Origin of the sequence: Microbacterium zouquanmingi (assembly GCF_052266675.1) — a bacterium.
Taxonomy (GTDB): domain Bacteria; phylum Actinomycetota; class Actinomycetes; order Actinomycetales; family Microbacteriaceae; genus Microbacterium.
The window spans coordinates 54811-111256 of sequence record NZ_JBQPRA010000005.1 but is presented as its reverse complement, the minus strand read 5'-3'; the positions used below and the strand labels follow the sequence as shown (position 1 = coordinate 111256).

53 protein-coding genes (2 of these 53 running past the window's edge) are annotated in these 56446 nt (G+C 65.5%); 25 read left to right on the top strand and 28 right to left on the bottom strand.

Translation table 11 applies throughout. From position 1 onward, the window contains the following. The 7 genes in view from trpS to sdhC are tightly spaced (at most 50 nt apart) and all read right to left on the bottom strand, a layout consistent with a single transcriptional unit that may run on beyond the window. Positions 1–955 carry the 5' portion of a tryptophan--tRNA ligase gene (gene trpS, locus ACTU6V_RS13055; RefSeq protein ID WP_443475790.1) on the bottom strand. The gene continues 50 nt to the left of window position 1, outside the view, so the window shows 955 of its 1005 coding nt (coding positions 1–955); it begins with the start codon at positions 953–955; its stop codon lies beyond the left edge, outside the window. Between the two features lie 45 nt (positions 956–1000). Continuing rightward, a complete protein-coding gene (locus tag ACTU6V_RS13050) occupies positions 1001–1840 on the bottom strand; it encodes an exodeoxyribonuclease III (protein ID WP_443468960.1) in 840 nt (279 codons plus the stop codon). Between the two features lie 9 nt (positions 1841–1849). After that, a complete protein-coding gene (locus tag ACTU6V_RS13045; protein ID WP_443468959.1) occupies positions 1850–3001 on the bottom strand; it encodes a YihY/virulence factor BrkB family protein in 1152 nt (383 codons plus the stop codon). A 50-nt stretch (positions 3002–3051) separates the two neighbouring features. Beyond that, positions 3052–3813 (bottom strand): succinate dehydrogenase iron-sulfur subunit, encoded by a 762-nt coding sequence (locus tag ACTU6V_RS13040; RefSeq protein ID WP_443468958.1) that lies wholly within the window; start codon positions 3811–3813, stop codon positions 3052–3054. Positions 3814–3815: 2 nt separating this feature from the next. Then, positions 3816–5621, bottom strand: a complete 1806-nt coding sequence (gene sdhA, locus ACTU6V_RS13035; protein WP_443468957.1) for a succinate dehydrogenase flavoprotein subunit — start codon at positions 5619–5621, stop codon at positions 3816–3818. 17 nt (positions 5622–5638) lie between these two features. Beyond that, positions 5639–6091, bottom strand: a complete 453-nt coding sequence (locus tag ACTU6V_RS13030) for a succinate dehydrogenase hydrophobic membrane anchor subunit (RefSeq protein WP_443468956.1) — start codon at positions 6089–6091, stop codon at positions 5639–5641. Then, a complete protein-coding gene (sdhC, locus tag ACTU6V_RS13025) occupies positions 6091–6525 on the bottom strand; it encodes a succinate dehydrogenase, cytochrome b556 subunit (protein WP_443468955.1) in 435 nt (144 codons plus the stop codon). Before sdhC ends, ACTU6V_RS13030 begins: the two co-directional genes overlap by 1 nt. A gap of 167 nt (positions 6526–6692) precedes the next feature. On the opposite strand from sdhC, the gene ACTU6V_RS13020 reads away from it, so the two are divergent. The 9 genes from ACTU6V_RS13020 to ACTU6V_RS12980 all read left to right on the top strand — a co-directional run bounded on the left by ACTU6V_RS13020 (position 6693) and on the right by ACTU6V_RS12980 (position 17290). After that, a complete protein-coding gene (locus ACTU6V_RS13020) occupies positions 6693–7808 on the top strand; it encodes a mannose-1-phosphate guanylyltransferase (RefSeq protein WP_443475789.1) in 1116 nt (371 codons plus the stop codon). 129 nt (positions 7809–7937) lie between these two features. Further along, positions 7938–9020: a BMP family lipoprotein gene (locus ACTU6V_RS13015; protein ID WP_443475788.1), complete on the top strand. Its 1083-nt coding sequence runs from the start codon at positions 7938–7940 to the stop codon at positions 9018–9020. 111 nt (positions 9021–9131) lie between these two features. After that, on the top strand, positions 9132–10652 hold the full coding sequence (locus ACTU6V_RS13010; RefSeq protein WP_443475787.1) for an ABC transporter ATP-binding protein: 1521 nt from the start codon (positions 9132–9134) through the stop codon (positions 10650–10652). After that, positions 10649–11953 (top strand): ABC transporter permease, encoded by a 1305-nt coding sequence (locus ACTU6V_RS13005; RefSeq protein ID WP_443475786.1) that lies wholly within the window; start codon positions 10649–10651, stop codon positions 11951–11953. Before ACTU6V_RS13010 ends, ACTU6V_RS13005 begins: the two co-directional genes overlap by 4 nt. Further along, positions 11950–13230 (top strand): ABC transporter permease, encoded by a 1281-nt coding sequence (locus tag ACTU6V_RS13000; RefSeq protein ID WP_443468950.1) that lies wholly within the window; start codon positions 11950–11952, stop codon positions 13228–13230. The genes ACTU6V_RS13005 and ACTU6V_RS13000 overlap by 4 nt, the downstream gene beginning before the upstream one ends. Positions 13231–13238: 8 nt before the next feature. Then, on the top strand, positions 13239–13637 hold the full coding sequence (locus tag ACTU6V_RS12995; RefSeq protein ID WP_443468949.1) for a cytidine deaminase: 399 nt from the start codon (positions 13239–13241) through the stop codon (positions 13635–13637). Beyond that, the gene (locus ACTU6V_RS12990; RefSeq protein WP_443468948.1) at positions 13634–14923 is read left to right on the top strand and encodes a thymidine phosphorylase; all 1290 of its coding nucleotides are present in this window, start codon (positions 13634–13636) and stop codon (positions 14921–14923) included. Before ACTU6V_RS12995 ends, ACTU6V_RS12990 begins: the two co-directional genes overlap by 4 nt. A gap of 48 nt (positions 14924–14971) precedes the next feature. Further along, positions 14972–16090, top strand: a complete 1119-nt coding sequence (locus ACTU6V_RS12985) for an adenosine deaminase (RefSeq protein ID WP_443468947.1) — start codon at positions 14972–14974, stop codon at positions 16088–16090. A 39-nt stretch (positions 16091–16129) separates the two neighbouring features. Further along, positions 16130–17290, top strand: coding sequence for a polysaccharide deacetylase family protein (locus ACTU6V_RS12980; RefSeq protein WP_443475785.1), 1161 nt, complete (start codon positions 16130–16132; stop codon positions 17288–17290). A 31-nt stretch (positions 17291–17321) separates the two neighbouring features. On the opposite strand, the gene ACTU6V_RS12975 is transcribed toward ACTU6V_RS12980, so the two are convergent. From ACTU6V_RS12975 to ACTU6V_RS12930, 10 genes are all read right to left on the bottom strand, one after another. Next, entirely contained in the window at positions 17322–18053 is a 732-nt protein-coding gene (locus tag ACTU6V_RS12975; RefSeq protein WP_443475784.1) for an alpha/beta hydrolase, read from the bottom strand. Continuing rightward, positions 18050–19009, bottom strand: a complete 960-nt coding sequence (locus ACTU6V_RS12970; RefSeq protein WP_443475783.1) for an SDR family oxidoreductase — start codon at positions 19007–19009, stop codon at positions 18050–18052. The genes ACTU6V_RS12975 and ACTU6V_RS12970 overlap by 4 nt, the downstream gene beginning before the upstream one ends. Then, positions 19006–19959: a bile acid:sodium symporter family protein gene (locus tag ACTU6V_RS12965; RefSeq protein ID WP_443475782.1), complete on the bottom strand. Its 954-nt coding sequence runs from the start codon at positions 19957–19959 to the stop codon at positions 19006–19008. The genes ACTU6V_RS12970 and ACTU6V_RS12965 overlap by 4 nt, the downstream gene beginning before the upstream one ends. Continuing rightward, positions 19956–21245: a flavin-containing monooxygenase gene (locus ACTU6V_RS12960; RefSeq protein ID WP_443475781.1), complete on the bottom strand. Its 1290-nt coding sequence runs from the start codon at positions 21243–21245 to the stop codon at positions 19956–19958. The genes ACTU6V_RS12965 and ACTU6V_RS12960 overlap by 4 nt, the downstream gene beginning before the upstream one ends. A gap of 82 nt (positions 21246–21327) precedes the next feature. Continuing rightward, positions 21328–22473 carry a mannitol-1-phosphate 5-dehydrogenase gene (locus tag ACTU6V_RS12955; protein WP_443475780.1) on the bottom strand — a complete coding sequence of 382 codons (1146 nt, stop codon included), beginning with the start codon at positions 22471–22473 and terminating at the stop codon, positions 21328–21330. Next, entirely contained in the window at positions 22470–22904 is a 435-nt protein-coding gene (locus ACTU6V_RS12950) for a PTS mannitol transporter subunit IIA (protein WP_443475779.1), read from the bottom strand. The genes ACTU6V_RS12955 and ACTU6V_RS12950 overlap by 4 nt, the downstream gene beginning before the upstream one ends. Further along, positions 22901–24514 (bottom strand): PTS mannitol transporter subunit IIBC, encoded by a 1614-nt coding sequence (locus ACTU6V_RS12945; RefSeq protein WP_443475778.1) that lies wholly within the window; start codon positions 24512–24514, stop codon positions 22901–22903. The genes ACTU6V_RS12950 and ACTU6V_RS12945 overlap by 4 nt, the downstream gene beginning before the upstream one ends. Next, positions 24511–26196 carry a phosphoenolpyruvate--protein phosphotransferase gene (gene ptsP, locus ACTU6V_RS12940; protein WP_443468938.1) on the bottom strand — a complete coding sequence of 562 codons (1686 nt, stop codon included), beginning with the start codon at positions 26194–26196 and terminating at the stop codon, positions 24511–24513. Before ptsP ends, ACTU6V_RS12945 begins: the two co-directional genes overlap by 4 nt. Further along, positions 26193–26474, bottom strand: coding sequence for an HPr family phosphocarrier protein (locus ACTU6V_RS12935; protein WP_417510719.1), 282 nt, complete (start codon positions 26472–26474; stop codon positions 26193–26195). The genes ptsP and ACTU6V_RS12935 overlap by 4 nt, the downstream gene beginning before the upstream one ends. After that, positions 26471–26812 carry a PTS sugar transporter subunit IIB gene (locus ACTU6V_RS12930; protein WP_443468937.1) on the bottom strand — a complete coding sequence of 114 codons (342 nt, stop codon included), beginning with the start codon at positions 26810–26812 and terminating at the stop codon, positions 26471–26473. The genes ACTU6V_RS12935 and ACTU6V_RS12930 overlap by 4 nt, the downstream gene beginning before the upstream one ends. A 142-nt stretch (positions 26813–26954) precedes the next feature. Here ACTU6V_RS12930 and ACTU6V_RS12925 point away from each other — a divergent pair, with 142 nt between their 5' ends. Then, on the top strand, positions 26955–28877 hold the full coding sequence (locus tag ACTU6V_RS12925; protein ID WP_443468936.1) for a BglG family transcription antiterminator: 1923 nt from the start codon (positions 26955–26957) through the stop codon (positions 28875–28877). A 1-nt stretch (position 28878) separates the two neighbouring features. Here the strand turns inward: ACTU6V_RS12925 and ACTU6V_RS12920 are convergent, their stop codons facing one another. The 3 genes from ACTU6V_RS12920 to ACTU6V_RS12910 are packed head-to-tail and all read right to left on the bottom strand — an operon-like array spanning position 28879 to position 31723. Beyond that, positions 28879–29157, bottom strand: a complete 279-nt coding sequence (locus tag ACTU6V_RS12920) for an HPr family phosphocarrier protein (RefSeq protein WP_443475777.1) — start codon at positions 29155–29157, stop codon at positions 28879–28881. 50 nt (positions 29158–29207) lie between these two features. Then, positions 29208–30893, bottom strand: coding sequence for a phospho-sugar mutase (locus ACTU6V_RS12915; RefSeq protein WP_443475776.1), 1686 nt, complete (start codon positions 30891–30893; stop codon positions 29208–29210). Next, entirely contained in the window at positions 30890–31723 is an 834-nt protein-coding gene (locus tag ACTU6V_RS12910) for a purine-nucleoside phosphorylase (RefSeq protein ID WP_443475775.1), read from the bottom strand. Before ACTU6V_RS12910 ends, ACTU6V_RS12915 begins: the two co-directional genes overlap by 4 nt. A 59-nt stretch (positions 31724–31782) precedes the next feature. On the opposite strand from ACTU6V_RS12910, the gene ACTU6V_RS12905 reads away from it, so the two are divergent. Then, positions 31783–33216, top strand: a complete 1434-nt coding sequence (locus ACTU6V_RS12905) for an NAD(P)H-quinone dehydrogenase (RefSeq protein WP_443475774.1) — start codon at positions 31783–31785, stop codon at positions 33214–33216. 128 nt (positions 33217–33344) lie between these two features. Here the strand turns inward: ACTU6V_RS12905 and ACTU6V_RS12900 are convergent, their stop codons facing one another. Beyond that, positions 33345–35108 carry an acetyl/propionyl/methylcrotonyl-CoA carboxylase subunit alpha gene (locus ACTU6V_RS12900; protein WP_443475773.1) on the bottom strand — a complete coding sequence of 588 codons (1764 nt, stop codon included), beginning with the start codon at positions 35106–35108 and terminating at the stop codon, positions 33345–33347. Between the two features lie 78 nt (positions 35109–35186). After that, positions 35187–35840: a Maf family protein gene (locus ACTU6V_RS12895; protein ID WP_443475772.1), complete on the bottom strand. Its 654-nt coding sequence runs from the start codon at positions 35838–35840 to the stop codon at positions 35187–35189. Positions 35841–35880: 40 nt separating this feature from the next. On the opposite strand from ACTU6V_RS12895, the gene ACTU6V_RS12890 reads away from it, so the two are divergent. The 6 genes from ACTU6V_RS12890 to ACTU6V_RS12865 all read left to right on the top strand — a co-directional run bounded on the left by ACTU6V_RS12890 (position 35881) and on the right by ACTU6V_RS12865 (position 44583). Continuing rightward, positions 35881–37080 carry a class I SAM-dependent RNA methyltransferase gene (locus tag ACTU6V_RS12890; protein WP_443468929.1) on the top strand — a complete coding sequence of 400 codons (1200 nt, stop codon included), beginning with the start codon at positions 35881–35883 and terminating at the stop codon, positions 37078–37080. Between the two features lie 28 nt (positions 37081–37108). Next, positions 37109–37771: a response regulator gene (locus ACTU6V_RS12885; RefSeq protein WP_443468928.1), complete on the top strand. Its 663-nt coding sequence runs from the start codon at positions 37109–37111 to the stop codon at positions 37769–37771. Beyond that, positions 37737–38993 (top strand): sensor histidine kinase, encoded by a 1257-nt coding sequence (locus tag ACTU6V_RS12880; RefSeq protein WP_443475771.1) that lies wholly within the window; start codon positions 37737–37739, stop codon positions 38991–38993. Before ACTU6V_RS12885 ends, ACTU6V_RS12880 begins: the two co-directional genes overlap by 35 nt. Next, positions 38990–39991, top strand: a complete 1002-nt coding sequence (locus ACTU6V_RS12875; protein WP_443468926.1) for a hypothetical protein — start codon at positions 38990–38992, stop codon at positions 39989–39991. Before ACTU6V_RS12880 ends, ACTU6V_RS12875 begins: the two co-directional genes overlap by 4 nt. A gap of 264 nt (positions 39992–40255) precedes the next feature. Continuing rightward, positions 40256–41488: an ROK family transcriptional regulator gene (locus ACTU6V_RS12870; RefSeq protein WP_443475770.1), complete on the top strand. Its 1233-nt coding sequence runs from the start codon at positions 40256–40258 to the stop codon at positions 41486–41488. 56 nt (positions 41489–41544) lie between these two features. Further along, positions 41545–44583, top strand: coding sequence for an alpha-mannosidase (locus ACTU6V_RS12865; RefSeq protein WP_443475769.1), 3039 nt, complete (start codon positions 41545–41547; stop codon positions 44581–44583). Here ACTU6V_RS12865 and ACTU6V_RS12860 read toward each other — a convergent pair. Both ACTU6V_RS12860 and ACTU6V_RS12855 read right to left on the bottom strand, forming a co-directional pair. Next, positions 44580–44798 carry an acyl-CoA carboxylase subunit epsilon gene (locus ACTU6V_RS12860; protein ID WP_443468923.1) on the bottom strand — a complete coding sequence of 73 codons (219 nt, stop codon included), beginning with the start codon at positions 44796–44798 and terminating at the stop codon, positions 44580–44582. The genes ACTU6V_RS12865 and ACTU6V_RS12860 overlap by 4 nt on opposite strands. Further along, positions 44795–46393, bottom strand: coding sequence for an acyl-CoA carboxylase subunit beta (locus ACTU6V_RS12855; protein WP_443475768.1), 1599 nt, complete (start codon positions 46391–46393; stop codon positions 44795–44797). Before ACTU6V_RS12855 ends, ACTU6V_RS12860 begins: the two co-directional genes overlap by 4 nt. A 151-nt stretch (positions 46394–46544) precedes the next feature. On the opposite strand from ACTU6V_RS12855, the gene ACTU6V_RS12850 reads away from it, so the two are divergent. After that, a complete protein-coding gene (locus ACTU6V_RS12850; protein WP_443468921.1) occupies positions 46545–46745 on the top strand; it encodes a DUF4177 domain-containing protein in 201 nt (66 codons plus the stop codon). A 46-nt stretch (positions 46746–46791) separates the two neighbouring features. Here the strand turns inward: ACTU6V_RS12850 and ACTU6V_RS12845 are convergent, their stop codons facing one another. The 3 genes from ACTU6V_RS12845 to ACTU6V_RS12835 form a co-directional block, all read right to left on the bottom strand. Then, on the bottom strand, positions 46792–47094 hold the full coding sequence (locus ACTU6V_RS12845; protein WP_443475767.1) for a hypothetical protein: 303 nt from the start codon (positions 47092–47094) through the stop codon (positions 46792–46794). Between the two features lie 75 nt (positions 47095–47169). After that, positions 47170–48114: a hypothetical protein gene (locus tag ACTU6V_RS12840; RefSeq protein WP_443468919.1), complete on the bottom strand. Its 945-nt coding sequence runs from the start codon at positions 48112–48114 to the stop codon at positions 47170–47172. Between the two features lie 78 nt (positions 48115–48192). Then, positions 48193–48885: a phosphocholine cytidylyltransferase family protein gene (locus ACTU6V_RS12835; RefSeq protein WP_443468918.1), complete on the bottom strand. Its 693-nt coding sequence runs from the start codon at positions 48883–48885 to the stop codon at positions 48193–48195. Between the two features lie 230 nt (positions 48886–49115). Between ACTU6V_RS12835 and ACTU6V_RS12830 the strand changes: the two genes are divergently transcribed. From ACTU6V_RS12830 to ACTU6V_RS12820, 3 genes are read left to right on the top strand one after another with little or no spacing between them, the layout of a single operon-like run. Continuing rightward, positions 49116–50792 carry an ABC transporter ATP-binding protein gene (locus tag ACTU6V_RS12830; protein WP_443475766.1) on the top strand — a complete coding sequence of 559 codons (1677 nt, stop codon included), beginning with the start codon at positions 49116–49118 and terminating at the stop codon, positions 50790–50792. 11 nt (positions 50793–50803) lie between these two features. Next, positions 50804–52333 carry a phosphatidylglycerol lysyltransferase domain-containing protein gene (locus ACTU6V_RS12825; protein ID WP_443468915.1) on the top strand — a complete coding sequence of 510 codons (1530 nt, stop codon included), beginning with the start codon at positions 50804–50806 and terminating at the stop codon, positions 52331–52333. A gap of 39 nt (positions 52334–52372) precedes the next feature. Then, positions 52373–52639 (top strand): DUF3039 domain-containing protein, encoded by a 267-nt coding sequence (locus ACTU6V_RS12820; RefSeq protein ID WP_417510677.1) that lies wholly within the window; start codon positions 52373–52375, stop codon positions 52637–52639. Between the two features lie 23 nt (positions 52640–52662). Here ACTU6V_RS12820 and ACTU6V_RS12815 read toward each other — a convergent pair whose 3' ends face one another. Further along, positions 52663–53988, bottom strand: coding sequence for a nicotinate phosphoribosyltransferase (locus ACTU6V_RS12815; protein WP_443475765.1), 1326 nt, complete (start codon positions 53986–53988; stop codon positions 52663–52665). Between the two features lie 37 nt (positions 53989–54025). Here ACTU6V_RS12815 and murI point away from each other — a divergent pair, with 37 nt between their 5' ends. From murI to ACTU6V_RS12795, 4 genes are all read left to right on the top strand, one after another. Beyond that, positions 54026–54913: a glutamate racemase gene (gene murI, locus ACTU6V_RS12810; protein WP_443468913.1), complete on the top strand. Its 888-nt coding sequence runs from the start codon at positions 54026–54028 to the stop codon at positions 54911–54913. After that, on the top strand, positions 54906–55643 hold the full coding sequence (gene rph, locus ACTU6V_RS12805; protein ID WP_443468912.1) for a ribonuclease PH: 738 nt from the start codon (positions 54906–54908) through the stop codon (positions 55641–55643). Before murI ends, rph begins: the two co-directional genes overlap by 8 nt. Position 55644: 1 nt before the next feature. Further along, positions 55645–56238, top strand: a complete 594-nt coding sequence (gene rdgB, locus ACTU6V_RS12800) for an RdgB/HAM1 family non-canonical purine NTP pyrophosphatase (protein WP_443468911.1) — start codon at positions 55645–55647, stop codon at positions 56236–56238. Between the two features lie 88 nt (positions 56239–56326). Beyond that, a protein-coding gene (locus ACTU6V_RS12795; RefSeq protein ID WP_443475764.1) for a cation diffusion facilitator family transporter crosses the window boundary here: on the top strand, positions 56327–56446 show its 5' portion. It continues 792 nt past the right edge of the window; 120 of the gene's 912 nt are visible here — the first part of the coding sequence; it begins with the start codon at positions 56327–56329; the stop codon falls past the right edge of the window.

Sequence of the window (56446 nt, the reverse complement as noted above, 5' to 3'; positions counted from 1 at the left end):
CATCGGCGACAGCTTCTGCTCGCGCCGCGTTCGCCGCAAGGATGCGGTCGAGCTCGGCGGGGTCATCGAGAAGCTCGAGAACACGCTCGCGCACCGGCCCGAACTCGGAAGTGACGAACTCGGCGAGGTCCTTCTTAAAATCGCCGTAACCGCGACCCGCGTACTCGTCTTCGATAGCGCCCACCTGGCGCCCGCTCAGGGCAGCGTAGATCGTGAGCAGGTTCGAGACGCCGGGCTTGTTCTCGCGGTCGTAGCGCACCGTGCCATCGGCATCCGTGACCGCGCGCATGATCTTCTTCGCCGACTTGGACGGCTCGTCCAGAAGCCACAGCACGCCCGCATCGGACTCGGCTGACTTCGACATCTTCGACGTCGGGTTCTGCAGGTCGTAGATACGCGCGGTGTCCTTCTGGATCACCGGCTTCGGGATGGTGAAGGTGCTCCCGAAGCGCTTGTTGAAGCGCTCAGCGAGGTCGCGCGTGAGCTCCACGTGCTGCTTCTGGTCGTCACCCACGGGCACCAGCTCGCTCTGATAAAGCAGGATGTCGGCCGCCATGAGCACGGGGTAGGTGAACAGACCCACCGAGGTGGAGTCCTGTCCGAAGCGCGCGGACTTGTCTTTGAACTGCGTCATGCGGCCGGCCTCGCCGAACCCGGTGATGGTGCCGAGCACCCAGGCCAGCTCGGCGTGTGCACGCACATGCGACTGCACATAGAGCGTGGACTTCGACGGCTCGATGCCTGCGGCGATGTACTGCGCAGCCGTGCGACGGGTCTTCTCGCGCAGTTCCTTGGGGTCCTGCGCAACGGTGATCGCGTGCAGGTCGACGACGGAGAAGAACGCGTCGTAGGAACTCTGCATGTCTCGCCACTGCAGCAGAGCCCCGATGTAGTTGCCGGCCTGGAGGGAGTCGGCGGAGGGCTGCATTCCTGAGTAGAGACGAGGCTTGTTCACACATCGATTCTATGGCGATGTGACGAGAGACTCCGTCGTCGGCGCTCAGTACGTGTAATCGACGACGACCGGTGCGTGGTCGCTCCAGCGCTCGGCATACGATGCCGCACGGGCCACGTGGTAGCGCTGTGCGCGTTCCATCAGCGAAGGAGTCGCCAGGTGGTAGTCGATGCGCCACCCGGTGTCATTGTCGAAGGCCTGCCCGCGCGCAGACCACCAGGTGTACGGGCCCTCGACCTCGCCGTGGACTCGTCGACCGACGTCGATCCAGCCGAGGCCGGTGCCGACGGTGCCATCGACACCGGTAATCTCTGCGCCGGCCTCACCGAGGTAACGGTCGAAGTACGCGCGTTCGCGGGGGAGGAACCCCGACTTCTTGCGGTTGCCACGCCAGTTCTTGATGTCGAGTTCGCGATGGCCGACGTTGAGGTCGCCTGTGACGAGTGCGAGTGCGTCGTCCTGCCCGAGCTCAGCCAGCCGAACACCGAACGCATCGAGGAACTTCCACTTCTCTTCCTGCTTCGGGGTGTCTGCTTCTCCGGAGTGCACGTACGCGCTCACGACCGTCAGCGGCAGGTCTCCGAGGAGGAAGTCTCCCTCGAGCCACCGGCCCTTCGAATCGAAGTCTTCGGCGCCGAGTGCCGTGCGGTGCGCGAGTGCGGGGATGCGGCTGGCGATGGCCACACCCGCTCGTCCCTTGGCGGTCGCTTCGTCGTGAACGATCGACCAGCCGGGCAGCGCCACCTCGAGATGCTCGTCTTGGCCACGGACCTCTTGCAGGGTCAGAACGTCGACTTCTGCGTCATCGAGCCACCGCTTCATTCCGTTGCGGACAGCCGCCCGGATTCCATTGACATTGACCGAGGCGATACGCAGATGAGGCATGCATCCAGCCTAACGAGGGCCGGGGACATCCCTGCTCTCGCTCTCCTCGATGGCGGCGTTGAGGGTGTCCTGTGCGCGCCGCACCGCACGCGCGAGAGCGTATCGGCGATACCACGATGCGCGTTCATAGGCATCGCGAGCGCGACGCAGTCGTACGCGCGCTGCCAGCACGAGCGCTTCCTGCTCGGCGAGGCGCGCCGCTGCCTCGTCTTCGATCTCGAGCGGGTGATCGTGATCGGCCGCGGTCACCGCGATCCAGGACGCCGCGACGAGAACGATGCTCGCCAGCAGACGGCACCACAGCAGCAGCGCGATGATGACGGCGAACGATGCCAGCAGCGGGTTGCTGGGCACCCGGGTGAGGAGCGCGCCGGCCCCGAGTTGGAGGACCACCATGGCAGCGGCGCCGAGGAGCGACGCGGGCCAGATGAACCGCCAGCGCAGGTCGGCCCCGACGAGAAAACGCATGAGACCTGCGAGCGCGCCCGCATCGATGACGAACGCGCTGAACGCCCAAAGAACCCGGCCGCTGCCGGAGAGCAGCCAGGAGTTCTTATCCCAGTCCAGCAGATCCACCAGCGAATCCAACGCCCACGAGCTGAGAATGCTGAGCGCCGCGCCGCTGAGCAGAGCCAATCCGAACAGCACTCCGGCGAGAAGATCGCGCGCCTTGAGGAGCCAGTAGGACCGCGTGTCGAAAGGCAGCCCGAAGATGTCGCGGATGGCCCGGCGGGTGAAGGTGATCGCGGAGATCGCGGTCCATGCTGCAAAGCCCACCGCGACGGCACCCGTGATGGTCAGCAGGCTCGCGCTGCTCTGCGCGATCGTCTCGACGTCTTTTCTGCTGAGCAGACCCGGATCGCCGATGAGGCCGGGCAGATAGCTGTTTACGAGCTGGATCAGGATGTCGATAGCGCGGGAGCTTGCCCCGAGCCAGAGGCCGACGCCGGCGAAGCTCACGTAGAGGACAGCGAAGAGCGAGAAGAGAACGTAGTAGCTCATCCCCGCCGAGAGCAGGAAGCCGTTCCCGCGCAGGAAGGCTCGCCAGACGCGCACCGGAAAGGTCGCGAGAGTGCGATCCTTCAGGTTGTTCGCGCGCTCGAGAGGTTGCTCGAATCGCTGCTCGAAACGCTCACGCAGCGGGGCGTGATCCTCTGACATGGCCTCAGCCCTCTCCGCGAGCAGCATCCCCTTGCGGGGCGGAAGCAGTCTCAGGCGCGGCCGCGCAGGATGGCCTGCTTGACCTCAGCGATCGCCTTGGTGACCTCGATGCCACGGGGGCACGCCTCTGTGCAGTTGAAGGTGGTGCGGCAGCGCCACACGCCCTCTTTGTCGTTGAGGATGTCGAGACGGACCTCGGCATTGTCATCGCGCGAGTCGAAGATGAAGCGGTGCGCGTTGACGATCGCTGCCGGACCGAAGTACTGGCCGTCGGTCCAGAAGACGGGGCAGGACGAGGTGCACGCGGCGCACAGGATGCACTTGGTGGTGTCGTCGAAGATCGCACGGTCGGCGATCGACTGCACGCGCTCCTTGCCCTTCTCAGGGGTGGAGTTCGCGACCAGGAAGGGCTGCACCTCGCGGTAGGAGGCGAAGAACGGCTCCATGTCGACGATGAGGTCCTTCTCGAGCGGCAGACCCTTGATCGCCTCGACGTAGATCGGCTTCGAGATGTCGAGGTCCTTGATCAGCGTCTTGCAGGCGAGACGGTTGCGCCCGTTGATGCGCATGGCGTCCGAGCCGCAGATGCCGTGTGCACAGGAACGGCGGAACGACAGCGAACCGTCGACCTCCCACTTGATCTTGTGCAGCGCGTCGAGCACGCGGTCGGTCGCGTACAGCTCGACGTCGTAGTCGACCCAGTGCGGCTCGGCATCCTTCTCAGGATCGAACCGGCGCACGATGAACGTGACCAGGAAGGACTGGATGGCCGGTTCGGCGGCAGCAGGAACCTCTGCGACAGCGGTCGACATGATCAGTACTTCCTCTCCATCGGCTGGTAGTTGGTGATGACAACCGGCTTCCAGTCGAGTTTGATGTGGTCGGAGGGCGTCGACGAGTGCGGGTCACCCGTCAGGTACGCCATCGTGTGCTTCATGTAGTTCTCGTCATCGCGCTTGGGGAAGTCATCGCGCATGTGGCCGCCGCGGCTCTCTTCGCGGTTCTGAGCGGCGTAGACGACGACCTCGGCGATGTCGAGCAGGAAGCCGAGCTCGACGGCCTCGAGCAGATCGGTGTTGAACCGGTGACCCTTGTCGTCGACGTAGACGTTCTTGTACCGCTCACGCAGCTCGGCGATCACGCCGAGCACGTGCTCGAGCGACTCGTGCGTGCGGAAGACCTGGGCGCCGCGGTCCATCTCGTCCTGCAGCTTCTTACGGAGGACAGCGACGCGCTCGGTGCCGTTGCTGCTGCGAAGATGCTCGATCATGCCCGAGACGAAAGCTGCGGGGTTCTCCGGCAGCGGAACGAACTCCGCGGTCTTCGAGTACGCCACGGCGTTGCGGCCTGCGCGCTTGCCGAACACGTTGATGTCGAGCAGAGAGTTGGTGCCAAGACGGTTCGAGCCGTGCACCGACACGCAGGCGCACTCACCAGCGGCGTAGAGACCGGGGACGACCGTGTCGTTATCGGAGAGGACCTCTGCGTCGTTGTTGGTGGGGATGCCGCCCATGGCGTAGTGCGCGGTCGGCATGACAGGCACAGGCTCTGTGACCGGGTCCACGCCGAGGTAGGTGCGCGCGAACTCGGTGATGTCGGGGAGCTTCGTCTCGAGGACCTCGGCACCCAGGTGGGTGCAGTCGAGGTAGACGTAGTCCTTGTGGGGGCCGGCGCCGCGTCCGTCGAGGACCTCTTGCACCATGGACCGCGCGACGATGTCGCGCGGTGCGAGGTCCTTGATGGTGGGGGCGTAGCGCTCCATGAAGCGCTCACCCGACTCGTTGCGCAGGATCGCGCCCTCTCCTCGGGCGCCCTCAGTGAGGAGGATGCCGAGGCCGGCGAGTCCGGTCGGATGGAACTGGAAGAACTCCATGTCCTCCAGCGGAAGGTTCTTGCGCCACACGATGCCGACGCCGTCACCGGTGAGGGTGTGCGCGTTGGAGGTGGTCTTGAAGATCTTGCCGAAACCACCCGTGGCGAAGATCACGGCCTTGGCCTGGAACACGTGCAGCTCGCCGGTGGCGAGGTCGTAGGACACGACGCCCGCGACCTGCGTGTTGCCAGCGTCGTCCTTGACCGTGATCAGGTCGAGGACGTAGAACTCGTTGAAGAAGTTGATGCCGAGCTTGACGCAGTTCTGGAACAGCGTCTGCAGGATCATGTGGCCGGTACGGTCGGCCGCGTAGCACGCGCGGCGCACTGGAGTCTTGCCGTGGTTGGCGGTGTGACCGCCGAAGCGGCGCTGGTCGATCTTGCCCTCAGGAGTGCGGTTGAACGGCAGACCCATGTTCTCGAGGTCGATGACCGCGTCGATCGCCTCTTTGGCGAGGATCTCAGCAGCATCCTGGTCGACGAGGTAGTCGCCGCCCTTGACGGTGTCGAAGGTGTGCCACTCCCAGCTGTCTTCCTCGACGTTCGCGAGTGCGGCAGCCATGCCGCCCTGCGCAGCACCGGTGTGCGAGCGTGTCGGGTAGAGCTTGGAGATCACGGCTGTCTTCGCGCCGGGCCCCGCCTCGATGGCGGCGCGCATGCCCGCTCCGCCCGCGCCGACGATGACGACGTCGAACTGGTGGTAGTGCACGCCGTCACGAACGACGGAATCCTGATTCTCAGTAGTCACTTCTCGTTGCTCTCTTCTCAGTTTCCGACGACGCCCATGGCCACGCACTGATCCCACAGGACGCTGTCCTGGTTGACGCCGAGGCAGGGGTCGAATGTGAACACGACGAGGGTGCCGAGCACAATGAGCAGACCCGCTGCGAGTGCGACAGCCCACACGAGCGCCTTGCGGACCTTCTCGTGAGTGACGTAGTCATTGATGATCGTGCGCATGCCGTTGCCGCCGTGGATGAATGCCAGCCACAGCATCAGTACGTCCCACCACTGCCAGAACGGCGTGGCGAACTTGCCGGCGATGAACGCGAAGTCGAGCGCGTGGATTCCCTCGCCAACCATGAGGTTGACGAACAGGTGTCCGAAGATGAGGACGATCAGCACGACACCGGATGCTCGCATGAACACCCAGCCCCACTTCTCGAGGTTGATCCCGCGGCGACGACGTGCGGGTGCGGCAACAGTCTGAGCGGACATCAGTGCCCCCCTCCGAATCCGGCGAACGCGAGTGCGAGGTGGCGGGGGATGAACCCGGCCATCAGGATCGCCCACACGGCGATCACACCCCAGAACAGCTGCCGCTGGAAGCGCGCGCCCTTGGACCAGAAGTCAACCAGGATGATCCGGAGACCGTTGATCGCGTGGAAGATGATGGCCGCGACCAGCACGACCTCGCCAAGCGCCATGATCGGGTTCTTGTAGGTGCCGATCACGGCGTTGTACGCCTCGGGGGAGACCCGGATCAGCGCTGTATCCAGTACATGGACCAGCAGGAAGAAGAAAATGGCGACTCCGGTGATGCGATGAAGCACCCACGACCACATGCCCTCACGTCCGCGGTACAGCGTGCCGCGGGGGGCTTTGGACGTGGTTTCCGAAATCGACGGCGTCAAGCGAGTGCCTGCGGACACGGTCGTCCTCCCTATCGATGCGAGGTCGGCAGCATGAGCTGGGTCAGAACCGACCTCAGGACATGCCCGATCGGGTTCCATCCTATTCCTGTTCAAACGCTGGGAGCGACGAAGGGTGGCCTAAGTGTCTCGATGTCGAGATTTCTCATGCCGACTACGCTGAGGACATGACCTCGCCGTTCGACGACTTCTATGCAGTGATCCCCGCCGGCGGCATCGGCAGCCGACTCTGGCCGCTCTCGCGCGCGGATGCGCCGAAGTTCCTGCACGATCTCACCGGTTCCGGCAACTCTCTGCTGCGCGACACCTGGGACCGGTTGGAGCCGATGACCGGCCCTGATCGCATCTCGGTGGTCACCGGCCGCGCGCACCGCGCGGCTGTCGAGGCGGAGCTTCCCGGCATCGCAGATATGAACGTCTTCCTCGAGTCCGAACCCCGCGACTCCGCGGCGGCGATCGGCCTCGCAGCGGCGATCCTGCACCGTCGCGATCCCGATGTCATCATCGGATCCTTCGCTGCGGACCATGTCATTCGCGGCACGCGCACTTTCGAGTTCGCCGTGGAGCAGGCTGTTGCGGTCGCGCGCGACGGATACATCTGCACCATCGGCATCCAGCCTTCTGAGCCCTCTGTCGGCTTCGGGTATATCCAGAAGGGCGATGAGCTCATCGTCGACAAGGCGCCCGAGGCTGCCACCGTCGTGCGCTTCGTGGAGAAGCCCGACCTCGAGACAGCGAAGGTCTACTACGCGGATCGCTCCTTCCTCTGGAACGCTGGCATGTTCATCGCCAAGGCCAGTGTGCTGCTGGATGAACTCGCCGAGAACGAGCCGGAGCTGCACGCCGGACTCCTGGAGCTCGCCGAAGCGTGGGACGACCGCGAACGCCGTGGCCCTGTCGTCGATCGGGTCTGGCCGACGCTCAAGAAGATCGCCATCGACTACGCGGTGGCAGAGCCCGCCGCGGAGAAGGGCCGTCTTGCCGTCATCCCCGGACACTTCGACTGGGACGATGTGGGGGACTTCGCCTCGCTCACCAAGCTCATCTCCGCCGGTCGCAAGAACGACCTCGCGGTGCTCGGGCCCAAGGCGCGCGTGCTGTCGGATGCCGCCACTGGAATCATCGTCAGTCAGACGTCCAGAGTGATCAGTCTGATCGGCGTGAAGGACATCGTGGTCGTCGACACTCCGGATGCTCTTCTGGTCACCACAGCGGAACATGCGCAGCGCGTGAAGGGTGTGGTGGAGTCGCTCAAACTCACCGGTCGCGGAGATGTCTTGTAACATCTGCGCTTGGTCTATTGCGAGTTCATAACCATTAACCGTGCCGACACTCGCGAATGCGGTAACACTGGGTAACTTAGCCGGACGGGGCCTTGCGATTCGCGCAGGCCAGTAGTCGTGGAGGCTTACGTGACCATTTCCACCAAGAAGCGCGCTCTGGCCGCGCTCGTGGCAACCGGCGTTGCTGTCGCACTCGCGGGCTGCGGAGCCGCACCCGAGGAGAACGGCGGCGGAGACGCTGGCGGCGAGACGATCGACTTCCTGCCTTGCATCGTGTCGGATGCTGGCGGATTCGATGACAAGTCGTTCAACCAGCTGTCCTTCGAGGGCATGGTTCAGGCAGCGGACGAGCTCGGTGTCGAGTACAAGAACGTCGAGTCCAACAGTGAGACCGACTTCGCGCCGAACCTGGAGAGCCTCGTCTCGCAGGGCTGCAACGCAGTCGTGTCCGTCGGCTTCGCGCTTTCGGCTGCGACCGTCGAAGTCGCCACCGCCAACCCCGACATCGACTTCATTCTCGTCGACGACGCAGCGGACAACGACTTCGACGGCGAGAAGGATGCCGAGAATGTCAAGCCGCTGCTCTACGACACGGCCCAGGCCGCGTTCCTGGCGGGTTACCTCTCTGCTGGATACTCCGAGACTGGCAAGGTCGGCACGTTCGGCGGCATGGAGTTCCCGACTGTCACGATCTTCATGGACGGCTTCAAGCAGGGCGTCGACTACTACAACGAGCAGAACAGCACCGCCGTAGAGGTCGTGGGAATGACCTCGTTCACTGGTGGCTTCGAAGCCGGTCCCGAGGCCAAGTCGGTCGCGCAGAACATCGTCGACCAGGGCGTCGACGTGCTCCTGCCGGTCGGTGGCCCCATCTACCAGTCGGCGCTGCAGGTCATCAAGGAGTCCGGTCGTGACATCGCGCTGATCGGTGCGGACGCCGACCTGTTCGTGACCGACCCGAGCACGGCTGACTACGTGCTCACTTCGATCCTCAAGGACATGAAGCTGTCCGTGTACGAGGCGACCATGAGCAGCGCGAACGGCGAGTTCGACGCAGAGGCCTACGTCGGCACCCTCGAGAACAAGGGCGTCGGCATCGCCGACCTCCACAACTTCGAGGACAAGGTCGACCCGGCTCTGTGGACCGCTGTGCAGGACCTGCAGAAGCAGATCATCGCGGGCGACGTCACCGTCACGTCCTACCTCGAGTGATCGAGGTATGAACCCCGAGGGGAGGCCGGCCACCCGCCGACCTCCCCTCGCCTATGCCGGGCTCCCACAGGAACCTGGGCTGAAGCACCTTCCCTGATTAGGATCTGACATATGAAGCTTGAACTGCGCGGCATTACGAAGAGGTTCGGCGCGCTGACGGCCAACGACCACATCGACCTCACGATCGAGCCAGGAGAGATCCACTGTCTCCTCGGTGAGAACGGCGCCGGAAAATCGACACTGATGAACGTGCTCTACGGCCTGTACCAGGCCGATGAGGGCTCGATTCTCCTCGATGACGTCGAACAGCACTTCGCCGGGCCAGGCGATGCGATGGCCGCGGGCATCGGCATGGTGCATCAGCACTTCATGCTGATTCCGGTGTTCACCGTCGCCGAGAACGTCATGCTCGGACACGAGAAGACGAACTTCGGAGGCCGTCTGGACCTCGCCGCCGCTCGCGCGATGGTGCGTGAGATCTCGGACCGGTTCGGCTTCCAGGTCGACCCGGATGCCATCGTCGAGGATCTTCCGGTCGGTGTTCAGCAGCGAGTGGAAATCATCAAGGCGCTCTCTCGCGATGCCAAGGTTCTCGTCTTCGACGAGCCGACCGCCGTGCTCACGCCTCAGGAGACCGACGAGCTGATGGCGACCATGCGTCAGCTGCAGCAGTCCGGCACCTCCATCGTCTTCATCACCCACAAACTTCGCGAGGTGCGCGAGGTGGCCGACCGGATCACCGTCATCCGCCTCGGCCAGGTCGTCGGTGAAGCGTCACCGACCGCGAGCAACGAAGAACTCGCCTCTCTGATGGTCGGTCGCGCGGTGGAGCTCACTGTGCACAAGGAGGCTCCCAAGCTCGGCGACGAGTCTCTCGTCGTGTCTGAGCTCACCGTCACCGACGAACTCGGAACGGTTCTGGTCGATGACGTGTCCTTCTCCGTTCGTGGTGGCGAGGTGCTCGTCATCGCCGGTGTCCAGGGCAACGGTCAGACCGAGCTCACCGAGGCCATCGTCGGCCTTCAGCCCCGCGTCAAAGGCAGCGTGCGTCTCAACGGCGAAGAGCTGATCGGCCGCTCGGTGCGCGACATCCTCGACGACGGCGTCGGCTTCGTGCCAGAGGACCGCAGCACCGATGGCATCGTCAAGGAGTTCTCGATCGCAGAGAACCTCATGCTGGACCGTTCGGTCGGCGCCCCGTTCGTCAAGGCGGGAACCCTGCAGTTGCAGGTGCTCGACGAGTTCGCCAAAGAGAAGATCGCCGAGTTCGACATCCGCACTCAGGGTCCGGCGCAGGCCGCTGGTCGCCTCTCGGGTGGAAACCAGCAGAAAGTCGTGCTCGCCCGTGAGCTGAGCCGTGATCTGTCGCTGTTCGTGGCCGCCCAGCCGACACGAGGAGTCGATGTCGGCTCCATCGAGTTCATCCACAAGCGCGTCATCGAGACGCGCGACTCCGGCATCCCCGTCGTCGTGATCTCGACCGAGCTCGATGAGGCCGCAGCCCTCGCTGATCGGATCATGGTGATGTACCGCGGCAAGGTCGTCGGCATCGTCTCCGGCGACACTTCGCGCGAGAAGCTCGGTCTGATGATGGCCGGCATGGTCGAGGCGACTGAGGAGACCAGCGCATGAGCAGTGCAGAACTGAATTCGGTCTCGCCGCCTCCGGCGAATTTCGGCACCGACCCCGCAGCAGAAGTCGAGCCCTCGCGCTGGCACGGAGCCTTCCGCCGGATCGTGATGGGCAACGGGCTCATCTCGGTGCTGTCGGTCATCCTGGCGCTGATCGCCGGCTCGATCATGATCGCGTTCACCGATCCTGACGTACAGCGCACGGCCGGCTACTTCTTCAGCCGCCCGCAGGACATGCTGGTCGCGATCTGGAACTCGATCTCCGGCGCATACGTGGCCCTGTTCCAGGGAGCGTTCTACAACTTCCGTGTCGATGGTTTCGCCGCCGGCATCAAGCCGCTGACCGAGACGCTCAAGTTCGCGACGCCTCTGATCGCGGCCGGCCTCGGCGTCGGACTCGCCTTCCGGGCTGGGCTGTTCAACATCGGTGGTCAGGGACAGATGCTCATGGCAGCAGCCGCCGCAGGCTGGGTGGCCACGAGCATGAACCTTCCCTGGCCGCTGCACATGCTCGTCGCCATCGTCGCCGGAATCATCGCCGGTGCGATCTGGGCCGGCATCGCCGGCATCTTGAAGGCCCGCACAGGCGCCCACGAGGTGATCGTGACGATCATGCTCAACCACATCGCCCTCTATCTGCTGGCCTGGATGCTCGCCACGCAGGGAATCCTGCAGGCACCGGGATCCAACAACCCGAAGACGGCCGCGATGGCAGAGTCGGCGATCCTTCCCGGCATCCTCGGACCCAGATACAACCTGCACGCCGGCTTCATCCTCGCTCTGATCGCCGTGGCATTCACCTGGTGGCTGCTCGAGCGCTCCAGCCTCGGCTTCCGATTCCGCGCCGTGGGAGAGAACCCCACCGCGGCTCGCGTCGCAGGCATCAGCGTCGGTCGGATGTACTTCCTCGTCATGGTCATCGCCGGTGGCCTCGTGGGCATCGCCGGCGTCAGCCAGGTGCTCGGAACGGTCACGAGTGGTTTCGGCGGTGACATCGACGCCGGCATCGGATTCGACGCGATCACCGTGGCGCTGCTCGGCCGCTCCACACCACTCGGCATTCTCGCGGCCGGCATCCTGTTTGGTGCGTTCAAGGCCGGTGGCTTCGCGATGCAGGCATCCGAGAACGTTCCGATCGAGATCGTTCTGGTCGTGCAGTCCCTGATCGTGCTGTTCATCGCAGCGCCGCCTCTCGTGCGGGCGATCTTCGGTCTGCCGCAGCCCGGTGCCAGAAAGAAACCGAACAAGCCCAAGAAGCCGAAGAAGAATGCGGCGCAGATCGCTGAGGAGGTGTCGGCATGACCGTCATGGCTGAATCGGTGGTCAGTGACGAACAGCGTCACGTCACGGTCACCTCATGGAAGACGCCGATCATCTTCGGCCTGTTCACCGTACTGTTCGCACTGCTGCCGCTGCTCGTTCCGCGCGAGGGGAACAGCACGTTCCGCCTGGTCCGCTCGGCGGATGCCGCAATCCAGCTGCCAGAGCTCGTCCTGCCGGCCAACGCCACGGCATGGGTCGCAGTCGTCCTGCTCGCCGCGATGACTGCGCTGGCGATCGTCTGGACGCGTGCGGCGCGCAAGCTGCCGCTGTGGCTGACCGTCGTCTACGTCGCCGTGCTCCTCATCGGATTCCTCGCGTGGGCTTCGGCCGGCGGCACGCTGCCGATGATCGGCCTGCTCGGCGGTGCGCTCGCGCTTGCGACGCCCCTGATCTTCGGGGCACTGGGCGGTGTGATCGGTGAGCGTGTCGGCGTGGTCAACATTGCCATCGAGGCCCAGCTTCTCGCCGGCGCCTTCATGGCCGCCGTCGTGGGATCTGCGACGCAGAGCGCCTGGGCCGGCCTGATCGCGGCAATGGTCGCCGGCGTGCTGGTCTCACTCGTGCTCGCCGTGTTCGCCATCACCTACTACGTCAATCAGGTCATCGTCGGTGTCGTGCTCAACGTGCTGGTGGCGGGGCTCACGACGTTCCTCTACCGCCAGGTGCTGGGTGCGAACCCAGAGCAGCTGAACTCGCCGCCGCTGTTCCCTGTTCTTCCGATTCCGCTGCTGAGCGAGATTCCTGTGCTGGGTCCGGTGCTGTTCCGCCAGACGATCATCGTCTACCTGATGTACGTCACGGTATTCCTGGTCTGGTACGGCCTGTACCGCACCCGCTGGGGCCTGCGCCTGCGCGCAGTCGGCGAGCACCCTCAGGCCGCGGACACCGTCGGAATCAAGGTCGCACCGACCCGCTACTGGAACATGATGCTCGCTGGTGCGATCGCGGGTATGGGTGGTGCGTTCTACACGCTGGTCACGAACCCGCAGTTCGGTCGCGAGATGACCGCGGGTGCCGGATACATCGCTCTTGCCGCGGTGATCTTCGGAAAGTGGGATCCGGTGCGAGCGACCCTCGCAGCGCTCCTGTTCGGGTTCGCGACGAACCTGCAGGGAGTGCTTTCGGTGATCGGGTCTCCGGTGCCGAGCCAGTTCATGCTGATGCTGCCGTACGTCGTGACGATCTTCGCCGTGGCGGGCCTTGTCGGGCGTTCGCGTCCGCCGGCAGCATCCGGCGAGCCATACATTAAGAGTTAGAAAGAGCTATGACTGACATCGACTGGGACGAGCTCCGTCACGTCGCCACAGAGGCCATGCAGAAGGCCTACGCGCCCTATTCACGGTACAAAGTGGGAGCCGCGGCTCTCGTTGCCGACGGACGCATCGTCGCCGGATGCAACGTCGAGAACGCCTCCTACGGCGTGACGCTCTGCGCCGAGTGCGCACTGGTGGGAGACCTGCACATGTCTGGAGGCGGCAAGCTCGTCGCCTTCGTCTGCGTCAACAATGACGGGCAGACGATCATGCCATGCGGCCGCTGCCGACAGCTGCTGTATGAGCACTCCATGCCGGAGATGCTGCTGGAGACGGTCTCCGGCATCCGCACGATCGATGAGGTGCTGCCCGACGCATTCGGGCCGCGCGACCTGGAGGATGTCCGATGAGTGAGCCATTCGACGCGATCGACGTCATCCGCGCGAAGCGCGGCGGTGGCGCTGTCCCCGAACCCGAGCTGCGCTGGATGGTCGATGCCTACACGCGTGGCTATGTCTCCGACGCGCAGATGGCATCGTTCGCGATGGCCATCTTCCAGCGCGGGATGGAGCGCGACGAGATCCGTGTCCTCACCGACGCGATGATCGCATCGGGAGAGCGGATGAGCTTCGCAGACCTCGGCAAGAAGACCGTGGACAAGCACTCCACAGGTGGCGTCGGCGACAAGATCACGCTTCCGCTGGCACCGCTGGTGGCATCGTTCGGCGTTGCGGTTCCGCAGCTGTCCGGCCGGGGTCTCGGTCACACCGGTGGCACTCTGGACAAGCTCGAGTCCATTCCCGGGTGGCGGGCAGCTCTCAGCAACGAAGAGATGTTCGCGCAGATGCAGAGCGATGTCGGCGCGGTGATCTGTGCCGCCGGCTCGGGCCTTGCCCCTGCAGACAAGAAGCTCTACGCCCTGCGCGATGTCACTGGCACCGTCGAGGCGATTCCGCTCATCGCCTCGAGCATCATGTCCAAGAAGATCGCTGAGGGGACCGACGCCCTCGTGCTGGACGTGAAGTTCGGCTCCGGCGCGTTCATGCAGGACATCGACCGCGCTCGCGAGCTCGCCCAGACGATGGTCGCGCTCGGCACGGATTCGGGAGTGGCCACGACGGCCCTTCTGACCGATATGAATGTGCCGCTCGGCCTGGCAATCGGAAACGCGAACGAGGTTCGCGAGTCCGTCGAGGTGCTCGCCGGCGGCGGCCCCGCCGATGTTCGCGAGCTGACGATCGCGCTGGCGCGTGAGATGCTCGCGCTCGCCGGCCATCCGGATGCCGATGTCGAAGGAGCGCTGGATAACGGGCGGGCCATGGACACCTGGAACGCGATGATCCGTGCCCAGGACGGCGACCCGGATGCTGCGCTCCCCGTGGCTCGTGAGACCCATGTGGTCACGGCTCCGTCTGACGGCGTGGTGACCCGGATCGATGCTCTGCCGTTCGGCGTCGCCGCATGGCGACTGGGCGCAGGACGCGCGCGCGCCGAGGACGAGGTCGTGCATGCTGCAGGAATCGACCTGCACGCCAAGCCCGGTGATCGCGTTTCTGCAGGACAGCCGCTGTTCACACTGTCCGCGCAGGATGAAGCGCGGTTCGCACGTGCGCTCGACGCTGTCGAAGGCGCGTGGGCTATCGGAGAGAGCGCGCCGGAGATCGGGCCTCTCGTCCGCGAGCGGATCACCGCGTAAGCTGGGACGTCGACGAGCGCACGTCGGGTTTCTGAGAGGACAACATCCATGTCGATCACATCCGACGGCGACGTCAAGATCGGGGGCGTCTCGCTGCGCTCCCTGCCGAAGATCTCCCTGCACGACCATCTCGACGGTGCGGTGCGGCCTCAGACGGTCTTCGAGCTCGCACAGCAGATCGGACTCGAGCTTCCGGTGACCTCCGCTGGTGCGCTGGGCGACTGGTTCGGTGCGCAGGCGGATTCCGGGTCCCTGGTGAACTACCTCAAGACGTTCGATCTCACGGTCGGAGTGATGCAGTCTGCGGAGGCACTCACCCGTGTCGCACGTGAGTTCGTCGAAGACCTCGCAGCAGACGGTGTCATCTACGGCGAGGTGCGCTGGGCACCGGAGCAGCACCTGGCTGGAGGACTGTCGCTGGATGACGCTGTCGAAGCAGTGCAGCAGGGGATCGAAGAGGGTGAGGATGCCGTAGACCGGAGCGGTCGCAGCATCCGAGTCGGTCAGATCCTCAGCGCGATGCGCCAGAACGATCGCGCACTCGAGATCGCGGAGCTCGTGCTCGACCACCGCCAAGAGGGCGTCGTCGGATTCGATATCGCAGGTCCCGAAGACGGATTCCCTGCATCCGATCACCGTGAGGCTTTCGAACTGCTGGCGGCGAACTTCATGCCGGTCACCGTGCATGCCGGGGAAGCCGCAGGCCTCGCATCCATCCGCAGCGCGCTGCTCGACGGGCGTGCACTGCGTCTCGGACACGGGGTGCGCCTCGTCTCGGATCTCGAGGTCATGGACCGCGACGGCGAAGAGGTGCAGGTCAAGTTCGGCGACCTCGCGCGCTGGGTGCGTGACCGCGAGATCCCGCTCGAGCTGTCGCCGTCTTCCAACGTTCACACCGGTGCGATCGAGGCCTGGGGAACAGAGCTCGCTGACCACCCCTTCGATCTGCTCTACCAGCTCGGGTTCAACGTCACTGTCAACGTCGACAACCGCACGATGAGTCGCACCTCGCTCACCCGTGAGCTCGCGCTCCTCGTCGATGCTTTCGGTTACGATCTGGATGATCTTGAGACGTTCCAGTTCAATGCCGCCGCGGCGACGTTCCTGCCTGTTGAAGAACGCGAAGAACTCGTCGAGATGATCGCTGAGGGTTTCCAGAACGACTGAGAGCTCCCCTGAGGGTGAGATCCGGAAAGGGAGGGCGTCATGGAGGGGGACAGTCGTCGCCGAAGGCGGGTCACTCATCAGCGCAGGCGCAGACTGAACACGCGGGTTCTGCTGACCGGTGTCGTCGTCGCCGTCCTCGTGCTCGGGGTGTCGTTGACGATCGTCATCTCGACGATTCGCTCGAACTCCGTGCAGGCGGTCACCGCCCAGCCCCCCAAGCCGACCGTGAAACCCACGCCCACGCCCACTCCTCTCTCACCGGTCGAGCAGCTGCTTGCCGATGCGAATGATCCGCTGGCGTGCGCCGTCGTGTTCGCGGGGGAGGGGATCGCCGATGCCCCGATCCTTCAGCACCAGGGCACGCTGTACGCGGCGCTTCCGATTCCCGCGCAGGAAGGCATGGCCTTCGGCGGCTGGTACGCGACTCCGGAGAGCGCCGCAGCCTTCGACCCGGCATCCCGGATCAACGGAGCCGACGAGGTCGTCTGCGAAGACCAGTCGATCGAACTGTTCGGGTCGTGGATGCCTGCCGACCAGAACGCCGCAGCGGGCACCGAGGTGCCGATCCTGATGTACCACCAGTTCACCAGCAGGCCTGAGGGCGAAGACGGCTGGCTGCGCGGCAACTACGCGTATATCGGCGACTTCGACGCGCAGATGAACCACATCGCGACCACCGGCTTCTACATGCCCACCTGGGACGAGCTCAGCGCATTCATCGACGGGCGACTGTACCTCCCACCGCGCTCGGTGATCATCACCGATGATGACGCTGACCAGACGTGGTTCGATCTGGCAGTACCCGTCGTCACCGCTCACAAGGTGCTCACCACCTCGTTCATGATCACGGCCCATCGGCAGGACCCGGCGCCCTCGATCTACGTGCAGCGGCGATCGCACACGCACGACATGCATCAGGCCGGCGCGAACGGCAAGGGCCGAATGGTGAACTGGACGGCGGACGAGATCGCTGCAGACCTGAACATCTCAGGGGACGTGCTCGGCGTGCGCGAGGTGATCGCCTACCCCTACGGTCACTTCAACGACACCGCCCAACAGGGCGTCGCTCAGGCCGGATACGCGATGGCTCGCACGATCGAGCCGGGCACCGTGACCATCGGCACCGACAAGTACGCGTTGCCGGTCGTGCGCATCGACTACGGCATGGGCCTGGATGCGTTGATCAACCGCATCGGGTGATCAGGTATCGGCTGATCAACCGCATCGACCCTCAGCGCTGAAGCAGAGGGGCGAGTGCTTCGGTGACCACAGCTCTCATCTCGTCGTCTGAGATCGTCGGGGTCCCGTCGCCTGACTGCGGACCGTAGTCGCCGAAGGAAGCGTGTGAGGCGCCCTCGATCTCGATGAGTTCGGCGTCCTGGGGGAGTAGGTGCCGTGCATCCGCGATCTTCTCGGGGGTCGAGAGCCTGTCTTCGGTGCCGGCGAGGCTCAACACGGCGAGCGAGTCGCCGGAGAGATCGGTCGCGCAGTACGAGGCGAACAGCACGAGGGTCTCGGCATCGCCCGCGAGCTGGCACGCGCGCACACCGCCCAGCGAATGCCCGCCGACGCCCCAGTTCTCGATCTCGGGCACTGCGGAAGTGAAGGAGTCCAGCCCGCGCAGATCGAAGAATGCCAGATTCAGCCACGGTCTCGTGATGACCACGGTGGTGCCCTCGGCCGCGACGTCCTGAAGGATCGCCACGTACGCCCATGGGTCGACTTTCGCGCCCGGGATGAAGACCAGTCCGGTAGCCGAGCCGCCCTCGCGCGGCGCGAGCACGATGCCCTCCGGGGCATCCGTGATCGTGATCGCTGGATTCGCCTTCGCGTCAGCGAGCGGCTCTGCTGCGGCCTGCATGACACCGATCTGCGTCCAGGCGAGAGTGCCGACGACAGCGACGATCACGACCAGGACGATGCTCCACAGGATCCATCGCAGCAGCCGGCGTTTCTTCTTCATCGCTCCAGGGTACGGGCGACACCGGGATGCGTTGCGAGATATTCCTCGAATGCCTCGGCGCTCGTGCGCGACGGCACGAACCCGAACTCCTCTTTCAGCCGTCGATTCGCCAGCACAGGGCGGTAGCGAAGGAACGGCACCTTCTCCGGCCCATGCGGGGTCAGACGCAGCAGCTGCCCCGCGCGCAGGGCGAACGACAGCATCCATGCGGGAATCGGGAGCAATGGCTTGCCCAGACGCTCGGCGATCTCGGCAACAGTGAGAGCGCCGTCGCCCGCGACGTTGTAGATCCCTGCGGGGCCGTCGGTCGCCGCACGCACCATCGCTCTCGCGACATCGTCCACCCAGATGAAGACGAATGGGGCATCGGATCCTGCGATGCGCAGGATGCGACTGCTGTCCCAGAGCGCGGTGATCTGGTTGCGCACATCGGGGCCGAGGATCGTGCCGATCCGGAAGATCACCTGCTCAAGCTCCGGGTGCGTCTTCCGATACTCGGCGAGCATCTCCTCGACGAGGCGCTTGTGGCGCGAGTACGGGAAGGCGTCATTGCCTCGAACCGGCGTCGTCTCGTCGATCCACTCTGGGCTGTCCGGGTGGTATCCGTAGGCCGCGCCCGAACTGGAGACGACGATTCGCTTCACGCCAGCATCGACGCACGCGGCAAGAATGTTGGCTGAGCCATCAACATCGACGCGGTACTCGAGCGCCACGTCTTTGCCGGGGTTCACGATCGCGGCGAGATGCACGACGGTGTCGATGCGGTGCTCGCGCAGCAGGGGAGCAATGCTCGCGGCATCCGTCACATCCAACGTCACCGGCAGGATGCCGTTTTCTGCGGGCCTGGCGCGCAAGTCGGCGGTGACGACGAGTTCCACGTCAGCGCGCTGGGCGAGGAGCTGTGCGACGTGCGAGCCGAGGAACCCCGCGCCGCCGGTGATCAGCACCCTGGTCACGGGGTGGGCTCAATCGAGGTGCGTCCGGTGGCATCCCCCGTAGGCGATCCCGTGCGCTTGCGCGTGTGCCGCGACCAGAGGCCGGCTACCACGAGACCGGCGATGATGTCCCAGATGCCCCACCAGCCGGCCACGATCGCCATCCCGCCGAGGCCGCCGAAGAAGGCGAAGACCAGCCCGAGTCCCAGACCGGCGTTGCGGATGCCGACTTCGAACGTCATGGCCTTGCGCTCCCTGCTGCCGAGTCCGCCGATGACGGCGGTGCCATAGCCGAGCCCGAGGGCGACGGCGTCGTGCACGGTGACCACCAGCAGCACGATTCCCAGCACGCTGACGAACACCGACCAGTTGCCCACGAGAGCCACGACGATGAAGCCGACGAGCGCGAGCAGGCTGAACCACTTCACGAACGGATGAGCCTTGGCCGCGATCTTCGGCAGCTTCGCTCGCACGAACAGGCCAACGGCGAACGGTAGACCGATGATCAGCACGATCTCCAGCAGCATCTTCAGCGGGTCGAGGGCGACAGCGTGCAGCACCGTTCGCGCCGTCGGGTGCAGAGAGCCCCAGAACGCGATGCTCAGCGGCATGGCGACGATGTAGATCAGGTTGCCGACGGCTGTCAGCGACACCGAGAGCGCGACGTTGCCGCCAGAGCGGTGAGTGAGCACCTGGGAGATGTTGCCCGGAGGGCAGCAGGCCACCAGGATCATTCCCATCGCCATGGAAGCTGTCACCGGGAGTATCAGCGTGAGACCGAAGGTCACCGCAGGAAGCAGCAGAAGCTGCGCGAGGATCGCGATGACGAAGGGCTTGGGGTGCTTGGCGACAACGCGGAAGTCGCTGGGAGAGGTGTCGAGGGCGATGCCCAGCATGATGAGCCCGAGCACGACATTCAGCAGCGTCAGTGACCCAGGGGTGAAGCTGAGGACGACGTCGTCGACGTTCATGCTGCGTCCAGGCTTTCGCGCTCTGCACGGACTGCGCCGCGATATGCGTCCTTGTTGACGTAGTACGACATGCGGTCCAGCGCCAGGTAGCGGTATCCGCCGGTGAGGTCGGGCCATGGCGTGCTGGTTACTCGTGTTCGGAAGCTCTCTGCGCGGGCTGGGTCGTTCTCAACGGCCGCGAGATAGCTCGCCAGCAGTTCTGCCTGCTCGTAGCGACCCTGCCAGCCGAGACCGGATGCCTCGACCATCCCCATCACGTACAGACCGTTGAAGGCTGCGGGGAAGATGTTGAGGAACAGGCGTGGGGACGCACCGTGCCAGGACAGGTGCTCGCGGTCGACGAAGGGGTAGCCGAGCGAGTATCCGGTGGCGAGCAGGATCAGGTCATACTCTCCTGAGCTGCCGTCGCGGAAGTGCACGGTGTGGCCATCGAAGCGGTCGATGTCCGCGCGGATGCGCAGATCGCCCTGACCGAGATGGCCCAGCACCATGGTGTTGACGATCGGGTGCGATTCGTAGATGCGGTAGTCCGGCTTCGGGAAGCCAAAGCGCACCGGGTCTCCCGTGAATGCCTTGAGCACCCGGGAATCCACAGCCTGCTTGAGCCGCCTCGGCAGCGGGCGACCCTGATTCAGGGTGTCACTCGGTCTGCCGAACAGATAGCGGGGGACGAAATAGTACCCTCGCCGGACACTCATGTCGACGGATGCCGCGTGATGCACAGCATCCACGGCGATATCGCAACCGGAGTTGCCCGCACCGATGATGAGCACGCGCTTGCCATCGAGCTGGGCGGCCTTCTTGTAGAAGTGGGTGTGCAGGATCTCTCCCGCGAACTCGCCCGTGAAGGTCGGGGTGTTCGGATCGGCGAGCGTGCCGTTGGCGAGGATCACGCCGCTGTACCAGCGAGTCTGCTCACCTTCCTCGTCGACGGCGGTGAGATTCCATCCGCCCTCGTGCGGCTCCAGACGTGTGACGCGAGTGTCGAAGCGGAACAGCTCGGACAGAGCGAACTTCTCGGCGTACGAACGGAAGTAGTCATGCAGAACCCGATGGCTCGGGTAGTCGACGTCACTGTCCATCGGATACTCGGCGAACTCGGTGGTCGTGCGAGAGGAGATCAGATGCGCCGATTCATACATCGAGCTGCGTGGGTTCGTGATATCCCAGAGGCCTCCGACGTCGTGCGAGGCCTCGAAGCCTTCGACGTCGATTCCCTGCTTCCGCAGTGCGCGCGCTGCTGCCAACCCGGATGGACCTGCGCCGATGACGGCGTATCTGTTCATTTGGTGCTCCCCGCACGACAATGTGCTTGATCTGCGCCCCCCAGCTAATCGACCCTAACTGAAATGTGGCGCGGAGAGTGAATCAGGCGTCGCGCAGCTCGTACTGGCGCGTCACGAATGCCGCGTGCGCGGCATCGAAGAGCGGATGCTCCGGCTCCAGCCCCGTCACCGCAGCGGTCAACGCGTACCCGTCCTCGCTGCGGAGCAGCCGCTGCAGTTCGACGGACTGCTCATCGGAGGGATCATCGAAAGCCAGGGCAGCGCCGACGGCGGCGATCAGCGCATCAGTGCTCAGACCGCGCTCTGCCGCTTGAGTGGCAGGACCGATGAAGCGCTCGTGTCGCGACAGCTTCCGCAACGGCTGGCGGCCGACCCGCTGCACGGTGTCGACCAGCTCAGGATTGCGGAACCGGTCGAGGATCGTCGCCCGGTATGCGGCGAGCTCGGCGGGGTCCAGACCGTGTACTGCCGCAAGCATCGCGGAGGTCTCCTGCAGCGCAGCCTCGACGCGCGAGGCGATCGACGGATCCGCGAGCGCGTCGGAGATGCGCTCGATGCCCGCCAGCGCACCGAAGTACGCCGTAGCCGCATGCCCGGTGTTGACCGTGAAGAGCTTTCGCTCGATATACGGCCCGAGATCATCGACGAAATGCGCACCAGGAATGTTCGGCAGACGACCGGCGAACGGCCCCTGCTCGATCGCCCACTCGAAATACGGCTCCACCGTCACATCGACGCCGCCATCAGCTGGCTGGGCAGGCACGATGCGATCGACGGCGGTGTTCGCGAAGACCGCACGGCCGGCGGCATCCGCGTCGATCTTCTCGATCTCGGCGCGCAGCTGATCTGTCGCGCCGATCGCGTTCTCGCACGCCATGACCTGAAGCGGGTCGAGGTCGGCGGAACGGCGAGCCAGCCCCGCAGCGATCGCCGGGGCGATGAAGCGCAGCACGGTCGGCCCGACGGCACAGGTGACGACGTCGGCTGTCGCGACCTCGTCAGCCACGGCATCCGGGTCCTCCGCGCTGTTTACCGCGCGGTACCCCGTGACGACGCGATCGACACCCCCTGGTCCCGCCTCGTGCACCGTGTAGGAGTCGGTCGAGTTGATGGCGTCCACCAGGGCGCCGGCAACGTCGGAGAAGACGAGGTCATACCCGCCCTCGTGCAGCAGCAGTCCGACGAAGCCGCGCCCGATGTTGCCGGCGCCGAAGTGGACGGCTTTCATGCCTCGTTCACCGCCGATAGGAGTGCGAACAGCTCGTCCGGGGTCTGCGCCGCGTTGAGCTTCGCGACATCATCCTCGTCCGAGAACAGGATCGCGATCTGCGAAAGGATCTCGAGATGCTCATCGCCGCGCCCGGCGATGCCGATCACGAACGTCGCCTGCTCTCCGGCCCAGTCCACGCCACCGTCATAGCGGACCACAGACAGTCCAGAGGCGAGGATCGCCTCTTTGGTCTCGTTCGTGCCGTGGGGGATGGCCAGGCCGTTCCCCATGAACGTCGACACCGTTTCTTCGCGCAGCTTCATCGCGTCGACGTAGGCGGGGGTGACGGCCCCTGCGGCGACGAGGATGTCGGTCGCCTCCTGCAGGGCCTCATCCTGAGTGATGGCGCCAGGGTGGATCCGAACCTGGCCGATTGTGAGGACGCTCATTGCTGTCCCTCCTTCTGAGATTGAACCATCTCGACGACCTCTTCATACTGCGGTGCATTCATGAAGTTGTCGACCGAGATGTGGATCGAGGTCGGGGACTTGTCCTTCGCTCGGTCGGTCAGCTGCTGCTGGGTGATCACGAGATCGGCAGTGCCATCGAGGTTCGCGATCGCCTGGTTGGTGACGTTGACATCGGTGATTCCCGCTTTCTTCAGCTTGTTGCGCAGTACGCTCGCACCCATTGCAGAAGACCCCATTCCCGCGTCGCAGGCGAACACGATGTTCTCGATCGGCGCGGTGGCGACGGCCGTGGCCGTGGCCGTGGTCGCAGGAGCGCTTGCTGATGCCAGGTTCGACAGGTGCTCGGATTTCTTGCCCTTGTTGGCCTCGGTCTGCGCGATCGCGGCACCGAAGGTGTCGCCCTCAGCAGCGAGGTCGCGCTTCCGGGATGACCGCAGGATGATTCCGGTGAGCAGGAAGGTGACCACGGCGGCGATGACGACCGAGAGGTACACGACGAGCAGGTTGCCGACGCCGCCGCCGATCGCTGCCGCCGTCACGGCGATGATGCTGCCGGGAGCTGCAGGGAAGCCAAGTCCGCCGTTCAGCAGCATGTTCGTCGCCACACCAGAGGCGCCACCGGCGATGAGCGCGAGGATCGTCATCGGCTTGCTGAGCGCGTAGGGGAAGTAGATCTCGTGGATGCCACCGAAGAACTGGATGATGGCAGCACCGGGAGCCGAGGCCTTCGCCGCACCCACACCGAAGAACGTGAATGCCATGAGGAGGCCGAGGCCGGGGCCGGGGTTCGCCTCGATGAGGAAGAGGATCGACTTCCCGGTCTCCGCAGCCTGCTCGATGCCGAGCGGGGTGAAGACGCCGTGGTTGATCGCGTTGTTGAGGAAGAGCACCTTCGCGGGCTCCACGATGATAGACACGAGCGGCAGCAACTGCAGGTTGACCAGCCAGTCGACGGCCGTGCCGAGTGCGGCGCTGATGCCGAGCATGACCGGACCGAACGTGAAGAAGCCGACGACGGCGAGGACCATGCCGAGGATGCCGGCGGAGAAGTTGTTGACCAGCATCTCGAAGCCGGCCTTGATCTTGCCGTCCCAGAGCCTGTCCATCTGCTTGGTGATCCAGGCTGCCAGCGGTCCCATGATCATCGCACCCAGGAACATCGGGATGTTGGTTCCGACGATGACGCCCATCGTGGCGATCGTCGCGACCACACCGCCGCGCTCGCCGTAGACCATTCGCCCACCCATGTTCGCGATGAGCAGCGGGAGCAGGTAGGTGATCATCGGGCCGACGAGGCCGACATAGGCGAAGAAGTTGCCTCCGTCGCCCTCGGCGAGCGCGGTCATCGCGCCCTCCCATTGGATCGTGGCAGCGTCGCCGCCACCGCCGATGATCTCAGCGACCGGCGCCCAATGCCAGCCGAAGGGGCTGTCCGCGCCGAAGAATCCGGCGGGTATGAAGAGCATCGTGATGAAGCCCCAGGCGATGAACGCCGCGATGTTCGGCATGATCATGCCGGACAGGAACGTGCCGAAGCGCTGCACCGCGACGCGGGCGCCCCCAGGCTTGGTCGGTGACGTCGTCGTCATGATTTCTTCTCTTTCTGGTGGGGGGAGAGGGCTGCCACGGCATCGGCCACGGCAGTGCGTGCACTTGCTGCGTCATCCGCCGCAAGTGCGATCTCGGCGAGGCTCCGTGCCTCGTCGAGGGTGCGCTCGGAGAGCGCGAGCCGAACATCGGCCAGGGCCGCCGGCGCCATCGACAGGCTCGTGGCGCCCAGGCCGACCAGGACGACAGCCAGCAGAGGGTCTGCGGCAGCCTCACCGCAAACGCCTACCGGCTTACTCGCGCGGGCGCCGGCAGCGCCCACCTCGCCGACCAGCCGCAGTACGGCGGGGTGCCACGGGTCCTGAAGGTTCGCGACCGAACCGAGCATGCGGTCGGCTGCCATCGTGTATTGGGTGAGGTCGTTCGTGCCGATCGAAGCGAAATCAGTGTGCGCGAGCACTCGGTCGGCGAGCAGGGCGCTCGCCGGAATCTCGACCATGACGCCGGCAGTCTTGATCCCGTACTCTCTGGCGAGAGAGGTGAAGTACTTCGTCTCCTCGACTGTTGCCACCATCGGCGCCATGACCCACAGATCGGCGGCGGTTGCGGCATCTGCCTCGGCGAGGGCAGTGAGCTGCTCGCGAAGAATGTCTTCGCTTGCCCGCAGCGAGCGAAGACCTCGCAGGCCCAGGGCAGGGTTCTCCTCGTGCGCGTCGTTCAAGAACGCGAGCGGCTTGTCGGCTCCGGCGTCGAGCATGCGCACGACGACCTTCTTGCCGGGGAATGCTTCGAGCAGCTCCGTGTATGCCGTGCGCTGCTCTGCGATGGTCGGCGCCTGCGCTGACGAGAGGAAGAGGAACTCGGTGCGGAACAGGCCAACGCCTTCGGCGCCGCGGGCTACCGCATCGGCAGCGTCGGCGGGCTTGCCGAGATTAGCGAGCAGAGCGATCGCGGTGCCGTCCGCGAGTGCGCCGGGCGAGGGCGGAGCGTCGATCGACGCTGCGCGCTCGGCAGCGCGGGCGGCAGCCCGCGTGAGCTGCTCGGCAGAAGGATCGGTCGTGACTGCGCCCGCCGCGGCATCCACGATCACCGTCTGGCCATTGTGGAGCGAGGCGGCGTCGGCGGCCCCCACGACGGCGACGATGCCCTTCTCTCTCGCGAGGATGGCGGTGTGCGAGGTCGGTCCTCCATCGGAGGTGACCAGAGCGAGTACCTGCTCGAGGTTCAACAGCGCGGTGTCGGCGGGGGCCAGATCGCGCGCGATCAGCACGAACGGATGGCCGGGGTCGGGGACGCCAGGTGCGGCCACGCCACGCAGGTGCGCGAGAACACGCTGGGCGATGTCGTCAAGGTCTGCGGCGCGCTCGCCGAGGTATCCGCCGACGGCCTCGAGAGTGGCTTTGAAGCCCTCGAACGCGTCATAGACAGCCCATTCGGCGGTGCCGCCGTCATCGAGGCGTGCGTCGACTTCGTCCTGCAGCGTGGGGTCCTCGGCGATCATCGCCTGCGCCTCAAGGACCTCTTGCGCCGATCCTCCGGCAGACTCGCCGCGCTGCATCAGCTCCGCGGCGACAGCAGCGACTGCCTCGCGCGCACGTGCCCGCTCGGCATCGGCACCCGCGGTGCTCGACGTCTTGTCGGGGGCAGGCAGAGCCTCCGCCATGCGGACGACCGGTCCCTGAGCGACGCCCAGACCGATACCGACTCCTCGCAGCTCGGTCATGCCGTCTCCTGGTCATGATCGGTGGTGAGCAGCTCAGTCAGAGCATCCAGCACTGCCTCGGCGCCTTCGCCGTCTGCCGTCAGCGTCACGTAGTCACCGTGCTCAACTGCCAGTGCGATGACGCCGAGGATGCTGGCGGCATTGACTGCTTTGCCGTCGCCCTTTGCGATCGTGACGGGAATGCCGGATTCCTTCGCAGCCTGTGCGAAGAGCTTCGCCGGCCTGGCGTGCAGTCCGTGGGAGGAGCCGATGCGGACAGTGCGTGAGATCTCGGTCATGATCTTCCTTTCGCGGTGGATTTCGCGGGGGATGGGGAATCGCTTGTGGCGCCGGACAGAGCCGCCTCGGCGATCGAGAGCGTCTGAGTGCCCTCCCGATCGCGGAAGACATCGTCGGGGAGGAGCGCGATCTGTGCGGTGGTGGCGCTTCGGATCACATCGACGCGATCGGCGAGATGGGGGCCGATGAGTACGAGATCCGCATGCGCCGCACTCACGCTCGTCTCTGCTCCCGCCGAGGTCTGCCAGTCCAGGCCGGCCAGCATCGCCGCGCGCCGCAGACGCTGAGCGACGAAAGTGCTCGACGCTCCCGCGCCGCACACCACCAGGATCTTCATTGATTCCACCTCTTTCGCCCGCCTCCGCAAGGCTCTCTTCATTCTGGGAAACAGCTGGGAGTGTTGCCACCACGTTCTCTTCCGCCCCTGCGGAACATGCGCTTCCGCCCCAGGCGGGTGCAGTGCTGGCATCATGGGTCACATGTCGCGACAGCGCCAGGACCGGCTCCTGCAGACCCTGCTCCGACAGGACGAGTGGGCAACCGCCGCCAGCCTCGCCGATCTGCTGGGGGTGACACCGCGCAGCATCCGCTCCTATGTCGCAGCTCTCAACACCCGTGTGCCCGAGGCGGATGCCGTCGAGTCCAGCCCCGCGGGCTATCGCCCTGGTCCCGGAGCGCACGATGCCCTCCGCACGCGCGCGGCGGGGGAGTCGGCGCCGCGGGATCGCCTGCACTCCCTGGTGCGCATGCTGTTGGATGCCTCGGACGGCATCGATGTCTACGAGACCGCCGATGCCATGCACGTCAGTGAGGCGACGCTCGAAGCCGACCTCGCCAGGGTGCGCGGGCTTCTCGACGGCATGGATCTGAGTCTGGAGCGCGACCGAGAGCGGGCTCGGCTGCGCGGGTCAGAGGTCGCGCAGCGCCGCCTCCTCAGTCGCCTCGCCCATGACGAGATGGATGCCGGGTCCTTCCATCCGGAGAGCATCCGCCGCGCCCTCACCGGAACAGCCGTCGCCGCACACGCTGTCGCTCCGTTCAAGACCGCTCTCGTACGTGAGCTGAGTGCCCTCGGCTATTACGTGAACGAGCTGGCGATCTCTGACGTGCTGCTGCACATTGCGATCGCTGCGGACCGCGTCTCTGCAGGGCGGGCCCTGGAGGCCTCGCCCGGCGGAACCTGGGAGGAGATTCCCAAGTTGGGTGCGGTGATCAGCGACCTGGCGTCCGAGCACTTCGGCGTCTCGCTGCGCGGCGGCGACAGCGCCCATCTCGCAACGCTGGTGCTCACTCGCGCGATCGCGCCAGGGCAGGACGCCGCAGCCGACGCCGTGCGCAGCGGCGTGGAACCGGCGATCGAAGGGGCAGTGCGCGCCGAGATCGTGCAGGCAGCCGTCGACTATCAGGTCGATCTGATCGACGAGAAATTCATCCTCCGACTCGCTCTACACGTGCAGAACCTGCTGCGCCGTGCACAGGAGCAGGCGTGGAGCCGCAACCCGCTCACGCGCTCGTTGAAGGCGTCGTATCCGATGATCTTCGAGGTTGCGGTCTCGATCGCGAGCGGACTGCACGACCGGCTGGGCGTTCCCATCCACGACGATGAGATCGCCTACATCGCGATGCACATCGGTGGCAGGCTCGAGCGCAGCCGCAAAGCCGAGTCGATCCTCACGGCGACGATCGTGTGCCCCGGCTACTACGAACTGCACGAACTGCTGCGATCGAGCGTCGACCGCTCGCTCGGCACCTCCGTCGAGGTGACCGGTGTGGTCACCACCGTCGACCCCGACTGGGCGAGTATCGATACCGACCTCGTCCTCACCACGATCGACCCCGGTGCCAGTGGCGAGCACTACGTGCGCATCCAGCCGTTCCTCACCGATGCCGATGTCGAGCGGGTATCGCAGGCCGCCGCACGCATCCGGCGCGCACGGCGGCTGAACCGGCTGCGCGCAGAACTCGCCCGCTACTTCTCGCCGGGCGCGTTCGTGCGCCCGCTCCCCGACGAGGGCGAAGAGGCCATCATCCGGCGGCTCGGCGGGATGCTGAGCGCATCCGGTCTGATCGGTGACGATTACATCGAGAACACCATCGCCAGAGAGCAGATGTCCTCGACCGCTTTCACCGATGCGTTCGCCGTGCCGCACGCGCTGCAGATGACCGCCGAGCGCACAGCCATCGCCATCGGCGTGGCAGACGGTTCGGTCGCCTGGGGCGACGGACGGGTTCAGGTCGTCGCGCTCGCCGCCTTCAGCGAGAGCGACCGAGCAGCGTTCCAGACCGTGTTCGAGCAGCTGGTCGAGGTCTTCAGCGAGCGCGAGAGCGTGCAGCGCATCGTTCGGCGCGGAACCACGTTCGAAGCGTTCCTCGACGAACTCGTCGCCGTCATCGACGGCTGAGTCAGCGCTCGGTCAGCTCCGGGGTGGGAGCAAGCACGGCAACCAGGTCGTCCAGCAGCGCGTCTGAGCCCGGTGCATCCGCGACCTGCAGTACGACCTCGTCGCCGAGCTCCAGCGCGAGGTCCATGACGGCCAGCACACTGGTGAGATCCGTTTCGCGACCATCGGCGACGCGCAGCGTCACTGTGGGCGCATGTCCCTGTGCCAGACGCACCAATTCGGCGACTGGCCGGGCATGCGCGCCACCCTGCGCGCTGATGGTCACGGTTCGGATGAGCATATGGCGATGCTAGCCGTGCTCAGGTGATGAGGGCGATAACCGCCCTGCTGTCAGGATCGCTCCTCCAGCAGCGCTCTGACCCCCGCCTCGGCTTCAGCGACGGTCTCGGTCGCCTCAGCCGCCGATGCCGCCTGCGCGTCGATGTACACCTTGAGCTTGGGTTCGGTGCCGCTGGGGCGGACGATGACACGGGTGCCGCCGGTGAGACGGTACCGCAGCACATCACCGGAGGGGAGACGTGGCGCAGCCTGGAGCAGGTCTTCGACCGCCTCCACCTGTGCGCTGCCGATGTGCGTGGGCGGAAGCGTGCGCAGCGACAGCATCACCTTGCCGATGATCGACAGGTCATCCACGCGCACAGACACCTGGCCGCTTGCGAAGTGCCCGTAGGTCTCGCCCAGCTGAGCCAGCTGGTCAGCCAGAGTCTCTCCGCGCTCGCGCGCCTCGGCTGCGAGCCCGAGCACGGCGACGGCCGCGGAGATGCCGTCTTTGTCGCGGACGGTCTCGGGGTTCACGAGATACCCGAGCGCCTCTTCGAAGCCGAAGACCATCCCCGGTGCGCGGGAGATCCATTTGAAGCCGGTCAGCGTCTCGTGGAAGTCGAGGTCGTGGTGCGCGGCGATCGCACCGAGACCGGGGGAGGAGACCAGTGAGCACGCCAGTGACGCACCGGCTGTCCCTTCGGCTGCGCGTGCGGCACGTGCGCCCAGCAGCAGCCCGATCTCGTTGCCGGTGAGCCGTCGCCAACCGCCCTTCGCGGACTCATCGGGGATCGCCACCGCCAGGCGGTCAGCATCCGGGTCATTGGCGAGGATGAAATCCGCGCGCGTTCGGCGACCCGCAGCGAATGCGAGATCCATCGCACCGGGTTCTTCGGGGTTGGGGAACGCGACGGTGCGGAACGTCGCATCGGGGTTCAGCTGCTCGCCCACCGTCTTCGGGCGCGGGTAGCCCGCCGCATCGATGATGCGCGCGAACGTCTCCCACCCGACTCCGTGCATGGCCGTGTAGACCCAGGTGAGTCCACGAGCCGCCGCCGGAGCGGGGGCGATGGCCGCCGTCGCGGCGACGTACGCCTCGATGACGTCCTCAGCGGCTATCTCGTACTGTGTGGAACGCGGAAGGATGCCGATGTCTCCGGCTTCCGCTACGCGCTCGATGTACGAGGCGATCTCGGCGTCCGCAGGCGACACGATCTGCGATCCGTCCTCCGCGCCGCCGAGGTAGACCTTGTACCCGTTGTCATTGGGCGGGTTGTGGCTCGCGGTCACCATGATGCCGGCATCGGCGCCGAGATGACGCACGGCGAACGCCAACACCGGTGTCGGGAGCAGTCGGGGCAGCAGAATCGCCTTCAGACCGGCACCTGCGAAGATCTCGGCGGAGTCCTGAGCGAACCGGCGCGAGTTCCGCCGGCCGTCGTAGCCGATCACCACTGTGGGAGTCTGCCCCTGCGCGCGTCTGTGCAGGTACGCGGCGAACCCCGCAGCCGCCTGCGAGACGAGCACGCGGTTCATCCGGTTGCTGCCGGCACCGAGCGCGCCGCGCAGTCCCGCGGTGCCGAAGGCGAGACGGGTACGGAAGCGGTCGTCGAGGTCGTGACATGCGGTCTCATCTCCTGAGGCTGCACGGGTGATGAGACCGGCGAGCTCGTCGCGGGTCTCGGCATCCGGATCCTGGCGGAGCCAGGCCCGCGCCTGCGCGAGCCGAGCGTCAACGGCGTCGCCGATGCTCACAGCGCCTCCACCACGCGTGCGAGCAGCGCCGAGATCACCGGCTCCGCTTCCTTGCCTGCCTCGATGACCTCTGCGTGGCTCAGCGGCGTCTTCTGGATGCCGGCGGCGAGGTTCGTGATCAGCGAGAAGCCGAGCACCTCCATGCCTGCTTCGCGTGCGGCGATCGCTTCGAGTGCCGTCGACATTCCGACGATGTCGCCGCCGATGATCTTCGCCATCTGCACTTCTGCAGGGGTCTCGTAGTGCGGGCCGCGGAACTGGGTGTACACGCCCTCATCGAGCGAAGGGTCGATCGTATGAGCGATGTCGCGCAGACGCTTCGAGTAGAGATCCGTGAGGTCGACGAAGGTCGCGCCCTCGAGAGGGGAGTCGGCGGTGAGGTTGATGTGATCGCTGATGAGCACTGGCTGGCCGGGCTTCCAGGTCTCGCGGATGCCGCCGGCGCCGTTGGTGAGCACCATGATCGCGGCACCGGTGGCCGCGGCGGTGCGGACGCTGTGGACGACCCGGCGGACGCCGTGGTCCTCGTAGTAGTGGGTGCGCGCACCGATCACGAGGACGTTCTTGCCCTCTGGCGTGCGGATGCTGCGCAGAGTGCCGACGTGGCCCTCGAGGGCGGGCTTGGAGAAGCCGGCGACCTCGGTTGCGGGGACGGTGGCGACGGTCTCGCCGATGAGCTCTGCGGCGCGGCCCCAGCCGCTGCCGAGCGTGAGGGCGATGTCATGCTTCTCGACGCCGGTGAGCCGGGCGATGTCTGCCGCGGCGCGGGCTGCGATCTCGAACGGGTCTGCGTCCGGAACGTCGAGGGGATTGATGTGGATCTCGGTCATGCATCCCACTCTATGGAAGGTGGCACCTGCTCAGCGAGGATTGCGGGAGAATAGAAGCCATGTCTTCGACTCCTTTTGAGCGCACTCAGCGTGTTGCTGTCCTCGGCGGCGGCCCCGGCGGATACGAGGCGGCCCTGGCCGCCGCTCAGCTCGGAGCAGAGGTGACCCTCGTCGAGCGAGTGGGTGTCGGCGGATCCGCCGTGCTGACCGATGTCGTCCCGTCCAAGAGTCTCATCGCCACGGCCGATGCCGCAGTCGCGATCGCAGAGGCCAGCGACCTCGGTGTGCAGTTCTATGCCAAGGGTTCGAATGGTCGACCGCTCAAGCCTGAGATCGCGATCAACCTCGCCGCGGTCAACAAGCGTCTGCTCGCTCTGGCTGGCCAGCAGTCAGAGGACATGCGCTCCACGCTGCTCGAGTCCGGTGTGCGCATTCTCTCCGGCCACGGACGTCTTGAAGGACCGAACGCGATCGTCGTCTCGACCGGCGTCGGCGGCACGGACTTCGACCGCATCGAGGCCGACACGATCGTCGTCTCGGTGGGCGCATCGCCGCGCGAGCTCGATTCTGCGAAGCCCGATGGCGAGCGCATCCTCACCTGGACTCAGCTTTACGACATGAAGGCTCTGCCGGAGCACCTCATCGTGGTCGGCTCTGGAGTCACCGGTGCGGAGTTCGCATCCGCCTACATGAACCTCGGCGCGAAGGTGACGCTGATCTCCAGCCGCGATCAGGTTCTCCCCGGCGAGGATCCCGATGCCGCTCACGTGCTGGAGAACGTCTTCACCAGAGGCGGAATGACCGTGCTGTCGAAGTCCCGTGCGAACACGGTCGAGCGCACCGAGGCCGGTGTGCTCGTCACGCTGTCCGACGGGCGCACAGTCGAGGGCAGCCACTGCCTGATGGCGGTCGGGTCGATTCCGAACACTGCAGACATCGGGCTCGAAGAGGCCGGAGTCGAGCTGACCGAGTCCGGCCACGTGCGGGTCAACAAGGTCGCGCGCACCTCTGTGCCGAACATCTACGCTGCGGGCGACTGCACGAACTTCTTCCCGCTGGCATCCGTGGCATCCATGCAGGGCCGCACCGCCGTGTTCCACGCACTCGGCGACATCGTCATCCCGCTCGAGAAGGTCAAGATCACCTCGAACATCTTCACCGCTCCCGAGATCGCAACCGTCGGCTGGGGTGAGAAGGACCTCGAGCAGATGGACGGGCTGGTGTACAAGCTGCCGCTCGCCGCGAACCCGCGGGCGAAGATGATGGGCATCAAGGACGGCTTCGTGAAGATCATCGCCCGCAAGGGCTCCGGAACCGTGATCGGTGGAGTGATCGTCGCGCCGAAGGCATCCGAGCTGATCTATCCGCTCGCCGTCGCCGTCGAGCGTCGCCTGACGGTCGACCAGGTCTCGCGCGTCTTCGCCGCGTACCCCTCGCTGTCGTCGAGCATCACGGATGCCTCTCGCGCGATGCACCTGGTGAACATCTCGTAACGTGCGCCCCCGTCTTCGGCGCCGAGACCCCTTCTTCGCGCCGAGACCCCATGCTGCCGACGTCGGCAGCAAGGGGTCTCGGCGGTAAGTGGGGGTCTCGTGGTCTAGGAGATGGTCTAGGAGATGGTCTAGGAGATGGTGAGAAGCTGGTGCCCGGCGGAGACCGTGGCGCCAGGGGCCGCACTGATGCTGCCGATGACGCCGTCCTTGTGCGCCTGCAGCGGCTGCTCCATCTTCATCGCTTCGAGGACGACGACCAGATCGCCCTTGACGACCTGCTGTCCTTCCTCGACAGCGACCTTGACGATCGTGGCCTGCATGGGCGACTTCACGGCGTCGCCGGATGCTCCGGCTGACGCGGTCATGGAGTGGCTCCTGCGCGACGGGGGAACAGCCGCCGGGCGGCCGGTGGTGCCGGCGGCGACCGTCACGCGGTCGGGCAGGCTCACCTCGAGGCGCTTGCCGGCGACCTCGACGACCACGGTGTGGCGGGTCTCCGTCGCGGTCGGCTCTTCGAGCTCGCCGTCCCAGGCCGGGATGTCGTTGTCGAACTCCGTCTCGATCCAGCGGGTGAAGATGCCGAAATTGCCGTCTTCCGCGGTGAATGCGGCATCCCGAACGACCTTGCGGTGGAAGGGCAGGACCGTGGGGAGTCCTGCGACCTCGAACTCATCGAGCGCACGGCGCGCGCGCTCGAGAGCCTCGGCACGGTCGCGCCCGGTGACGATGATCTTCGCCAGCAGCGAGTCGAACGCACCTGAGACGGAATCGCCGGCGGTCACGCCGGAGTCGAGACGGATGCCGGGACCGCCGAAGGTCTTGAAGATGTGGATCGGGCCGGGCTGGGGGAGGAACCCGCGACCGGGGTCCTCGCCGTTGATGCGGAACTCGAAGGAGTGCCCCTGCGGCTTCGGGTCGTCGTAGTCGATCGTTCCGCCTGCGGCGATGCGGAACTGTTCGCGCACGAGGTCGATGCCGGTGACCTCTTCAGAGACCGGGTGCTCGACCTGCAGGCGGGTGTTCACCTCGAGGAACGACACCGTGCCGTCTGCGCCGATGAGGAACTCGCAGGTTCCGGCGCCGACGTAGCCGACCTCTTTCAGGATGGCCTTGGATGCTGTGTACAGCTGCGCGTTCTGCTCCTCGGTGAGGAACGGTGCCGGTGCCTCTTCGACGAGCTTCTGGTGGCGGCGCTGAAGCGAGCAGTCGCGCGTGGAGATCACGACGACGTTGCCCTCGGCATCCGCCAGGCACTGGGTCTCGACGTGACGCGGCTTGTCGAGGTACTTCTCGACGAAGCACTCGCCGCGGCCGAAGGCTGCGACAGCCTCACGAGTGGCCGACTCGAAGAGCTCTGCGACCTCATCGAGCTCGCGGGCGACCTTGAGGCCGCGACCGCCGCCGCCGTACGCAGCCTTGATCGCGATCGGAAGACCGTGCTCCTTGGCGAAAGCGATGACCTCGTCTGCTGTTTCGACGGGCCCTGGCGTGCCGGGCGCGAGTGGCGCGCCGACCTTCTCAGCGACGTGGCGCGCGGTGACCTTGTCTCCGAGCGACTCGATCGCCTCGGGGGACGGACCGATCCAGATCATGCCCGCGCCGATCACGGCGCGAGCGAAGTCGGCGTTCTCGGCGAGGAATCCGTAGCCGGGGTGCACCGCGTCGGCTCCTGAGCGTCGCGCGATCGAGAGGATCTTGTCGATCTGCAGATAGGTCGATGCGCTCGTGTCGCCCTCGAGCGAGTACGCCTCGTCGGCGAGGCGCGAGTGCAGTGCATCACGGTCCTGCTCGGCGTAGACGGCGACCGAGGAGATTCCGGAATCGCGGGCGGCACGGATGATGCGTACGGCGATCTCACCGCGGTTGGCGATGAGCACCTTGTCGATGGGCATGAGTGTCAGCCTAGCGAGAAGAAGCTCGATAATTTTGAGCAGTATCGACAAGAAATGCAGAAAAACGTAGCGGAATGTCTATGACTGCTGCGTGGACCACAGATCTGTCCACGACACGTCGAGCTGGCGAGCGAGACGGCGGATGGTGGACAGCGACATGCCCACCACGGTGGAGGGGTCGCCCTCGACCCGGGTGATGAATGCTCCGCCGAGGCTGTCGACGGTGAAGGCGCCGGCAACGTGCAGCGGCTCCCCGCTCGCCACATAGGCGGCGATCTCGTCGTCGGTGATGTCGTCGGCGAAAGTGACGGATGCTTCGGCCACAGCCGTCGCCTCTCGCAGTTCACGGCCCGGCTGGATGCGGAAGACCGAATGTCCAGAGTGCAGCACGCCAGTGGCACCGCGCATCTCGCGCCAGCGCCTGGCCGCCTCCGCCTCGGTGTAGGGCTTGCCGAAGACGCGGCCGCCGAGCGCGAACATCGAGTCGCCGCCGATCACGATGCCATCGAAAGCAGGATCCTCATCACGAAGACTCTGCGCGACATCGGCGGCTTTGGCACGTGCGAGCAGCAGCACCAGTTCGTCAGGCGGGAGGTCTGCTCCTCGGGCCGTGACGGCCTCTGCGGTGACCGCTTCCTCATCTGTCCTCGGTGCGTGCGTGAGCGGTTCGATCCCCACCTGGCGCAGCAGCATCAGACGGGCGGGAGAGGTGGAGGCGAGACAGACCTGCATAGCGACCACGGTATCGCTCTGGGAACCGTATCCTCGAAGGATGGCCTCTTCCGCACCCGCATCGCTCGATCTCGACATCACCGGTATCGCTCACGGCGGCACGTTCATCGCTCGACACGAAGGGCGGGTGGTCTTCGTCTCGGATGCCATCCCCGGGGAGCGGGTGCGCGCGCGGGTCACCGACAACGCGAAGTCGTCGTTCTGGCGCGCTGAGACGATTGAAGTGCTGGAGGCCTCGCCGCACCGCCGCGCACATATCTGGCCCGAGGCCGATATGTCGCACGATCCCGAAGAGCGCGCGGGAGGCGCGGATCTCGGTCACATTGATCTCGAGCACCAGCGCGTGCTCAAGAAGCAGGTGCTCTCCGAGGCGCTGGACAAGTTCGCAGGAGAAGGGCTGGAGGCGCCGTCGGTCAGTGCAATCGATGACACCGATGGCACGGGGTGGCGCACACGTGTGTCGCTGCACGTCGATGCCGATGGAATCGTGGGCCCCTATGCGGCGCGCAGCCACCGCGTGGTTCCGGTCTCGTCGCACCCGCTGGCGCGCCCGACAGTGGCAGCCGAGGCACTGTCGCTGCGGAACGCCAAGCCCGGTCGCATCGACCTGGTCGAATCCTCGGATGGCACCGTGCACGTGCTGCGGCGCCCCGAACGCGGCAAGCGTCCGGCGCCGCAGGTCATCGTCGAGCGCGTCGGAGGCCGCTCGTTCCAGGTGGATGCTGACGGATTCTGGCAGGTGCATCAGGGAGCGGCAGCGATTCTCGATTCTGCGATCAGGACGGCGCTCGCCGGTCGCGTCGATTCGAATGCCACCCACTTCGACCTCTACGGAGGCGTCGGCCTGCTGGCCTCCTCACTGGCCGCTGCTGGCGCCACCGACATCGTGACCGTCGAGTCCAGCGCGCGCGCCACAGCTCACGCCCGTGAGAACCTTGCGGACTTCGGGGCCGCTGCCGTGACCGCGCGGGTGGATCGCTATCTTGCGTCGCTCTCCGATGGCGCTCAGGCCGGGACCATCGTGCTCGACCCGCCGCGTGCGGGTGCGGGACGCGCGGTCGTCGAAGGCGTGCACGCACTGAACCCGGATGCCGTCGTGTACGTCGCCTGCGACCCTGTCGCGCTCGCACGCGACCTCGGCACGTTCCGTCAGCTCGGCTGGAATGTGGAGTCGCTGGAGGCGTTCGATCTCTTCCCGCATTCCCACCACTTCGAGACCATTGCGCTTCTGAGTCGGTGATCGTTCAGCAGATCGATAGCATGGTGCCATGAGCACGGTCGCACTCATCGACGATCACGAGTCTGTTCGGCTCGGGTTGGAGCTCGCGTGCGAGCGCGCCGACAGCGGAACGGTCGTCTTCTCGGGGAGTACGGTCGGGGCGTACCTGAGCTGGCGGACCACTGTTGGCGCCTCACCGGCCGACGTGGTCGTGCTCGATCTGACGCTCGGTGACGGCACCACGGTGACTGAGAACGTCACAGCGCTCGTCTCCGACGGCGCAAGTGTCGTCATCCACAGTGTCGCCGACCGTCCTGCGGCTGTGCGCGAGGCGCTCGCGGCAGGCGCGGCAGGGGTGGTGAGCAAGTCATCCGCCCTTGACGACGTGCTGGACGCGATCCGCACTGTCGCACGCGGCGAAGCGCTGAACAACGTGGAATGGGCCAGCGCAGTCGAAGGTGACCGCGAGTTCGCTGACGCGCAGCTGTCGGTCCGTGAACGCGACGTGTTGCGCCTGTATGCCACAGGGCTCCCGCTCAAGGCGGTCGCTGAACGACTCGGTGTTGCGTATTCGACAGCCAAAGAGAACATCACGCGAGTGCGCGTGAAGTACGTCGAGGTCGGAAGACCGGCTCCGACGAAGGTTGATCTGCTCCGTCGTGCCATGGAGGACGGCATTGTCGCCCCAGACGGGGCTGCCAGTGCCCGCTGACGCCGCGCTGCAGGCCGCGTGGGGACGAATACCGTCACCGAGCGCGGCCGAGACGGAGTTCGAACGCTTCACGCGCAAGCGGATGGAACGCATCCTGGCGATCGTCGCGGCGATCGGGTCAGCGATTCTCGGTGTACAGGCGCTGCTGGCGGCGATCGGCGGACTCAAAGACGGCGCATCCGGCGTGCAGGTCACGCTCTTGCTCGTCGTGTACATCTCGCTGGCCGCGATGCTCGTCTCCTGTGTGCTCGGACGCGGCGTGCGCGTGTGCGCAGGCGCATTCGCGATCATCTACCTCATTGCCCTCGCGGCGTGGCCGATCGTGACTGCGGCAGGTTCGGATAGCCAAGGCCAGCCGTGGATCTTCTTCCTGGTGAACGTCGGCGTCGTCGCTGCGATGTTGGCCTTCCCGTTGAAGGTGCAGATGCTCTGGGCTCTCGGTCTGCCGTTGGTGTACGGCTATGTGCGCCTGGTCGAGGGCGGTTTCCGCGGCTCCTATTGGACGACGACGGCCTTCGATGTCTCGTTCACGATCATCCTTGGATTCGTGATCGTCTCGCTCGGCTGGATGTTCCGGGCGGTCGCGGTCGGCGTCGACAGCGCACGCGGCAGCGCCGTCGCGTCGTATACCTCGGTCGCAGCAGGAGTCGCCGCCGAGGAGGAGCGCGTCGCGATGGCAGCGCTCATGCACGACAGCGTGCTTGCCGCCCTCATCGCTGCAGAGCGCGCCGATTCCGATCGCGCGAGGGACCTTGCCGTGGCGATGGCGCGCGAGGCACTGACGCGACTGGCGAACACCGAAGCCGTCGTCGCCCAGGAGGGCAGCGATGATCCGATCGGGACGGCGCTGATCGTCGCCGAGCTGCGACGCGCGCTGTCCGAACGCGGCGCGGACGCGATCGTGGAGGAGCGGGGAACGGCGGGACTGATTCCCGGCCGGGCTGCGCGAGCGATTGTGCTCGCCGCCCGCCAGGCCATCGGGAACGCGATCGAACACGCGGCCGGCCGTGGTCTGCACGTGGTGGTGGACGGACGTGGTGACGACGGGCTTGCGGTGACCATCCTGGATACGGGCGCAGGCTTCGATCTCGACGCCATCGGCGAAGACCGCCTGGGGATTCGCGCGTCGATGATCGCGCGCATGGCCGCTGTCGCGGGAAGCGTGTCGATCGATTCCACAGGCGCCGGAACGTATATCGTTCTCGAGTGGGAGAGCGCATGAATCGTTCCGTGCGCAGCGTTGCCACCGGGCTCGCCGTGGGGTTCGCGATCTACTTCGCAGCCAGAGCGGCGTGGTGGACGGTGCAGCCGGCCGAACCTCTCGTGATGGGCGCGGCGATTCTGCTGTACCTGGTGGTGATGATCGCCACTGTCCTCGTCGACGTACAGGGCACCGTTCGGATGCCGGGGTGGCTCGGGACGGTTGCGATCGTGGCGAGCGCTGGCATCCCGTTCATGGTGGGGGCCGCGATGCTCGTTCGCGACCGAACCGCGCCGTTCGCCACCTGGTACATCGGTGCGCTGGGCCTTCTCGCTGTGATCTGCATCGTGCGCCGACGGCCGGTGATCGGGTGGCTCGTTCTGCTCGCGCTCACCGCTTCGACAGCAGTGCAGCTCGGACTGCTTACCGCTCTCGAACTCGGACTTGTCGGCTCCATCATGTGGACCGTGGTCGCGCAGCTGCTCGTGCTGTTCTGGGATCGTGCAGTCCGTGACACAGAGCATCTCGCCGAGATCCAGCGCGCGGTCTCCGTGTGGCATGCCACGCAGCTGGTGCGTCAGCGCGAACGGAGAATCAGAGTGAAGTACGCGCTGAGTGTCGCAGGTCCCGTGCTGACGAAGACTGTCGCGGCGCAGGGGCGCTTGACAGAAGAAGAGCGTCTGGAGGCCCGTCTTGCCGAAGGACGATTGCGCGACGAGCTGCGCGGGGCGAGCCTGCTCAACGATGCCGTGCGCGAAGCCATCCAGCGCGTCAGGCTCCGCGGTATCGCAGTGACCGTGTTCGACGAGGGCGGGTTCGATGAACTCGACGAGAAGCGTCGGGACGAGATCAGGGATGAGCTCGCCGACGTGATCGCTCAGGCCGACGCCGAGCGCTTGATCATCCGTGCCGCGCGCGACAACCGCACTGCGGTAACCGTGGTCGGACGCACGGGAACAGGCGATTCTTCAGACGAGGACACCGTCGGCTTGTGGAAAGAGATCCCACGAGAGCGGTAAGCGCACTGCGAATAAGAAGGGCGAGGGGCGACGAACTCGTCGACCCCTCGCCATATGCGGTGCAGTTACCCGAAAACTCACCGCGGGTGATCGATCACCGTCTGCCTACCCTGGGGCAGAGAGACCGATCGAACGCGAAGCGTTGGTATCAGTCTCCCCGTACGCAAGACCTTTGTCTGTAGGTATTTCGGGGGACAAAGATTCTCTTGAATGCGTCATGATGGAACGATGAATTCACGGCGGAGAGGGACGAATCTTCCGAAGATGGGCGGTTTCAATCGCTCTGTCATTCTCGAAGCTGTTCGACGCTCTGGGGAGGGGCTGAGCCGCACCGAACTCGTCGAGGCGACCGGGCTGTCGGCGCAGACCGTCACGAACATCACGCGCAGGCTGCTCGACGAGCGGTTCATCGAAGAGGCTGGCCGCACCGTTCAAGGCCCGGGTAAGCCGCGCACTACGCTGCGATTGAATCCGACGAGCCGCGTGTCGATCGGCGTGCATCTGGATCCCGCGATCATGACCTTCGTCCTTCTCGATCTCACGGGCGCCGTCATCGCACGCGTCACCCGGCGCATGCCCGCGGATGACCCTCGACGAATCATCGCGGCGATGGCAGATGAGATAGAGCAGCTCATCGTGGCGGAGGACATCGACCGTTCTGTCATCACGGGGATCGGTGTCGCGGCACCAGGGCCGCTGGATGCCGGGCACGGCACCGTCGTCGATCCGCCCAAGCTGCACTCCTGGCATCGAGTTCCTCTGCGCGACGCGCTCGCCGAGACGACGGGGCTGCGGGTCATCCTGGAAAAGGACACGACGGCAGCAGCGGTGGCTGAGCTGTGGACGGGCGATCATCAGCCGGACAGCTCATTCCTGCTGATCTACCTCGGCATCGGGATCGGCGCAGCCCTGGTGATCGACGGGGACGTCGTGCGCGGAGCATCTGGCAATGCCGGCGAGATCGGACACATCATCGTCGACCCGGATGGGCCGGAATGCGCGTGCGGTCAGCGCGGCTGTGTCGAGGTGGTGTGCACGCCGCAGGCGATCATCGAGCGTGCGGAGAGAGTAGGTGTGTTCGCCGATGACCGGGTCGGAAGCGATCCGGAGTCCGTCGATTCGCGGTTCACAGATCTGTGTGATCGTGCCGCAGGCGGGGATCGCGGCGCGACCGAGATTCTGGAGGAGGCGACGGGGTATCTCTCTGTGCTGATCTCTGCCCTGACGAACATGCTCGATGTGGATTGCGTCGTGCTCGGGGGGCCTTTCTGGACGCGCGTCTCGTCACTCGATCTCTCGCTGCTTCCGCAGCTTCTCGAGCGGCAGAGCGCGACGCGCGCCGTGCGGACGCTTCCCGTGCGCGGCGCCGTCATCGGGGATGACGTGGGCGCAGTGGGTGCCGGGTGCGTCGTGCTCGATGAGGTGCTCTCTCCACGCGCGGAAGCGCTCTTCCTCCATTCCTCGGACCAGCGGACCCTGGGAACCGAGAGGGCTTGACAGGGGTAAATCGAATCGATTGACTATTCGCATCCCGACCTTGGAGTCTGCTGGGCATGCACGACACGACCGATCTCATCGAAGCTCGTCTTCGGCGCTTCATCCACGAGCGGTTGCGCCCGAACGTGCACACGGTTCTCACGCCGCTGCGTGTGGCGAGTTGGGAGGTGCCGGGGGAGCCGGTGCCGTTCACTGAAGCTATGGGTCAGATCTATCAGCCGTTCACGGCTGGGGCACGATGGGGGAAACCCTGGGGGACGACCTGGCTGAGGCTGACGGGAACGGTGCCGGAGGCTCCCGGAGCGGAGCTGCTGCTTGACCTGGGATTCAACGAGGCAGAGCCCGGGTTCCAAGCCGAAGGCACGGTCTATCGGCTCGATGGCTCGATCGTGAAAGCAGTGGAGCCGCGCAACGCGCACGTGCCGCTCGAGGCTGCCCCGGGCGAGCAGTTCGAGCTCTACCTCGAGGCTGCAGCGAACCCTGACCTCGCCGAGGGGTTCCGCTATTTCCGTCCTACCGATCTCGGTTCTCTGGAGACGGCGGGCGACGAACCCCTCTATGAACTGCGGCAAGCAGACATCGCAGTGCGGAACTTCGAGGTCTGGGAGGTGCTGCAAGATGCGACGGTGCTGTCGCAGCTGATCACCGAGCTGCCTGGTTCGTCACCTCGACGCGCTGAGATCCTTCGTGCACTGGAGCGCATGATGGATACCGCGGATCCTGATGACATCGTCGGCAGTGCTGCCGAGGCGCGGGCGGAGCTTGCGGGTGTGCTCTCGAGCCCTGCGGCAGCGTCCGCGCACCGAGTGCACGCCATCGGGCACGCGCACATCGACTCGGCGTGGCTGTGGCCGATTCGCGAGACGCAGCGCAAGATTGCGCGCACGTTCTCGAACGTGCTGTCACTGCAGCAGGAGGCGGACTTCGTCTTTGCGGCATCCTCGGCTCAGCAGTACGCCTGGCTGAAGAAGTTCCAGCCCGAACTGTTCTCGCGGGTGCGCGATGCCGTGGCATCCGGAAAATTCGTCCCCGCCGGAGGCATGTGGGTCGAATCCGACACCAACATGCCCGGCGGCGAGGCGCTGGCGCGCCAGTTCGTCCGCGGCAAGCGGTTCTTCATGGAGGAGTTCGGAGTCGAGCCGCTCGACGTCTGGCTCCCGGACTCCTTCGGCTATTCCGCAGCCCTTCCGCAGATCGCGCGCGCGGCCGGATCGCGATGGATGCTGACGCAGAAGATGTCGTGGAACGAGACGAACAGGATGCCGCACCACACGTTCCTCTGGGAGGGAACTGACGGAACGCGGATCTTCACGCACTTCCCGCCGGTAGACACTTACAGCTCACAGCTGTCTGGAGCAGACCTCGCCCGCGCAGAGCGGCAGTACGCCGAGAAGGGCATGGCGAATACGTCGCTCGTGCCCTTTGGCTACGGCGATGGTGGCGGAGGACCCAACCGGGAGATGATCGCCGCAGCCGAGCGCCTGCGCTCGCTGGAAGGGTCACCAACGGTCACGCTGTCGAGCCCGGCGGAGTTCTTCGCCGCAGCCGAAGCAGAGTACGAGCATCCGCCGGTGTGGTCGGGTGAGATGTATCTGGAGTTCCATCGGGGGACCTACACGTCCCAGGTCCGCACCAAACAGGGCAATCGCCGCAGTGAGCACGCGCTGCGCGAAGCCGAGCTGTGGGCGACCGCGGCGGCGCTGCGGGGCGGTGAGTACCCCTACGACGAGCTCGACCGGCTGTGGGAGACCGTGCTGCTGCAGCAGTTCCACGACATCCTCCCTGGCAGTTCGATTGGCTGGGTACATCGGGAGGCGGAGCGCCGTTACGAAGAGGTGCTCGCGTCGGCAGAGCGACTCACCGTCGGCGCGCTCGGAGTGCTCGTCGGCGAGGGCGCGACCGCGCTCGTGGCAAATGCCGGGCCGTACGCTCAGGGTTCGCTCGAGGCGATGGCGGTGGTGGCGTCGCCCGTGGCGTCGCCCGTGGCGTCGCCGGGGGCTGGGACCGCGACCATCCTGACCCGCACGGACGAGGGTTTCGAACTCACTAACAGCCAGCTGCGTGTTCGCATCGACAACGCGGGGCTGATCGTCTCTCTGGTCGTTCGTGCCACCGGACGAGAGACGATCGCGCCGGGGAAGAGAGCGAATCTCCTGCAGCTGCACCGCGATACCCCGACCCAGTGGGATGCCTGGGACATCGACGAGCATTACCGACGTCAGGTCATCGATCTGACAGACGTGGTGTCCATCGAGCAGGTCTCGCACCCCACTGCCGCAGTCGTCTGCGTGATCCGCGGCCGGGGGGCCACGCGGATCACGCAGACTTTGACTCTGGCTGCGGATTCCGCAGCTCTGGAGATCGAGACGGTGGTGGACTGGCACGAGCGGCAGAAGTTGCTCAAGCTGGCGTTCCCGTTGGATGTGCACACCGACCGTGCGAGCTCGGAGATCCAGTTCGGACACGTGCAACGTCCGACGCACGCCAGTACTTCATGGGATATGGCGCGATTCGAGACCGTGGCGCACCGATGGGTGCACGTCGGCGAGGCAGGATTCGGCGTCGCGGTCGCGAACGACTCCACGTACGGGCACGACATCACCTCACGGCCGCGAGAGGGTGGCGGAACATTCACGAACGTGCGGCTGTCACTGCTGCGGGCTCCGCTCTACCCTGACCCGGAGGCGGATCAGGGCGAGCACACTCTTCGAGTCAGCATCCGCCCCGACTCATCGATTGCGGATGCTGCGCGTGAGGGATACCGGCTCAATCTGCCGCCGCGTCAGCTCCTCGGAGGCAACCCGGTCGCCTCGGTGCTGTCGGTCTCGTCGGATGCTGTCATCATCGAGGCCGTGAAGCTCGCCGAAGACCGAAGCGGTGATGTGATCGTCCGGCTCTACGAAGCGCTCGGCGGTCGCGCATCGACGACGTTGTCGACGTCGTTCGCGTTCGGTGCCGTGATCGAGACCGATCTGCTTGAGCGAGAAGTGGATGCTGCGGTCGTCGATTCGGTGTCAGGCGAACAGGTCGCGCTGACGCTGCGTCCGTTCCAGCTGGTCACGCTGCGCTTCCGCGCTCCGCGTGCCGCGGGTTAGCCCGAGAACCGTCCCCACGGGATGTCGCGTCGAAGTGACGGGCGCGTCGGCCGCTGCGTGCGTTCCCATACGGATACGTTCGGTTCGTCCACCACAGCGCTTTCGGCTTCGCGTGCGTACGCGTCGGTGACCACCGCGATGAGGGCAGCGAGCTCTTCTTCGTTCGCTGTGCCGCGAACGATCCGAACGTCTGGTGCTTTTTCGGACTCGGTCACAGCGGGATGTTCCCATGCTTCTTCGGCGGTAGAGCAGCGCGCTTGCCGCGCAGCGAGCGCAGTGCCTTGGCGATCGCCACCCGAGTGTTCGCGGGCTCGATGATGCCGTCGATCTCTCCGCGTTCTGCGGCGAGGAACGGCGACGTGACACTGTACGTGTACTCGTTGGCGAGACGCGTGCGAACGGCGGCGACATCCTCGCCTGCCTCTTCGGCCCTGCGGATCTCGTTGCGGTAGAGAATGTTCACGGCCCCCTGACCGCCCATGACGGCGATCTCAGCGGTGGGCCAGGCGAGGTTCACGTCGGCGCCGAGCTGCTTGGACCCCATGACGATGTAGGCACCGCCGTAGGCCTTGCGCAGGATGACGGTGACCAGCGGAACGGTCGCTTCGGCGTAGGCATAGATGAGCTTCGCACCTCGGCGGATGACGCCGGTCCACTCCTGGTCGGTGCCGGGAAGGTATCCGGGGACATCGACGAGAGTGACGATCGGGATGGAGAACGCGTCGCAGAAGCGCACGAAGCGGCTGGCCTTCTCACCCGCCTCGATGTTCAGAGTTCCTGCCATCTGCGAGGGCTGATTGGCGATGATGCCGACTGAGCGTCCTTCGATGCGGCCGAGACCGATGACGATGTTCGGTGCGAACAGCGGCTGGACCTCGATGAAGTCGCCGTCGTCGACGACGTGCTCGATGACCGTGTGGATGTCGTAGGGCTGGTTGGCGGAGTCCGGGATGATCGCGTTCAGGGTGCGGTCGGCATCCGTCGTCTCGAACTCGAAATCGCTCTCGTAAGCGGGGATCTCGGCCATGTTGTTGTCAGGCAGGAAGCCGAGCAGGGTGCGCACGTAGTCGATCGCGTCGTCCTCGTCATCGGCGAGGTAGTGGGCGACACCGGAGCGGGTGTTGTGCGTGAGCGCGCCACCGAGCTCTTCCATGCCGACGTCTTCGCCGGTCACGGTCTTGATGACGTCGGGGCCTGTGACGAACATCTGGCTGGTTTTGTCGACCATGATCACGAAGTCGGTGAGCGCAGGTCCGTACACGGCACCACCGGCAGCCGGGCCCATGATGATCGAGATCTGTGGGATGACACCAGAGGAGCGAGTGTTCAGACGGAAGATCTCGCCGTACTTGCTGAGGGCGAGCACACCCTCCTGGATACGGGCGCCTCCCGAATCGAGGATGCCGATGATGGGCATGCCGCCCTGTAGGGCGTATTCCATGACCTTGATGATCTTGTCGCCGGATACCTCGCCCAGCGAACCGCCGAAGGTGGTGAAGTCCTGCGAGTACACGGCGATTGTGCGGCCGTGAATCGTGGCGATGCCGGTGACGACGGAGTCGCCGTAGGGGCGGTTGCGGTCCATTCCGAACGCGGTCGTGCGGTGTCGCACGTACTCGTCGAACTCGACGAAGCTGCCGTTGTCGACGAGGAGCTCGATGCGCTCGCGGGCGGTCATCTTGCCCTTGGCGTGCTGCTTCTCCTGCGCGATCTTCTCAGGCGCGGTGACCGCCTCGTCGAAGCGGGTGCGCAGGTTCGCGATCTTGGCAGCGGTCGTTGAGAGGTCAGGGGTGTCCGTCACGGATTCCACCCTAGTAGGGCGCTTGCGCGTCGCGTTGGATGCCTCGCACAACCCGGTGACGGATCCTTTGGTGGGTTTCGTAGATCGTGGCATGGCGGTGAACTGTCGCCGACCGTGGAACCTCGCTATGGTGGCGGCATATCCGGGAGGGGGCTCACAGATGACCGAGTACGACTTCGTCAGCATCGCAGTGACGCAGCATAGAGATGGATTCCGTCTCTCCGATGATTATCGCGAACTCATTCGCGGGCGCGCGGAAGATGGCTGGACGTTCGTGCAGGCGATTCCCTTCGACACGTACTCGGAGCCCAGGCTCGATCTCGTCTTCTCTCGAGAGAGACGAAATGAGGAATCACGATGAACGAGCCGGTGCGTGATGCGGCATCCCGCGGGGAGCGACGCGAACGTCATACGACGAACCGCCACACGTACTCGAGCCCGTCGGCAGGGCGGAACCAGGCGAGCGTGACGACGACCTCGTCGAGGACTGCCTCGCACAGGCACAGCTGGATGTCTTCGGACGGCAGCACCTGACCCCATAGTTCTGTTCTGTCGGTGCGGAGGTCGTCGCGGAACACGCGCACGAAATCGGCGCTCTCTGTGCCGTCATTGACTACGACAGGATGATGGGGATCGCTGCGACGGATGCGCCAGGGCACCCGGTAGGCATTATTCGGCGGGATCTGTGACGGATCGATATAGCGCAGCATGGGTGCCACAGTAGGAACGGTCGTCGACGCTGCGCCTCGTGTGCCGGCACCTGCGCCGGTGGCGAGGGAGAACCCTCAGGAATCGGTGTCTGTGGAGGAAGAGTCGAGTTCTTCCACACCGCGCTTCTTGCGTCCGATTTTGCCGATCTTCTGCCCTGCTCGCCCCACGCCCTTGGCAAGGGTGTCTGCTGCGCCCACGATCGCGGACCCTGCGTAGCGGGCTCCGTGCAGCATCCGCAGTTCGAGCTTCTCGGCGTTCGCGACGGGCTCGAGTTCGGCAGGAAGCACGGCGGGGGAGATTCCGAACGCGCGACGAGAGGTCGTCAGCACGCGCCGACCGAGCACGTGGTTTCCTGCGCCTCCGATTGCGGCGCCGATCCCGAAGGGCATGGCCTTGCCGATGAAGGATGCGCCACCGGCCGCGGCGAAGTGCTTGACGAATCTGGTCTTGAGCTGGTCGACGACCGGACCGACCGCGGCGCGGGGGAGCGACTTCGTGACGAGCTCACCCCAGTAGGAGGAGCGCCCGATTCCGTGGCCGCTTGCCTGCTTCGCGAGTTGGCCGACGAGATCCACGCCCTCTTTTCCGAGCATGAGAGTCATCACGAGTGCGCGCGCACGATCCGGATTCTCGATGGCGATCCCGTGGACTTCAGAAAGAGACTGTGCGAACAGTGCGGTCGACTCGAGGAACCCGATCGTCTCCACTCCGGAGAGTGCAAGAGTGATCCCGGTGCCGATGCCGGGGACGACGGCCGTCGCGCCGACGGCCGCGCCGCCAGCAGTCACGGCAGCCAGATACCGGCGTTCGAGAATACGCACGAGTTGGTCGGGTGAAGCGTTCGGGTTGCGCAGGCGGATGCTGCGGATGTGGGCGAGAACGAGCGGGCGCTGGATCGCGAGGACTCTATCGAGCCCGCGCACCGTGATCGGATGCTCGTCGGAGCCGGCCGGCGGCACTCCCTTGTCCCAGGCGGCATCGTCTGGGAGGGAGTGGATCTTGTGCACCTTCTTCGCCATGCCCAGATCCTATGCAAGTCATCCGCGAGAAAGCCGAAAGCCCGGCTCCCTGCGGAGCCGGGCTTTCAGAAGTGCAGATCAGACGTAGAGGTTCGCCCGCTCGAGGTCTTCGGCGAAGTCGACCTCGACTGCGTACAGATCCGAGACGTCCATGGGCTCGAGCAGCAGACCATCTTCGGCGATGGCGAGCTCGAGACCGCGCTCGAAGTAGTCCTGATCCTCAACACGCGACAGCTGGCGCATGAACGCCTTCTTGTGCGCGGATGAGATGTAGTTGATGCCGACTGCTTCGCCGAGGCCGCCCTTGACGGTCTTCGACAGCTGGTTGATGAAACCTTCGGCGGTGACGGTGTACTTGACCTCTTCGTCGCTGACCTTGGAAGTGTTCACCGTGACGAACGACTGGTCGCGTTCGATGAACTCGATGGCACGGCCGAGAATGCGCGGGTCGAAGACGACGTCGCCGTTCATCCAGAGGACGCCACCCTTGCCCGTCGCGCCGAGGGCGCGCAGCAGGCTCTTGGAGGTGTTGGTCTCGTCGTAACGCTCGTTGTGCACGTAGTTGACGTGCGGGAACGCCTCGATGACGGTCTCGGCGCGGTAGCCGACGACAGCAGTGATGCGGGCCTCGCGGCCAAACGCCGCACGGATGTTCTCGTGCTGCTGCTGCATGATGGTGCGGCCGTCGCTGAGCTCGGTGAGCGGCTTGGGCAGTGCACGGCCGAGGCGCGAGCCCATGCCAGCGGCGAGGATAACGGTCTGAAGAGTCACGAATTCTCCTAAAAAGATTCTGTGTTCACGGTCGCTTAATCGACCAGACACTTCTTCGTGCCGCCCTCATGCTAGCGATGGCGCCTGGGAACCTGTGGGGTGAGGCTCGGCTGTTGCCATTTCGTGATCAGGTACACACCTGACACACAGGTCAGACGAACACCCGTGAATCCATGACGATTGTGTCGTCGAGCCCTAAGAAATTCGGGTGCCGTTGATAGCGTAGGGGCGTGACTGCTTCTTTAGACGATGCCGCTGATCGGCCTGACTCCGCATTGAGCGCGCGCTCAGACGCGAAGGCGACTCGAGAGACCTCGTCGGCGAAGCCCAGTGCGGCGAAAAAGCCAGCGGTGAAGAAACCTGCGGTGAAGACACCTGCGGTGAAGAAACCTGCGGCGGCGAAGCCTGTTGCGAAGGCAGCGAGCACCGACGAGAAGAAGGCGAATCCCGCCACGAAGACGACCGCGGCGAAGAAGACGACAGCCGCCTCGAAGAAGACCACGACAACCGCCGCGGTCAAGACCGTGGCTGCGCGCTCGACGAAGCCTCCCGCGAAGACCACGACGCAGACCGCAGCAGCCAGAGCAACTGCGGCTAAGAGCGAAGAGTCGAAGGCCGTCGCCACGAAGAAGGCGGCTGCCGCGAAGAGCACTGCGGCGAAGACGACGGCGGCGAAGACTGCCGCGGCTCGTTCGGCGGAGGGTAAGGCTCAGAGCGCGACGACTGCGGCGAAGACCACCGCAGCCAAGACAGCCGCGACGAAAGCCGCTGCGACGAAAGCCGCTGCGACGAAAGCCGCGGCGACCAAAGCAGCGGCGACCCGTGCTGCGAAGGCGGAAGCTGCGAAGAAGCCGCTCATCGCCGCAGACGATGCCGCCCCGACGATGGAGGCTGTTCCTTCGCCTGCGCATGAGCCGGCCAGAACGGATCCCGCCACCGTCGACCTGCATGCCGTTCTGGATGCGGAGCCGGTGGTCGAGATCGAAATGCTCCTCGAGGCAAAGGCCGCCGCCGAGCCCGCATCGGAGCTCGCCGCGGAGGCGGAGCCCGTGCTCGAGCCTGAGCCTGAAGCAGCCGCCGAGCCCGTCGTAGCGGACGTGGTTGGCGACAAGGCGGGCGAGGTGCAAGGCGATGAGCTGGAGGCCGCTGGCAACGCCATCGTGGTGCGTGGTCTCGTGAAGTACTTCGGCGACCAGCGTGCCGTCAACGAGATCAACCTCACCATTCCCGCCGGGTCGTTCTACGGCATCGTCGGGCCGAACGGTGCAGGAAAGACGACAACTTTATCGATCCTCGCAGGGCTCTTGCGCGCGGACAGCGGACAGGTCAGCGTCTGTGGTATCGATCAGTCCGAGGACGCACTCGCAGCCAAGCGCCTCATGGGTGTGCTGCCCGATCGGCTGCGCACGTTCGATCGTCTGACCGGGCGTCAGCTGCTGCACTACTACGGTCTGCTTCGCGGTCTCTCCGTCGATGCGATCGAGAAGCGCTCTGCCGACCTCGTCCGCGCCTTCGACCTCTCGGCGGCCGTGGGACGTGTGGTCTCGGATTATTCGGCCGGTATGACGAAGAAGATCATGCTCGCAGGAGCCATGATCCACTCGCCGCGCGTGCTGGTGCTCGATGAGCCGTTCGAATCCGTCGATCCGGTCTCTTCTGCGGTGATCCTCGACATCCTCCGCGCCTACGTCGCGCACGGCGGGACGGTCGTCCTCTCCAGCCACGGCATGGATCTGGTCGAGCGAGTGTGCTCTCGGGTGGCGATCATCGTCGGCGGTGACGTGCTGGCGGAGGGGACCGTCGACGAGGTTCGTGCGGGACAGACTCTGGAATCGCGTTTCGTCGAGCTTTCCGGTGGGGTCGGCGAAGTAGAGGGGCTCGAGTGGTTGCACACATTCTCCGACTGAGGCTCGCGCTGATGTTCGGCGCTCTCCGCGGCGAACATGTGGTGCGCACCGTTTTGCGGCCGCTCATCGTCATCGCGGCGACCGTCACGGTGTGCATCGCCCTGGTGAGCCTGGCCTCGGCCCCGCTGCCGGTGGCGAGAACCGTCGTCGTGCTGGCCGCAGCGGCGATTCTGCTCGGATTTCTGGTCGGACCTGTGTTGACCGGTGCCGCCGACCAGCTCGACCCGCGACGCTTCGCGATATTCGGGGTCGATGTGCGGCACATGCCGTGGATGCTTGCCGTCGCATCGCTCGTGAGCGTGCCGTCGTTCGCGCTGATCGCTGTCGCGGTGTGCGTGGCTATCGTGCTGATCGCGCTCGGAACGCCCTGGCCGGTCGCCGTGCTGGTGTGTGTTCTCGGTGTCGTCTCCTCGGCCATCGCCGCGCGTATCGGGATGGCGATGAGCGCCTTGCTGCTCCCGGAGCGCCGCTCTCGCGAACTCAGCGCCCTCTTCGTGCTTGCTGTCGTGGTTATCGCCTTCCCTGTCGCGATCTTCCTCGGCTCCTTCGAGTGGGACGGTCAGGTGCCCGTCGCGGTGGCTGCCCTCACTGACGCGGTCGGATACACGCCCCTCGCGGCGGTTCCGAGCTTCGGGCTGGCCATTGCGGCGGGGGACGGCTCGGCAGCATGGCTGAGCGGGATCATCGCGCTCGTCACGCTCGGAGGGCTGTGGGCGTGGTGGACGTGGCTCGTGCGGCGTCTGCTCACCTCGACGGATCGCCCTGCGACTTCACGGGAGCGGGCGGGGCTCGGCTGGTTCGCGCTGCTGCCGTCGAATGCCTTCGGCGCCATCGCTGCGCGCAGCCTGGTGTACTGGCTGCGCGATCGGCGCTACATCGTGAACTTCGTCATCGTGCCGATCGCCGGCGTGCTGACTGTGTTCCCGCTGCTCGTGGCGGGTGTGCCTCTGTACATCGCAGCTCTCGTGCCGGTGCCGGTGATGGCGCTCTTCTTCGGCTGGCTTCCGCACAACGACGTCGCCTACGACTCGACGGCGCTGTGGATTCATGTGGCCAGCGGCGTGCGCGGTGTCTCGGACCGACTGGGCCGTGTCATTCCGATCTCTCTGGTGGCGATCCCGGTGCTGGCGATCGCGATACCGCTGACGCTGGCGCCGATCGAGAGCTGGTATCTGCTCATGCCGATGATCGGGCTCGCCGCGTGTCTGTTCCTGTCGGGGCTCGGCTTGTCCAGCATCCTCTCGGTGACTTCGCCCTATGCGGTGTCGCGCCCGGGGGACAGCCCGTTCCAGCAGCCCCAGCGTTCGGCATCCCGTGGCGGATACGCCCCCGCCATCGCATTCATCGCCGCGATCGCGGTGAGCGCGCCGACCATCTGGCTGTTCATCATGACCGTGATCACCGATGACGCTTACAACCCCGCCACTTTCTGGGTAGGCATCGGGACGGGAGTCGTCGTGCTCGCGCTCGGTGCGATCGTGGGTGGTCGTATCTTCGACCGCGGCGGCGAGCGTCTCATGGAGTTCGTCGAGACCGCGTGACTCCGCCCGAGGAGCGCCCTCGGCCGGTAGACTCTGCGCATGAGTACTCCGCTGGACAGCCCCGATCAGGGCGGCGTGGCAACGCTTGATCGCGAACTGGAAGAACTTCTCAAAGAAGAGAATCTCGAGCCGGGAGACCATGAGCGCTTCTCTCACTATGTGAAGAAAGACAAGATCCTCGAGTCGGCGATCTCCGGCAAGCCGGTGCGCGCACTGTGCGGCAAGAAGTGGACGCCGGGTCGCGACCCGGAGAAGTTCCCGATCTGCCCGACCTGCAAAGAGATCTACGAATCGATGGTCGGCTGACCGTTCGACGGGCTCAGGGACCGTCAGTCCTGATCGCGGAACACCGTCGGGATCGCAGGATCCGACTTGCTGAGCGCGAGAGCACGCACCGGCAGTTCTTCGCGCACCAGAAGATGGTGCGCACGAGCGGATGCTGTGCCAGAAGCGCCTTCGAACGAGGCATCGATCTCGCCGCCATCGACCAGAGCGACGTGCAGGCTTCGTGAGTCAGGGTGCTCTGCGGCGGAACTGAGCTCTTCGAAGCCGTCGGAGACGACGATGGTCTCGGCAGTGGCGACGCCCTCGAGCAGCGTGCGGAAGGCCGCCTTGCGGCCACCTTTCGAGCCCTTGTCGGTCGATGCCTTCGCGACCGGGATCCAGCTTCCTGAGGCATCCTGCCGTGCGACGAGCTTGTAGACCATTCCCGCCGTGGGGTACCCGGAACCGGTGACGACCGAAGTGCCGACACCGTAGAAATCGACGGGGGATGCTGCCAGGGCAGCGATCGCGTACTCGTCGAGGTCGCTGGTCACGGTGATCTTCGTGGTGGTCGCTCCCAGCTCATCGAGCTGATCGCGCACTGCTGCGGCGACTGTCGGAAGGTCGCCGGAGTCGAGGCGCACGCCACCGAGTTGCGTACCGGCGACGCGGATCGCGGTGCGTACTCCCTCAGCGATGTCGTAGGTGTCCACGAGAAGCGTGGTGCCGCTGCCGAGGCTGTCGACCTGCGCACGGAATGCGTCTTCCTCGGAGTCATGCAGGAGCGTCCACGAGTGTGCGGCGGTGCCCATCGTCGGGATCGCCCACTGCCGGCCCGCCTCGAGGTTGCTCGTCGCACCGAAGCCCGCGATGTACGCGGCGCGGGCCGCAGCCACCGCTGACATCTCGGCGGCGCGGCGCGAGCCCATCTCCGCGAGCGGACGTTCGCCCGCGGCGATGCTCATCCGCGACGCGGCCGTCGCGATCGCGGAGTCGTGGTTCATGACGCTGAGCGCGATCGTCTCGAGGACGACAGCATCAGCGAAGGAACCCTCGACCGTGAGGATGGGGGAGCCAGGGAAATACAGTTCGCCCTCGCGGTACCCGCGGATCGTTCCGGTGAAGCGGTAGTTCTCGAGGTACTTCAGCGTCTGAGCGTCCACGACCTTGTGATCGCTCAGGTAGCGCAGCTCATCATCTCCGAAGCGGAAGTCGCGCAGCAGCGAAAGCAGACGTCCGGTTCCGGCCACCACGCCGAAGCGGCGTCCCCCGGAAAGACGTCGCGCGAACAGCTCGAAGACGCTCGGCCGGGTGGCGGTGCCGTCACGCAGCGCCGCACCCAGCATCGTGAGTTCATAGCGGTCAGTAAGCAGCGCCGTCGACGAGGTCATGCGCTCAGCCTAATGAGTGACGGTAGGCTGGTGAGTCATGAACGCGGCACCGATCGGCATCTTCGACTCCGGTGTCGGAGGTCTCACCGTGGCACGGGCGATCCGTGCCCAGCTCCCACGCGAATCCTTCGTCTACATCGGCGACACTCTGCATTCGCCGTACGGGCCCAAGGCGATCGCAGACGTGCGTCGCTATTCGCTCGAGGTGCTCGACACTCTTGTCGACCAGGGTGTGAAGATGCTCGTGATCGCCTGCAACACGGCATCCTCTGCCATGCTGCGCGACGCGCGCGAGCGCTATGACGTCCCTGTCGTCGAGGTCATCGGGCCCGCCGTGCGCCGTGCTGTCTCGACCACGCGCAAGGGCCGGATCGGCGTCATCGGAACCGTCGGCACGATCGCCTCACGCGCGTACCAGGACATGCTTGAGGTCAATCCGCATCTAGAGGTCTTCACTGCGGCCTGCCCGCGATTCGTCGAGTTCGTCGAGGCGGGAGTCACCGATACGGCCGAGGTGATCGCGGTCGCCGAGGAGTATCTCGCTCCGCTTCGCGAGGCGGGTGTCGACACGCTCGTGCTCGGGTGCACCCACTACCCGTTCCTGCGTGGTGCGATCAGCTACGTGATGGGCGACGGTGTGGCGCTGGTCTCCAGCGACGATGAGACTGCAGGTGACGTCTACCGCCAGCTCGTGCGTGGCGATCTGCTCGCGCCTCACCAGGCCACTGCGACCTACAAGTATGAGGCGACGGGAGAATCCACCGCGGAGTTCACCGCGCTTGCGAACCGTCTCATGGGTGCTGAAGTGCGCGATGTGCAGCACGTCCAGACGGGCGTGATCACACTGCCTGATCTCTCTGAGCTGGCCGAACTCTCTGACCCGGCACAGGCCGGTAACACCGACCCGAAGGAAACTCATGTCTGACATCGTCCGCGCGGATGGCCGCTCAACCGACCAGCTCCGCGAGATCACCATCGAGCGCGGCTGGAGCGCGAACGCTGAGGGCTCCGCGCTGATCAGCTTCGGTGGCACGAAGGTGCTCTGCACGGCATCGTTCACCAACGGCGTCCCGCGTTGGCTGACCGGCAAGGGCAAGGGCTGGGTCACCGCCGAGTATGCGATGCTGCCGCGGGCCACCAACAGCCGAAACGACCGCGAGAGCGTCAAGGGCAAGATCGGTGGACGCACGCACGAGATCTCGCGCCTGATCGGTCGCGCGCTGCGTGCTGTCGTCGACACCAAGGCGCTGGGCGAGAACACCATCGTCATCGACTGCGACGTGCTGCAGGCAGACGGCGGAACCCGCACCGCCGCGATCACGGGTGCTTATGTCGCACTCGCCGATGCGATCGAGTGGGGCCGCAATAAGAAGTTCATCGGGCAGAAGTCTCAGCCGTTGATCGACTCCGTCGCTGCCATCTCGGTCGGGATCATCGATGGCGAGCCCATGCTCGACCTGCCCTATGTCGAAGACGTTCGTGCAGAGACTGACATGAACATCGTCGTCACGGGTCGCGGTCTGTTCGTCGAGGTGCAGGGCACTGCCGAAGGGGCGCCGTTCGACAAGCGCGAGCTTGATGCGCTTCTTGAGCTCGGTGTCGCAGGCTGCGCCACGCTGAAGGAACACCAGCTCGCAGCTCTCGCAGGGGAGTGAGATGAAGGTCGTTCTCGCCACGCACAACGCGCACAAGGTCGCTGAGTTCCAGCAGATCGTCGCGATGACGCGGCCCGATCTGGAAGTTGTCGCCTACGACGGGCCAGAACCCGTCGAAGATGGTGTGACATTTGCGGAGAACGCGTTGATCAAGGCGCGTGCGGCCGCCGCGCATACCGGGCTTGCGGCGTTCGCCGACGATTCTGGCATCTGTGTGGATGTGCTGGGTGGCTCGCCCGGTATCTTCTCTGCGTACTGGTCCGGGCAGAAGAAGGACGCCACGGCGAATCTTGAGCTGCTGCTCGATCAGCTCGCCGATATCGCAGACCCGCATCGCACTGCGCAGTTCGTCTCGACGATCGCGCTGGTGACGCCTTCGGGTGCCGAGCACACGGTCGAAGGCGTGTGGCCAGGGCGCCTCGCGACGACGCCTGCGGGAGAGAACGGCTTCGGATACGACCCGATCTTCATTCCAGATGGCCAGCCGGCGGACGCCGAGCGTACGTCAGCGGAACTCACTTCGGAGGAGAAACAGTCCCAGTCGCATCGTGCGCGTGCGTTTGAGGCGTTCGTCCCCTTGCTGAAGACACTGTGAGCGGCGGCGAAGCGCTACTGAGAATCGTTACCCTTACCGACTAGGAGAAATGGCCTCTGAGCGCAGATTTCCCTCGTAGCCTGGAGGTATGCACGATCACGCGCCAGGGATACGAGGGGCCAGCAACCGCCGGCTTCTGACGATCTCGCTGTGCCTCACGGCAGTGGTGATGCTCGTGCAGGTCGCGGGCGCGATCCTCACCGGGTCA

Excerpts from the sequence above, each read along its gene's own strand:
- ACTU6V_RS13050 (WP_443468960.1), bottom strand. The coding sequence starts at position 1,840 with ATGCCTCATCTGCGTATCGCCTCGGTCAATGTCAATGGAATCCGGGCG.
- ACTU6V_RS13045 (WP_443468959.1), bottom strand. The coding sequence starts at position 3,001 with ATGTCAGAGGATCACGCCCCGCTGCGTGAGCGTTTCGAGCAGCGATTC.
- ACTU6V_RS13040 (WP_443468958.1), bottom strand. The coding sequence starts at position 3,813 with ATGTCGACCGCTGTCGCAGAGGTTCCTGCTGCCGCCGAACCGGCCATC.
- ACTU6V_RS13030 (WP_443468956.1), bottom strand. The coding sequence starts at position 6,091 with ATGTCCGCTCAGACTGTTGCCGCACCCGCACGTCGTCGCCGCGGGATC.
- ACTU6V_RS13020 (WP_443475789.1), top strand. The coding sequence starts at position 6,693 with ATGACCTCGCCGTTCGACGACTTCTATGCAGTGATCCCCGCCGGCGGC.
- ACTU6V_RS13010 (WP_443475787.1), top strand. The coding sequence starts at position 9,132 with ATGAAGCTTGAACTGCGCGGCATTACGAAGAGGTTCGGCGCGCTGACG.
- ACTU6V_RS13005 (WP_443475786.1), top strand. The coding sequence starts at position 10,649 with ATGAGCAGTGCAGAACTGAATTCGGTCTCGCCGCCTCCGGCGAATTTC.
- ACTU6V_RS13000 (WP_443468950.1), top strand. The coding sequence starts at position 11,950 with ATGACCGTCATGGCTGAATCGGTGGTCAGTGACGAACAGCGTCACGTC.
- ACTU6V_RS12995 (WP_443468949.1), top strand. The coding sequence starts at position 13,239 with ATGACTGACATCGACTGGGACGAGCTCCGTCACGTCGCCACAGAGGCC.
- ACTU6V_RS12990 (WP_443468948.1), top strand. The coding sequence starts at position 13,634 with ATGAGTGAGCCATTCGACGCGATCGACGTCATCCGCGCGAAGCGCGGC.
- ACTU6V_RS12985 (WP_443468947.1), top strand. The coding sequence starts at position 14,972 with ATGTCGATCACATCCGACGGCGACGTCAAGATCGGGGGCGTCTCGCTG.
- ACTU6V_RS12980 (WP_443475785.1), top strand. The coding sequence starts at position 16,130 with ATGGAGGGGGACAGTCGTCGCCGAAGGCGGGTCACTCATCAGCGCAGG.
- ACTU6V_RS12975 (WP_443475784.1), bottom strand. The coding sequence starts at position 18,053 with ATGAAGAAGAAACGCCGGCTGCTGCGATGGATCCTGTGGAGCATCGTC.
- ACTU6V_RS12965 (WP_443475782.1), bottom strand. The coding sequence starts at position 19,959 with ATGAACGTCGACGACGTCGTCCTCAGCTTCACCCCTGGGTCACTGACG.
- ACTU6V_RS12960 (WP_443475781.1), bottom strand. The coding sequence starts at position 21,245 with ATGAACAGATACGCCGTCATCGGCGCAGGTCCATCCGGGTTGGCAGCA.
- ACTU6V_RS12955 (WP_443475780.1), bottom strand. The coding sequence starts at position 22,473 with ATGAAAGCCGTCCACTTCGGCGCCGGCAACATCGGGCGCGGCTTCGTC.
- ACTU6V_RS12950 (WP_443475779.1), bottom strand. The coding sequence starts at position 22,904 with ATGAGCGTCCTCACAATCGGCCAGGTTCGGATCCACCCTGGCGCCATC.
- ACTU6V_RS12945 (WP_443475778.1), bottom strand. The coding sequence starts at position 24,514 with ATGACGACGACGTCACCGACCAAGCCTGGGGGCGCCCGCGTCGCGGTG.
- ptsP (WP_443468938.1), bottom strand. The coding sequence starts at position 26,196 with ATGACCGAGCTGCGAGGAGTCGGTATCGGTCTGGGCGTCGCTCAGGGA.
- ACTU6V_RS12935 (WP_417510719.1), bottom strand. The coding sequence starts at position 26,474 with ATGACCGAGATCTCACGCACTGTCCGCATCGGCTCCTCCCACGGACTG.
- ACTU6V_RS12930 (WP_443468937.1), bottom strand. The coding sequence starts at position 26,812 with ATGAAGATCCTGGTGGTGTGCGGCGCGGGAGCGTCGAGCACTTTCGTC.
- ACTU6V_RS12925 (WP_443468936.1), top strand. The coding sequence starts at position 26,955 with ATGTCGCGACAGCGCCAGGACCGGCTCCTGCAGACCCTGCTCCGACAG.
- ACTU6V_RS12920 (WP_443475777.1), bottom strand. The coding sequence starts at position 29,157 with ATGCTCATCCGAACCGTGACCATCAGCGCGCAGGGTGGCGCGCATGCC.
- ACTU6V_RS12910 (WP_443475775.1), bottom strand. The coding sequence starts at position 31,723 with ATGACCGAGATCCACATCAATCCCCTCGACGTTCCGGACGCAGACCCG.
- ACTU6V_RS12905 (WP_443475774.1), top strand. The coding sequence starts at position 31,783 with ATGTCTTCGACTCCTTTTGAGCGCACTCAGCGTGTTGCTGTCCTCGGC.
- ACTU6V_RS12900 (WP_443475773.1), bottom strand. The coding sequence starts at position 35,108 with ATGCCCATCGACAAGGTGCTCATCGCCAACCGCGGTGAGATCGCCGTA.
- ACTU6V_RS12895 (WP_443475772.1), bottom strand. The coding sequence starts at position 35,840 with ATGCAGGTCTGTCTCGCCTCCACCTCTCCCGCCCGTCTGATGCTGCTG.
- ACTU6V_RS12890 (WP_443468929.1), top strand. The coding sequence starts at position 35,881 with ATGGCCTCTTCCGCACCCGCATCGCTCGATCTCGACATCACCGGTATC.
- ACTU6V_RS12885 (WP_443468928.1), top strand. The coding sequence starts at position 37,109 with ATGAGCACGGTCGCACTCATCGACGATCACGAGTCTGTTCGGCTCGGG.
- ACTU6V_RS12875 (WP_443468926.1), top strand. The coding sequence starts at position 38,990 with ATGAATCGTTCCGTGCGCAGCGTTGCCACCGGGCTCGCCGTGGGGTTC.
- ACTU6V_RS12870 (WP_443475770.1), top strand. The coding sequence starts at position 40,256 with ATGGGCGGTTTCAATCGCTCTGTCATTCTCGAAGCTGTTCGACGCTCT.
- ACTU6V_RS12865 (WP_443475769.1), top strand. The coding sequence starts at position 41,545 with ATGCACGACACGACCGATCTCATCGAAGCTCGTCTTCGGCGCTTCATC.
- ACTU6V_RS12850 (WP_443468921.1), top strand. The coding sequence starts at position 46,545 with ATGACCGAGTACGACTTCGTCAGCATCGCAGTGACGCAGCATAGAGAT.
- ACTU6V_RS12845 (WP_443475767.1), bottom strand. The coding sequence starts at position 47,094 with ATGCTGCGCTATATCGATCCGTCACAGATCCCGCCGAATAATGCCTAC.
- ACTU6V_RS12840 (WP_443468919.1), bottom strand. The coding sequence starts at position 48,114 with ATGGCGAAGAAGGTGCACAAGATCCACTCCCTCCCAGACGATGCCGCC.
- ACTU6V_RS12825 (WP_443468915.1), top strand. The coding sequence starts at position 50,804 with ATGTTCGGCGCTCTCCGCGGCGAACATGTGGTGCGCACCGTTTTGCGG.
- ACTU6V_RS12820 (WP_417510677.1), top strand. The coding sequence starts at position 52,373 with ATGAGTACTCCGCTGGACAGCCCCGATCAGGGCGGCGTGGCAACGCTT.
- ACTU6V_RS12815 (WP_443475765.1), bottom strand. The coding sequence starts at position 53,988 with ATGACCTCGTCGACGGCGCTGCTTACTGACCGCTATGAACTCACGATG.
- murI (WP_443468913.1), top strand. The coding sequence starts at position 54,026 with ATGAACGCGGCACCGATCGGCATCTTCGACTCCGGTGTCGGAGGTCTC.
- rph (WP_443468912.1), top strand. The coding sequence starts at position 54,906 with ATGTCTGACATCGTCCGCGCGGATGGCCGCTCAACCGACCAGCTCCGC.
- rdgB (WP_443468911.1), top strand. The coding sequence starts at position 55,645 with ATGAAGGTCGTTCTCGCCACGCACAACGCGCACAAGGTCGCTGAGTTC.